Below are 56,965 nucleotides of genomic sequence, written 5' to 3' on the forward strand. Positions count from 1 at the left end.
CCGGCTCGCGATGGAACTGGGGCCAAAGGCGCAGCATATACAGTTGATGTTGAGCGCGAACAGCCCGTCAGCAATGGCCGTCCGCGCTCTACTCTACCCGCGGTGACGGGCGCGGCTGTAGGGCGTATCCACCATGGGCAGATCCGGACGCAGCTTGCCGTCGAATGCGCGGTAGGCATTCTGCACGGCGGGCGCCGTGGGGATCGTTGCAATCTCGCCGATGCCCTTGCCACCATATGCCACGGGCAGCAGCTCGTCCTTCTCCACGTAGATGGCGTGGATATCCGGAATCTCGGGCGCACGGAACAGCCCGAGCGTGCCGTACCTTGCCTGGGGTACGCAGTCCTTGAGCGGCCAATCCTCGGTAAGCGCATAGCCCATACCCATGAGCACGCCGCCTTCGATCTGACCCTGGATGGAGATGGGATTGACAACCTTGCCGGAATCGTGCGCGGCATAGACCTCGCTCACGCGGCCGTCATCATCCAAAATGACCACATGCGTGGCAAAGCCGTAGCAGATGTGGCTCTTGGGGTTGGGAACGTCGGCGCCCAGCTTGTCGGTCGGCTCCAGATACACGTAGCCAAACTCGCATCCCTCAAGCGCCTTGATGGCGGTCGCGGGATCCTGAGGATGCATACCCTGGCCGGCGACGAGCTCCTGCGTGCGCAGCTGATAGGCGCGACCGTCGTCGTACTCGATCTTGACGCCGTCGCCATGCGCGCTCACCGGGGCGGTAGGCGCAGGCTTGCCGGCCTCGATGCCAACCATGGCATCGCGCAGCAGGAAGGCGGCACCGCGCACGGCCTCGCCGGTCACGACCGTCTGGCGCGAGCCAGACGTGGTGCCGGAGTCGGGAGCGTTCTCGGTGGAGCACTCGCCATTGGCAATGCAGCTCAGCGGCAGACCGCAGGCCTCGGCAACGTCCTGCAAAAAGACGGTGTTGCAGCCCTGGCCGATGTCGGACGTGGCGGCGTAGACCACGGCGCAGCCATCCTCGACGCGAATCTTGCAGCGACCGGCATCGGGCAGGCCCACGCCCACGCCGGCGTTCTTCATGGCGCAGGCAATGCCGGCGTGGCCGGGATGCGCGTAGTAGGCATCCTTGACCTCGAGCAGCGTCTCCTTAAGCGCCGTGGAGCAGTCGGCAATCTGACCGTTGGGCAGAACCTCGCCCGGCTCGATGGCGTTTCGGTAGCGAATCTCCCACGGATCCAGGCCAACCTTCTCTGCCAGCAGGTCGATCAGGCTCTCGAGCGCAAACTCGGACTGGCAAACGCCAAAGCCTCGGTACGCGCCGGCGGGCGGGTTGTTGGTGTAGTAGCCAAAGCCGCGGATGTCGGTGTTCTGGTACTTGTAGGGGCCGACGGCATGTGTACAGGCGCGCTCGAGCACCGGGCCGCACAGCGACGCGTAGGCGCCGGTGTCAAAGTTGATCTCGCAGTCCAGACCGGTAAAGTTGCCTTCGGCGTCGCAACCCAGCGTAAAGGTGCCGTCCATGGCATGGCGCTTGGGATGGAACGCGAGCGACTCGGCACGCGTGAGTTTGCACTTTACAGGACGCTGGAATTTATAGGCAGCGAGCGCGGCCAGGTGCTGGATGGACACGTCCTCTTTGCCGCCAAAGCCGCCACCCACGAGCATGGTCTCGACGACCACGCGCTCGGGCTCGTTGTCCCAGCCAAACATGTGGGCACACTCTTTGCGTGTGTCGTAGGCGCCCTGGTCGGTCGACTGCACCTTGACGCCGTTCTTGTACGGGAAGGCAACGGCGCACTCGGGCTCCAAGAAGGCATGCTCGGTAAAGGGCGTGGTAAAGCGCTGCGTCACGGTGAACGCGCTCTCCGCCAGCGCCTTGGCGGCGTCGCCGCGCGTTACGTGACGGCTCTGGCACACGTTGTCCTTGAGCTCCACAGTGTTGCCAAAGGCAAAGAAACTGTCGTGCAGGCGCGGGGCGTCGGCGGCCTTGGCCTCGACAATGTTACGCACGGGCTCCAGCGGCTCGTAATCGATCTTTACGAGCTTCTTGGCCTTCTCGAGCGTCGCCTCGTCCTCGGCAACCACCAGCACAATGGCATCGCCCACGCAGCGGGTGATATCGCCCGCCGCGATCATGACGTCCCAATCCTGGATAAGGTGGCCGACCTGGTTGACCGGCACATCCTCGGCGCGCAGGATGCCCACCACACCGGGCAGGGCCTCGGCCTTGGAGGTGTCGATGGAAAGCACACGGGCGCGCGGATACTTGGAGCGCACGGCGCTGGCATAGGTCAGACCTGGCTGATCGAGCTCGTCGATGTCGTCGGGATACTTGCCCTCGCCGAGCACCTTCTTGCGCACGTCGATACGGAAGGCGCGCTTGCCTACGCCGTAGTTGTCGCCGCGCTCCAGATCCTCGTCGATCTGCTTTTCGCCGCGGAGTACTGCAGCGGCCAGCGAGATGCCCTCGATAATCTTTTTGTAGCCGGTGCAGCGGCAGACGTTGCCGCGGATGGCGTACTTGATCTGCTCCTCGGTGGGCTCGGGATCCTCGGCGATGAGCGCAGCGCCCGCCATGACCATACCGGGGATGCAAAAACCGCACTGCACGGCGCCCACGGCGCCAAAGGCGTACACAAAGGCCTCGCGCACGTCCTGGGGCAGGCCCTCGACGGTCACGATGTTGCGGCCGGCGGCAAGAGCGGTGGTCAGTACGCATGCCTTGACGGCCGCGCCGTCTACATGGATGGTGCAGGTACCGCAGGCACCCTCGGAGCAGCCGTCCTTAGCGGAATGGATGTGCAGGTCGTCGCGCAAGTAGCGGAGCAGCGGCTTGTTCTGAGTCGTCGTGCGCTCGACGCCGTTAACGGTAAAAGTGAATTCCTGTGCCATGGTGATTCCCTTCTACACGCCGGCGGCGATGCCGGTGCGGTCGTGGATGGCGCCATGCGGGCAGACGACAGCGCACATGCCACACGACAGGCAGTCCGCGCCGTCGATATGGGCGCAGTTGTCCTCGATGCGGATAGCGCCGGCAGGGCACTTTTTGACGCACATGCCGCAACCGATGCAGCTCGTGTCGCAGATCTTGCGCGCAATGGCGCCCTTGTCGGTGTTGTTGCAGCGCACCAGGATGTTCTGGTAGCCGGGAACAAAGGCAATCACGCGCTGCGGGCACGCCATGCCGCACAGGCCACAGCCCGTGCACCTGGAGCGGTCCACGCGGGCGATGCCATCGACCAGCGCAATGGCACCGTGGGGGCAGGCCGCGACACAGGCGCCACAGCCAATGCAGCCTTCGCTGCAGCGGGCGTCGCCGCCTGCGGAGGCGCAACCGCTTCCGCAGGCAACGTAGGCCACGTTATGTTGAATGGATTTGGCCATAAGAGACTCGCCTATTTCTTAAGGAGATACGGATAGCTGTCGCGCACGGCCTTGATGGTCAGGCGGACGGCCTCGGGCAGACCGGTGTTGACGGCATCGACCGAGACGGTGCGGACCGTGCCGGCGACGCGAACCTTAAAGTGGTCCTCGTCCACGGCCAGGAAGCCCTCGTTCTCGGAGTTCTCCATGTCCTGATCGCTCCAGAACAGGGTGAGCTTGTCCTTGTAGGGACGACCCTCCTGGTAGGGGCAGAACACGGCGCAGTTGCCGCACTCGTTGCACATGCCGTCGACATGGACGACCTGATGCTTGGCCAGGCCCGGCACCTTAATTGCCACGTTGGCGCGGTTGGGGCACACGTCGCAGCAGACCTCGCACACCGAGCCGCAGCCCAGGCAGCGGGTCTTGGTGCAATTGCGCTTGTCGCGGCACAGCGACCCCTTGCGCTCGTAGCAGGCGTCCTCGCGACCGACCTGAGCATTCTGGTCGGCGTACTTGTTAAAGTCCACGCCGGCAATGGCACGGGCGACCTCGGCGGCGTCGGCGATAGCCTCGACCACGGTGGCCGGACCGCGACGGCAGTCACCTGCAGCCCAGACGCCCTCGACGCCGGTGGAGGTGGCGGCAAGGCGGCCGCGACGGTCGTGCTCGACGCCCGCGGCGTCGTACAGGCTGGCGTCGATGCCCTCGCCCACGGCGCAGATCACCGTGGTGGCGGAAAGCTCGACGGTCTCGCCCGTGGCGACGGGGCTGCGACGGCCGCTTGCATCCGGCTCGCCAAGCTCCATAACATCGCAGGTCAGCACGGCACCGTTGAGCGCCTTGGGCGCCAGCAGCTCGCAGAACTCAACGCCGTCGGCAAGAGCAAGATCGAGCTCTTCCTCGTCGGCGGGCATCTGCTTCTTGGTACGGCGATACACCAGGCGCACGTTCTTCACGCCAGCCAGGCGCTTGGCCACGCGGGCCGCGTCCATGGCGGTATTGCCGGCGCCAATGACCACGACGTCCTTGCCCAGCTCGAGCTTCTCGCCCTTCTTGGCGGCCTCGAGGAACTCCAACACGTCGAGCTCGGCACCCTCGCCCAAACCAGCGGAACCGGGCATCCAGGCACCGGTGGCCACGACCACGTCGGTAAAGCCCTGGGCCTTGAGCTCGTCAATGGACTCCACGCGGGCGTTAAGCTGAACCTTGGCGCCAAAGGCCAGGCAGAGCTCGGCATCGTGGGAGATATCGTCGCTCGAGATGCGGAACTCGGGGATCACGTGACGGACCACGCCGCCGAGCGAATCGCGGGCCTCAAAGATGGTGACGGGCACGCCGGCGCGCGTCAGGAAGAACGCCGTCGCCAGACCGGCCGGGCCGCCGCCGATAACGGCAACGTTGCGCTCGGCGTCGTTGGCAATGGCCTGGGCGCGCAGCTTGGGCAGCACGGCGGTCATGGCCTCGCGGGCGGCCTTGAGCTTGCTGGCGCGAATCTGGGCGCCCTCGGGCTCGTAGAATGCACGCTCGCAGGCACGGCCGCAGGGATGCGGGCAGATGGTACCGGTAATGAACGGCAGGGCGTTGCGCTCGATGATGATGTTGAGCGCGTCCTCGTAGCGGCCCTCGTCAACAGCCGCCAGATAGGCAGGGATATCCTGCTGGATGGGGCAGCTCGTACGGCACGGCGTGGTAAAGCAGTCGGAAAGCGGGCTCTTGCCAGCGACCTTGCGGTCGGGCAGCGGACGCAGCGGCTTCTTGTAGAGCGGGTTGGTGAGTGAGTCGGTCTGGATCGCGGTCACGGCCTCGAGAGAGACGCCCGCGAACGGCTTGCCGTCCAGATCGCCAAACTCGCCGGCCATCTGGCTAAAGCGCTCGTAGCCACCGGGCTTGAGCACGTCGGTCGCCAGGGTAACGGGCCAAATACCGGCATCATACAGGGCGCGGATGTTGTAGACCGTGGCACCACCGGAGTAGCTGATGCGCAGCTTGCCGTCAAACTGCTCGGTAATGCGGCGGGCGGCCTCGATGGTCAGTGAGAACAGCGAACGGCCGGACATGTACATCTCGGTGGAAGGCAGCTCGCTCCTCGTCACGTCGACGGGGAACGTGTTGGTCAGCTTGACGCCAAACTCCAGGCCGCGCTCGGCGCACAGGGCAATCAGGCGCTCGAACATGGGCACAGCGTCGGCCCACTGCAGGTCCTCGCGGAAGTGCGTATCATCAAAGACGATGTAGTCAAAGCCCAGCTCGTTCAGACGCTGGCGGGCAAACTCATAGCCCAGCAGCGTGGGGTTGCACTTGATGTAGGTGTTGAGGCCCTTCTCGGTGATGAGGTAGGTCGCGATGCGCTCGATCTCGGCGGGCGGGCAGCCATGCAGCGTGGACTCGGTGATGGAGTTGGACACGCGCGCCGGAATGGACTCGACAAACGCGGCGTCGACATGCTCAAACTTGTCCAGGTTGGCGAGTGCCCAGGCACGGCACTCGTTCCAGACGTCGGAGCCGCTGGCATCCTTCATGCCCTCGATGTAGGCGTCGACCTTGGGGCTCTTAATGCCCTCCAGGTCATAGCCCACCGACATGTTGAAGACAAAGCCGTCCGGGCTGCCCAGACCGTACTCGCGAGCGATCAGGTGGCAGGCAAACCATGCCTTCACGTACTCGGCAAAGGCCTGCGGAACCTCGAGCTCGGTCGACCATTCGCAGTTGTAGCACTCGTCCTGAGCCACGATGCAGGGCTTGTTGACGCACTTGGAGAGCTCCTCGCCGTCCATAACCTGGACGGTCTTGAGCTCAAAGAAGCGAGAACCGGCCACATAAGAGGCCACGATGTTCTGGGCCAGCTGCGTATTGGGACCGGCAGCCGGGCCAAACGGAGTCTCGATGCGCTCGTCAAAAATGGGAAGCGCACCCTCCTGGTTGGTCGTGACCATCTTACGCACGCCAAAGATGGCGTCCTGGGTCTTGTGCTCCTCGATGATCCAGTTCATCAGCTGCGAAAACGGGATCGGCCTCATGATGTCGCTCATAGTGAGCTCCTTTCTGTAACGCCCGGCGAGACCGCGCGGCGGGCGCAAATACGGTGTAGCGCTAGCACAGCGCCGGCGACCCCGCGGAGGCCGCCTATGCGCGCGTCGGATGCGGCGAAACATCCGACGCGCGCGAATCTCCAATTGGAATTAGTGCACGCGATCGTTGAGCGTGCTCCAGAGCTTCTTGGACTCGGCCATGGTCCACGCGTTGATCTTGTCCTCATCAATCCCAACGAACTCACGATCCTTGTACAGGACGCGGCCGTTGATGATGGTGGTGCGGCAGTTTTTGCCCATCATGCCAAAGAGCATGTGGCCGTCGATATTCTCCTCGCTCAGCGGCGTAAAGGGCTTGTAGTCCATGACGATGACATCGGCGGCAGCGCCGGCCTCGAGCACGCCGAGCTTGCGATCGAAGTACTTGCTCGCCATCTTGGCGTTGTTCTCGAACAGCATGGTCATGGCCTCGCACCAGCCCACGTTGGGCATGGCGGCGTTGTGGCGCTGAATGATCAGGAAGACCTTAAGGCTCTCGAGCATATCGTGGGTGTAGGCGTCGGTGCCCATGCACACGGGGATACCGCGGCGGAAGAACTCGAGCACGGGGGCGCAGCCCACGGCGTTGCCCATATTGGATTCGGGGTTGTTGACGAGCCAGGTGCCGGACTCCTTGACGATATCCATCTCGGCAGGCGTCACGTGGATGCAGTGGCCGAGCATGGTGTCGGGACCCAGCAGATTGTGCTGCAGCAGGCGCTCGACGGGGCTGATGCCACCGCGGTTGAGGCGGGAGTCCCACACGTCATTCATGCCCTCGCACACATGGATGTGGAAGCCGGTCAGGCCGTTGTTGGCCTCGGCCATCTTATCCATGGTCTCGTCCGACAGCGTAAAGGTGGCATGTCCGCCAAACATGGCGGCGATCATGTGGTTGTCGTTATCGCGACGCTCCTTGGCGGCCCACTGGGCAAACTCGGCGTTCTCGGCAATGGCCTGGTCGCATTTTTCCTGGCCGCGGCGATCGGAGACCTCGTAGCACAGGCACGAACGCATGCCCAGCTCCTGAGCGGCATCCTTAATGGTAAAGAGGCTTCCCGGAATCTCGCAGAAGCTCGCATGGTGATCGAAGATCGTGGTGACGCCATCGCGGATGGAGTCAAGAATCGTGGCATAGGCGCTGGCCTTGGTGCCGTCGAGCGTCAGGTTGTCGTCGATCTTCCACCACTGCTGCTCAAGATTCTCCAGGAAGTTGGTAGGGTTACAGCCCTTAATGGCAAGGCCGCGGGCCAAACCCGAGTAGATGTGGGTGTGGCAGTTGATGAGTCCGGGCATGATGAGGTTGCCCCGGGCGTCGACGTACTCGGCATCCGGGTACTTGGCCTTGAGCTCGCACTCGGGGCCCACTTCGACGATCGTATCTCCGTCAATGGCGACCGCACCTTTTGGAATGAACGGGGTCTGAGCATTGCGGGTAAAGACAGAACCGTTAGCGACCAGAAGCATGGATGCTCCCTTCAACATCAGGGGCGGGGTTTGACACCTCTGACATGGCGGAGTGCGAAGCGCCGGCCTACACCGGAAACGGGCCCTCTCCCGTCAACGCTTCACCAAAGGGACAAACCCTTTGAAGTGCGGCTTGGCGCCGCATGACGTCGGCGGACGAGGCGATGCGCCCGCCGACGAATAGCACCGAATTGGCTACTTCTTGCTCTCGGGCAAGACCAGATCCACGGCAGCGTCCTTGGCAGCATCGATGTGCTGAGCCACGACCGGCGTCTGCGGAAGAATCAGGTTAAGGACGATGGCCATGATGGCGGTGGGGGTTACGGCATTGGAGCCGATGACGGTGGACACCCAGGCGGGCATACCCTCGCCGGCAAGGCAACCGCTGGCCATCCAGATACCCAGGCCAAAGACGACGGAGGTACCGACGATGGTGGTGGTGCGCTGCGTGAGGCCCTCGCGGGTGAACATGCGCACGCCGTTCATGGTGATGGTGCCAAAGACGCCGACGGTCGCGCCGCCGATGACGGGCTGCGGGATAGCGGAAAGGACGGCAGAGAGCTGCGGGAACAGACCGGCGATGGCAAAGACGGCCGCGATGATCACAAAGACCCACTTGTTGACGACCTTGTTGGAGCAGATGATGCCCACGTTCTGGCCAAGGGCGCTGGTGGGAAGACCGCCCAGCAGGCCGCCGACCATAGAGGTGAGGCCCTGGGACACGATAGCGCCGGAGAGCTCGCGCTCGGTGGGCATACGGTCGATGGAGCCCAGGCAGGCGGCGGAGACGTCACCGATTACCTGGATGGCAACCATGGGGAACACAACAGCGAGGGTAATGCAGACTTCGGGATCAAACTCGAGCGCGTAGGGCATGAGCTTGGGAAGGGCGAAGACCTGAGCGGTGGCGACGCTGGAGAAGTCGATCATGCCAAAGGGGATCGAAACGATCATGCCAACGATCATGCCAAAGAACACGGATCCCAGCTTGAGCGTGCCCTTGCCAAAGTTGGCGAGCGCAAAGACCACGGCGAAGGTGATAAGAGCGACGCACCAGGCCTGCGGGGTGCCCCACAGTGGCGTACCCATACCGCCGGCCATATACTTGACGGCCGTGGGATACAGCGAAACGCCGATGGAGAAGATGACCGTACCGGTCACGACGGGTGGGAACAGCCACTTAATCTTGCTGTAGGCCAGACCAAAGAGGACCGCGACGGCACCGCCGACAATCTCGCCGCCCAACAGCGCGCCAAAGCTAAAGCCCGAGGCACCCATGGCCTGCAGGGCCGGGAGGAACGCGAACGAAACGCCCATGACGATGGGCAGGCCGCCGCCGATGCGACGGAAGGGGGCAAAGGCCTGAAGGGCCGTGTCGATCGCCGAAAGAATGAGCGCGACCTGGATGATGTCGGTGCTCTGCTGGCTATTAAAGCCGTAGACGCCGGCCATGATGACAGCCGGGGTGATGATGCCGGCAAACGATGCCAGTACGTGCTGAAGGGCACACGGGATCATTTCCTTAACGGGAGGCATGCCTTCACGAGTGAACAGGGCTTCAGTGCCGTTCGTAACCGTCTCCTGGGTCATTTGACCACCAATCCTCGAAATAGTTGTTTTCGCATCTAACGCCCTATTGTGACGCAGTGCGGGGTTGAGGTTGTGCCTTCGTTGCATATCGTATTAAAGATGATTCTCATTCTCAATAATAATTTTTTGTTATCAGACTATTCTTCAGCTGAGATAATGCATTTCCGCAGGTCAGGAAAGTGTCTGGCCAAAATAGCATCTAACTTTTCTTTTGGTCGACCGTTTACCGCCAAAATCATACCGTTCGTCTGCATTACGTCATGTACCTGCGGATATACGAGATGATGAGCAGCGTGTTACCATGAGAAAAAATTGTTATGAAACTTCCGCTTTCACCCAAAGGAGTTGCCCGTGAACGAGACCGTACGTCGCTTTTTGCCGATGGTCGATTTCCTGGAGCAGATACTCGGCAAAAACAGCGAGATCGTGCTGCACGATTTCTCGGATCCCGACCACGCCATCGTCGATATTCGCAACGGCATCGTGAGCGGCCGTAAGGTCGGCGGTCCCGCCACCGATCTGGCGCTCAAGATCATGCACGACCCAAAGTATCGCGACCTGCCGTTTATTACGGGCTATGAGGGGCGCGGTGCCGGTGGCAAGACGTTGGAGTCAGCGACGTACTTTATCCGCGAGGATAAAGAGATCGTCGGCATGCTCTGCGTCAACACCGATCTCTCGACCGTGCGCTCCATCAACGCCATGGCACAGCAGCTCATGGCCTGCTTCGACGCGGCGCCGACGCGCACGGAGCCCGCCCCTATCGAGGTCGAAAGCCTTTCGGAGTCCACACAGGAGCTCATCGACCGCAGCATTGCCGAGTTGCTGAGCGCGCGCGGGCTGGATGTAGCGTCGCTTGGCCAGAGCGACCGCGTGGACGTCATTCGCCACCTCAACGGCAACGGCGTGTTTATGCTCAAGGGCGCCGTGGCCTGCGCCGCCACCGCGCTGGGCATCTCGGAGCCCAGCGTCTACCGCTACCTGCAAAAAGTTCGCAAGGAGGGCTAAACGTGATCCCTTGGGGACGAAGGGAAACGGATCATTTTTGTCGCATCGCTTGACAAAAGACCCTGCAGCTCGCACGCGCTGCAGGGTCTTTTTGCATGTCATGTTTAGTTGTGGTCAACGCCTTAGAGAGCGGCGACGACCTCGATCTCGACCAGACCGCCAGCCGGAAGAGCGGCAACCTGGAAAGCGCTGCGCGCGGGGAACGGGGCCTCGAACTTGGAGGCGTAGATCTCGTTCACGGCGGCGAAGTCGGCAATGTCAGCCAGGTAGACTGTGGTCTTGACGACATCGGCAAAGGTGGCGCCGGCAGCGGTCAGCAGGGCCTCGACGTTAGCAAGGGACTGCTTGGCCTGGGCCTCGACGCCCTCGGGCATCTTGCCAGTTGCGGGATCGATGCCCAGCTGGCCGGACAGGAACACCATGTTGCCGGTCTGGATACCAGGGGAATACGGGCCGATGGCTGCGGGTGCGTTATCGGAAGACACGACGGTCTTGCTCATGTTTTTCTCCTTACAAGTAAAAGGGAACGGGAGCGCGGCGTTCACACCGGGAGGCACAGTTCGGTCTGAACACCGCGCTTGATTGGGATAGTACTCAAGGTTTCCGCGCGATGCAAGATTATTATCACGTTGCGAGAATATTTTATCGCCCAACGGTTTCCCCGGACCGCTGAACGGTTCTCATGTGAAGCAGCCAGTCCAAGCTGCTGAAGACTTTATCCCGCTTAGAGCACGGGCATCGCCTGCCGCGACGGCACCACTATACTTTTGATTATCTGAGCATTTTGAAAGGCAGGATATGACCGCAACCGCCAGTCGAACCACCAACCGCAGACCCGAGCTTTTGGCGCCCGCCGGAGGGCCCGAGCCCTTTGCCGCCGCACTCGCCGCCGGGGCAGACGCCATCTACTGCGGCATGGGCAGCTTCAACGCCCGCCGCAAGGCCACCAACTTTACCGACGAGGCCTTTGAGCAGGCCTGCCGCGCCGCGCATCTGGCCGGCTCGCGCGTCTACGTCACGGTCAACATCGTCATCAAGGAATCCGAGATGAGCGATGCGCTGCAGCTCATCCATCGCTGCTCCACGCTGGGCGCCGACGCCTTCATCATCCAGGACTGGGGCCTGTTCTTTGAGGTCAAGCGCACCATGCCCGGCATCGAGACGCATATCTCGACCCAGGCGAACATCCACGACGACCGCGGAACCCTTTGGTGCCGCGAGCAGGGCGCCGACCGCGTGACCCTCTCGCGCGAGCTTTCCATCGACGAGATTGCCGCCATTCACGATGCCGCGCCCGATGTGGACCTTGAGGTCTTTAGCCATGGCGCCATCTGCTTTTGCTACTCGGGCCTGTGTCTGCTTTCGAGCTTTGCCATGGCGGGACGATCGGCCAACCGTGGCATGTGCGCCCAGCCCTGCCGCTTGCCCTACGAGCTGATCGACGAGAACGGCCGCTCGCTCTCCCCTGCCGGTCGCGAGCGCGCGCTGTGCCCGCGTGACACCAACACCTCGCAGCTTGTTCGCCGTCTGTATGACGCCGGCGCCGCGTCGCTCAAGCTCGAGGGCCGCATGAAGGCGCCCGATTACGTGTACTCCATCGTTGATGTGTATCGTCATCAGATTGACGATATGCTGGCCGATGTTTCGACCTCTAAGGACGAGGAAGCCGCCCGTCAGCGCCAGCTCAAGCGCTGCTTTAACCGCGACTTTACGCACGCCTATCAGGACGGCACCTCGGGCGACGAGATGATGAGCTATGAGCGTTCCAACAACCGCGGACAGATCGTGGGCACGGTGCTGGGCAGCCGCCCGGCCAACCGCGATGTGCGCGGCCTCAAGCCCGACGACCGCCGTCGCCGCGCCGCCATCGCCCGCATTGAGCTGTTTGAGCCCGTGGGCAAGGGCGACCTGCTGGAGCTTCGCCACGATAACGAGTTTGACCAGTTCCTGACCACCATTGCCGCCGATGATGCCGCTGCCGGCGATGTTATCGAGTGTCGCGTGCCCCGTAGCATGCCCGAGGGCTGCCGTGTCCGCGTGATTCGCAGCCAGCGTGCCATCGACGCCGCCGGCGCCGCGCTCAAGCGCGATGTGCTGCGCCGCCGCGCTGTTGATGTGTCCGTCGTGGCGCGTCTGGGCGAGCCGTTTACCGTTACGCTCACCTGCTGCGACGACCCTTCGCTTACGGCCACGGCCACGGGCTTTACCGTCGAAGCCGCCAAGACCCGTGCGGTCGAGGCGTCCGATCTGGTTGAGCACGTCGGCCGCATGGGTTCCTCTCCCTTTGAGGCTGCGAGCTTTGAGGTGGCGCTCGATGAGGGCTGTGGCATGGGTTTCTCCGCCGTACATAAGGTGCGCGCCGCCGCTTGCAAGGCGCTGGAAGAGGCCATTCTGGCGCCGTACGCGGAGCGCGCGAAAACGCTCGAGCTGCCGGCGATTGTCACCAGTGATTCCCGCCCCGCGCCCGAGCACTACCGCGACGAGCCGCAGATCTGCGCCACCGTCACCTCGCTCGAGGCCGCCGAGGCAGCGCGGGCGGAGGGTGCAACGCGCATCTACATGACCACCGACGCGCTCGATGCGGCCAAGCTCTCCCCCGCCGATACGTTTGAGCAGGACATCGTACCCGTGCTCGATGAGGTCTGCCGCGCCGTTGACCACGTCCGCGTTGACCCATGGGTTGTTGCCGGCGCCACGGTCGCTATTGGCAACATCTCTGAGCTTGCCCTGGCCGCCCAGGTTGGCGCCACGGCCGAGATTCGCTCTTGCCTGCCGGTGCACAACACGCCCTGCATGGAGGCACTCGCCGAACGCGGAGCCGGCGCGTTTTGGCTCTCGCCCGAGATCACGCTCGACGAGATTGTCTCGCTCGGCGCCGCCGCGCCCGCGGCTCTGGGCATCACCGTCTTTGGCCGCCCGCGCGTCATGACAAGCGAGCATTGCATTCTGCAGGTTGCCAACGGCTGCATCCACGATTGCGCCAACTGCCGCCTGCGTGCCCGCAAGCTCTCGCTCAAGAATATCGACGGCAAGGTCATGCCGGTGCGTACCGACATCCACGGCCGCTCTCGCCTGTACGACGCCTACCCCATCGACCTCACACCGCAGGTTCCACAGCTGCTCGACGCCGGCGTGCGCCGTCTCATGGTGGACGGAACGCTGCTCGAGACGGATGAGGTGGGCCGTGCCGTCGCCCGCGTCCGTCGCGCCGTCGAGGCCGCGCAGGCCGGTCGCAAGCCCGCCGCCCGCCTACGCGGGGCGACCTCGGGCTGCATGTTTGTCGGAATCAGCTAACTGAAAGGCTTACACGTGAACGAAGAACCCCAAGTCCTCTACTGCGACGCCTGGCTCATGGCCATCGACAAGCCTGCCGGCATGATCGTCCACGGCGATGGCACCGGCGAGCGTACACTCACCGACTACGCCAGCGACCTGCTGCTGGCGATGGGCGACGGCTTTGCCGCGACCGACATGCAGCCGCTCAACCGCTTGGACCGTGACACCACCGGCGTGGTGCTGTTCTCACTCGACAAGCAGACGCAGCCCGCCTTTGACCAGATGATCATCGACCACGCGTTCGAAAAGCACTACCTGGCGCTGGCCGAGGGCAAGATCGACTGGAACGAAAAGCTCATCGACAAGCCCATCGCCCGCGACCGTCACGACAGTCGAAAGATGCGCGTCGGCGCCAGCGGCAAGCCGTCTCAAACACGCGTGAAGGTGCTCAAACGTCTTAAGAGCCGCCGTGGCCTGCCCACGCGCTCGTATATCGATGTCGAGTTGCTCACCGGCCGCAAGCACCAGATCCGCGTACATCTGGCCAGCGAGCGCCATCCCCTGGTGGGCGATGACCTGTACGGAACGCCGCGTCCCTGCGGCCTGATGCTCCACGCCCACAGCGTGTCCTTTACGCATCCCGTAACCGGCGAGCACATCCACATCGAAGCCCCTTGCCCCTGGGAGCCCTAAACCACCACAATGGGAACAGGCACCTTTATGATGGTTTTGCCGCGATGGCTCTGCCGGATTCCCAAACATCTCGATCTGTAACAGCTAAAGCCCATTTTGCGGTCCATCTGTTACAGATCGAGACATTCGAATCCCCTCAAGGGAATAATCTCAATCTGTAACAGTAACTCGGCAAAATCAGTCCCAGATGTTACAGATTGAGACAAAGGGACGGCGCGGTTCGTAAGTATCTCGATCTGTAACACCTAGCCCACTTTTTACGGTCCAGTTGTTACAGACTTAGACAAACCGGCAGACAACGAAAGCGGCGACGCCCGTGATGGACGTTGCCGCTTTTCTATTGAGAAAACTACTCGGTTTTCGTTACTAACCACCACAATGGGGACAGGCACCTTTGTGGTGGTTTTGGCCTTAGCCCGTCCCCTGCTGTTAGACCGTGATGACGTTGTCCATTGCCCGGTACTTGGCGGGGACCTCGCCTGCGGTAATAATCGTTGCGTCGCGGAAGTCCGCAAACTTGACGGGCGCCACCATGCCAAATTTGCTGGCGTCCGAGATTACGAAGCGTTTGGCCGTATGACGCATCGAGATGCGCTTTACTTGGGCCTCCTCGATATCGGGCGCCGTGAAGCCCTGCTCGGCGGCGATGCCATTAGAGCCCCAAAAGCCACAGTTGAAGTTGTAGCGATCTAAGGTTGCCAAGGCATCGGGGCCAACGAGCGCCTCGGTCTCGGGTTTGAGCTCGCCGCCCAGCACCACGGTACGCATGCCGCGCAAAGCGAGATGCTGAGCATGGAGCACGGAATCAGTCACATAGGTGACCCCTTCGAGATGCGGAAGATGCTCGATGAGCCTGAGCGTCGTCGAACCCGAATCGATGTACACAAAGCTCTCGGGCTCTACCAGCGCCGCCGCACGGGCGCAGATACGTTCCTTGTCGTCGTTATGGAGATCGCTGCGCTCATTAAGCGTTAGGTCGCGCGTCACGTGCGCGCGCTCAAGGCTTGTCGCGCCGCCGTGCACCTTGGCGATGCGGTGCGCTCGGTCAAGTGTCTGCAGGTCGCGTCGAATGGTAGAAGCCGTCACACCCAGGGCATCGGCAAGCTCTGGCACCGTTACTGAGCCAGCCTGTTGCACCATCGAGACGATCGCATTGAGTCTATCTTCCGCGAGCATCGCTTACTCCTCCTCGGGGTAGACGACTCCCCAATCGGCACGGAGCTTGGTCATCAGCTCCATAACATCAGAAGCATAATCCAGAAGCTCACGCTTGGAATCATCGCCGGCGACGGCCTTCTCGAGGTCAGCCATCTCGTAGCATAGGGCGTAAGCCTCGGTGCCCGCGGCGACCTCCTCGCGATGACCGTCCGCAGTCCACACGATCGTCGCATGATCGGCACGCGGATATTCGTTGACCTCGATATAGCACTTATCGAAGCTAATAATCGAGCGCTTGGGCTGCTTGGAGTGGAGCGTAAGACTCACGACGCCCAGCTGCTGCTCGGCGTTTCGGCAGACAATGCCGCCCGCGACATCGACACCAGTCTCGCAGGTGTTGCCGAGCGAAACAACTTCGGTTGGCTGGCTGGCCATAAACAGGCGCATGACCGAAAGGGCATACACGCCAATATCGAGCATGGCACCGCCGGCAAGGTTGCGATTGTAGAAACGGTTGGTCAGGTCGCCGTACTCCTTGTAGCTACCAAAGTTGAGCTGAGCGAGGTTCATGCGGCCGAACTCGCCGGCATCCATGCGACGACGCAGCTCCTGATACAAGGGCATATGAAGCACCGTGGTAGCGTCCATAAGGACAACGTTGTGCTCGGCGGCAATGGCACGGGCCTCATCGAGTTCAGCGGAATTGAGGGTAATGGCCTTCTCGCAGAGCACGTGCTTGCCGGCTGCCAGGGCAGCGCGCAGATAGGTGATATGAGTGTTGTGCGGGGTAGTGATGTAGACGGCGTCGATGCCAGGATCGGCGTAGAGGTCCTCAACCGTGTCGTAGACCTTCTCGATGCCATACTGCTCGGCAAAAGCCTGAGCCTTGGACAGCGTACGGTTGGCGACGCCCGCAAGCTTGCGACCGGCAAGAGCAAGGGACTGAGCCATCTGGTTGGCGATAACGCCGCACCCGATCACGGCCCAATGGAGCTCGGGAGCCGTAAAAATATCGTCGGGGAACGGCTTGTCCTGGACCGAAGCGAACGCTGCTTTGGCGGCTGCCGCGGAGTCGAGTGGAACCCGCTTGGAATCTGCCATCATGTGCCTCCTGTGTCATAGAACGTCTTGCATTTCGGACAGCTCTATATTCGCACAGACGCGCGCGTCTGTGCGTGTTTCTGCGTACCTCACCGCTAAACGGTCATATTTGCCCCGTAAACGGCGCTTCTATACGCATATTCACGCAATCCGACGCACCCAAATACGCACAAATGCGCACTGGTCATTGCTCAGAGACAGGGGCTTATGCTTAGAACTCAAAAGACAGGATGATCCGCTTAGCCTCGTCACTCATGGCGCGCTGCAGCTCTAAGGACCGTCCCAAACTGCAGACAGAAAAAGAACGTCCCCAGGCGCCGGCATTTCAAGAACACTCATTTAAGTCTGTCCCCAATGAGTGCAATCACTCATGTAAGTCTGTCCCCAATGAGTGGGAGCAATCAGAGACTCTTTGCGAGGGAGGCCGGACGTGGCCTTCCTCGTTTTATTCATGGACTTTAGTTCGTGCCGTGCGGCACGCGCGGCATAGAAAGCCACCCGCTCAGCGGGTGGAGGCCAATTTCCGCTACGCGACAAAAACCTTCCCCCTAGCATGAGGATTGTTCAGGCCATCATACTAAGGGGAAGGTGATTGCTGTGGCCCAGAAAGCCAACAGCCTTGCGCACACGAAATGGCTGTGCAAGTACCGCATCGCACCGAGGTCAAGCTCATCGCCGCCATCGTCGAGAAGCACCCCAAGGTGCGCTTTGCCGTGAGCTGCACCTCGGCCCACGCCGACCTCTACGACCGCATGGAGCAGGCCCTGTGCGAGCGCGTGGCCAACGCGGTGGAGGTCGTCCGCTCCGACATCAGCCCCGCGCTTCTTGTCCACACCGGTCCAAACCTCGTGGGTGTGGCGGTCCAGGGACTCTAGCGGAGGCGGGGCGTCCTGCCCCAAAAACAAATGCAAAAGACGAGCACTTCTTGCCGCTCAATTGGCAAGAAGCGCTCGTCTTTTCTTAACGCGTTGTATGGCGGAGAGAGCGCAAGTTACGCGAGCGCCCTTCTTGCCAGCTCGGCCGCGCCGAGGATTCCTTGGTCGCCGCCGCAGCCCGGGGCGCAGATGTAGCTCTCCATGTCCTTAAGCTCGGCGGTCTGGATGTAGCCACCCAGATATTCGAGGGTCTTCTTGCGGACGATGCCGTAGAGCTGCTCCTGGTGCATCACGCCGCCGCCGAGGACGATGCGGCGAGGCGAGTACATGAGCACGAGGTTCGCGCACATCTGCCCCAGATAATCCCCTTCGAGCGCCCACACCTCATCGTTGTCCGCGAGCTCGGCCGCGGGCTTTCCCCAGCGCGCGGTGATGGCGGGGCCGGAGGCGAGGCCCTCGAGACAGCTCGCGTGACTCGGGCAGACGCAGCGTCCCTCCTCGGTGGGACGGGTCCTTACCAGCATGTGGCCGGCCTCGGGGTGCAGCATGCCGTGAAGGAGCCTGCCCGCGCACATGACGCCCGCGCCCACGCCGGTGCCGATGGTCACGTAGACGGCGTCCTCGAGCCCCTTGCAGCAGCCGAAGACCACTTCGCCGAGGCAGGCAACGTTCACGTCCGTGTCGTAGGCCACCGGAATCCCGAGAGCGTCGGCGAACGCGGCGCGAAGACCATAGCCTCGCCACGCAAGCTTGGGCGTCTGGAGGATGGAGCCGTAGCGCTCGTCGTCGGGGTCGACGCAGGTCGGGCCGAAGGCGCCGATGCCCAACGCGTCCACATCGCGGGCAGTGAACCACTCGATCATCTGCGGGACGGTCTCGGCGGGCGTAAGCGTCGGGGTCTCTATACGGTCGAGGACCTCGCCGTCGCCGGACACCACGGAACAGACCATCTTGGTCCCGCCGGCCTCGAGGGCGCCGAGCCTCATTTGCTTTTCGCTCATGTGATCCTCCTTGCAAAGGGACGCCCGCAGTCATGGTCAACCGCGGGCGCCCATAACGTTGGCTTGTTTCGAGGCGACCCTACCTGGGCACGCGGTCCTGCCTTGCGGCAAACGGGGCGAGCACGGCGTGCGGCTCGCTTTGGTACCAGTAGGCGACGGTGGAGATGTCGTCCTCGCGCTCGTAGAGCTTGATGTCGTCGTTGCCGAGGTCCTGAAACGTCACGCGCAGGTCCTCCTTGAACGAGATCGGGTCGGGAAGGTGCCACCTGTAGAGGCCGTGCCTGGGCAGCGCGTCGTCGTTGGTCGCGAGCATCGGGTTCGGGTTCGGCTTGCCCGCGCTGAAGCGGTCGCGCGTGGCGTCGCGCGTCGAGCGGTACGGGTAGCCGGCGAACAGCGTGTTGAAGCACTGCGCCTCGGGCAGCGCGTGGGGCGGCCTGTCGAGGAAGGCCCAGGCACCGCCGAAGTAGTCCTCGGCTCCCGTTGAGGTGACCGTGGGGAACTCCTCGTCGCCGTCGAGGAAGAACTTCATCTCGCCCTCGCCCCACCAATAGCGCTCCAGGGCGCACAGGGCCATGTAGGTGCCGACGTAGTAGCCCTTGCCGCGCACGCCGTCGAGCACGGTGTAGTCGACGCCCCTGCGGGTGCTGCGCTCGCGGTTAAAGCGGGCGTGGAAGTACATGGCGTCGTCCGGCACGTCGGTGAGCGCGTAGTTGAACGTGTAGAAGATGTACTTAATGAACCCGGGGTGCTCGCTCGTAAGCGTGACCTTGGCGTGCTTCCTGAAGGGCATCTCGAAGTAGCAGTTCATGCCGCCCGTCGGGTTCACGCAGATGGGCATCGAGTTGACGATGGCGCGCTCACCGAAGCCGTTGCAGAAGAAGTCGCCGACAGGGCACTCGACCGAGGGGGTCTCCTCGTCATCCCAGTAGAAGCGCAGCACGAGGTCGCGCATGACGAAGCTGCCGGCGACGGTCTTGTCGGGGACGGTCATCCAGATGTGGCGGATGATGCCGGGGCCCTCGATGTCCGCGAGCGTGATGGTCTCGCCGGACTCAAGGGGCACGCAGCACGAGCCCTTGCGGCCGACGCCGAGGTGGCTGGCCGACATGGCGGCGCGGCCCTTCTCGCCCGTGATGTTCTCGGGGGTGATGGCGCGGCTTTCCTCACCGCCGTGCATCCACACGTCCTTAAGGAACTCTCTCATCGTCGACCTCCTCTATTCGTCGTCGTCGCACTCGGCGGAACTGGCACCGTTCACGTAGATGATCTGCTGGCGCGCCTCGTTGACGAGGGCGTCGAAGTCGAGTTTCTCGTCGGGGCGCGCGAGCGCGACCGTCATGGCGAGCGGGAGGTTGACACCCGCGATCACGTGGATCCGGTCGGAGGCGAAGCGGGAAAAACGCTGGTTCACGCTGCCGCCGTACGCGTCGGTGAGGACGACGACCTCGTCAGTGCCCGAAAGAGCCGCCTCGACCGCCGCGTCGAGCCCCTCGCCGTTGTCGTTCACGTAGGCGCACACGGCGTTGACGGCGTCGCCCTTACCCGTAAGGAACTCGAGGGTGTCCTTGAAGCCCTGGGCGAGAAGGGAATGGCTCGCCACAACTATCTTTCTCATTGATTCACCAATCTCTTGGGTCGAAGCTAGGCGAGGATGCCGGCGGCGGAGGCGACCATCGCGAGGACGATCACCACGAGGATGAGGGCCGTCATGCTCGCGTTCTTCTTGGTAAGAAGGTAATACGCGCTTCCCGTGATGGCGGCGGGGATCATGGCAGGCAGGATCTTGTCGAGCAGCGGCTGAATCTCCATCGCGACGTCGCCGAAGCTGAAGCTAATCGGGCAGGTGACGCCGATGACCGAGGCGATGAGGCAGCCGACCACGGTGAGGCCGAGCACGGAGGCGGCGGCAGTGAGGTTGGGAAGCTTCTCGCTGAAGTCGGTGACGAGCTTCACGCCCTGCTTGTAGCCGAACTCGAGGGCGTGCATGCGGACCCAGAAGATGGCCAGGATGAGCGCGAACCAGATGCCGGCTCCCACGGGGTTGCCCTCGATGGCCATGTAGGCGGCGATGGAGCCCATGATGGTCGGGATCATGGTCATGAGCAGGGAGTCGCCGACGCCGGCGAGCGGTCCCATGGTGCCGATCTTCAGGTCTTGGACGGCGTCCGCCGCCGCTAGGCCGTCGCGCTCCTCCATGGCCACGCAGGCGCCAAGGATGATGGCGGCGAGCCAAGGCTGGGTGTTGTAGTAGCGGAAGTGGTTGTTGAGCGCTTGCTTATAGTCCTCGTCGTTCGTGTAGATCTTCCTCAGGACCGGCGAGAGGGCGTAGGCGACTGAGGCGCCCTGCTGGGTCTGGTAGTTGAAGGTGCACACGCTCATGAGCCAGCGCCAGTTCGCGTTGCGCAGGTCCTTCTTGGTGACCTTGTAGCCGGAGGGCTTGCCCTCGGCGACGGCGGTGATGTTCTCGTTTTCCATGGTTACTCATCCTCTCCGATGAAGGCGTCTGCGGAAGCGTGGGCGGCGAGCTCGGTGTCCCTCTCGGCACGCTGGTAGAACGCAATCGCGAGGGCAACGCCGACGATGGCGGCGCCGATGATGGGCACGTTCAGGAAGGCCGAGAGGAAGAAGCCGGCGAGCAGGTACTGGAAGTACTTGGCGGTTGGCATGTAGCGGAGCAGCATGGCGATACCGACGGCCGGGAGCATCTTGCCGGCGAGGGTGAGGCCGGAGAGGAACCACTGGGGCATGACCTCGAGGAGCCAGTTGACGGCGGGCTGGCCGAGCGTCACGGAGACAAAGACGGGCAGGGCGGCGCACAGGCCGAAGAGCGCGGGGCAGACCCACAGGATGGCGTTCATCTGATTGAACTTACCCTCGTTGCAGAACTTCTGGGACTTCTCGACGACAAAGCCGTTGAGGATCTTGGCGACGACGTCGAGCTGGATGCCGAGCATGCCGACCGGCAGGCCGATGGCGAGGCCCGTGTCGGAGCCCAGGGTCACGCCGTAGGCGGTGGCGATGATGGCCATCGTGCCGTAGTCGGGAATGGAAGAGCCGCCGAAGCCCGCGACGCCGAGCTGCATGAGCTGAATGGTGCCGCCGATGACAAGGCCGGTCTTCCAGTCGCCCATGACGACTCCGGTGATGAGGCCCCAGAAAACGGCGTAATTGACGAAGATCATCGGGATGCCGTAGTAGTCCACGTGCTTGATGAAGGCCAGTAGGGTCAAAAGGACGACCTGCAGGATAGTGAAGTTGACCATATTTCCCCCTTAGATGAGGTCTGCGACGGAGACGGGCTTGTCGGCGGGCACGAACTGGGCCGTCACCTTGACGCCACGGGCGATGAGCGCCTTGTAGCTCTGGACGTTCTCGGCGGAGGCGTAGGCGCGCTGGGTGAGCTGGATGCCGTCCTCCTTGACGAGCGAGCCGCCGACGACCAGCGACGGGAGCTCGACGCCCGACTCGACCAGGCGAAGCATCGTCTCGGGCTCCTTGGCGATGACGAAGACCTTCTCGCGGTCGTACTTGCCCGCGGCGAAGTTCTTGAGCGCGGTCTGCTCGGAGATGATCGAAACGGCCATGCCCGCGGGGCGCGCCATCCTCATGGTGGACTTCAGGACCTCGTCGCCGGCGACCTTGTCGTCGATGACCATGACTCGGGTCGCGCCCGACACCGGGGCCCACTGCGTCACGATGATGCCGTGAAGCAGGCGATTGTCGATTCGTGCCATAACAACACTCATGTTTGCTCCTATCAAATGAAGTTTTGCGTTCGGTACTGCCTCGGCGCTATCCGGATTCGCGCCGGGCAAGGGGTTATCGGATTATTGAGGACGCGCGGTCAGCTTGCGGCGGCGCGGGGAAGGTCACTCGTCGAGCAGGAGGTCCGAGGAGCCGAGGCGCTCTTCTCGCGCCGGGGCGGCGCTCACGCTTATGTAGTCGAAGACATATGCGATCTCGCTTACGGGAACCTCTACGCGATAGCGCGTCGAGATGCTCGAGAAGCTCTGCCTGAAGGACTCGATGAAATCGATGCGTTCCTCCTCGAAGCGGTCCTGGCCAACGTAGGTCTCAATGGGGTTTCTGGTAACAAGGCGCTCGACGAGACAGCAGAGGTGGACGTAGAGCCCAATGATAGCGTTGCTGCCGATCTTCTCGCCTGTCCTGCGCTGAAGCTCGTGCACGGCGCTCTCGATCTCGTGGAATAGCCGCTCCGGGTCGAGGATGGTGATGGAGCGGATGACGTTCTGCAGCGTCATGTTCGAGAGCAGCTTCTCGTGGAAAGAAGAGAGCTCGGAAGCGTCAAGCCACCTGCCGAACACGGCATCGACCTTAGAGGCGGACGCCGTCGACATGATGTCCTCGAGGGCGACGAAGGGGACGGAGGCGATCCCGGGGTCTCCCGTGCCGATGACGGCGCAGACGCGGTGCTCGGAGAAAACGGCGTCGTTCGACCCGTTCGTGACGAGCTGCTTGAAGGGCCGCGTGAGCAGGCGCGCGCCTATGGTGCGCGGGAGGCTCTGCGAGACGAGCTGGCGTATCCTCTCCGCGGCGTCGACCCCGGACTCGGAGCAGAAGACGATGGCGTCCTCACGGTTGACGCGCTCGATCACCTTGCAGTGCGTCACGCACGCGGCGGTCGCATCGCCAAGAACCTCGGCGATGGACTTGCCGCCGAGCAGCCCGGACCCGATCTCGAGCGCGAGCCCGGTGGAGACGTTGTTCACCACCCCGATGGTGGAGTCGGTAACGTTCTCGAGGGCCTTATAGGCCTCCTCCAAAGAGCCCATGTCAACAAGAAACACGACCCCGGTGCAGTAGGAATGGCGGTCGACGAGGCGCTGGAGCGGACCGACGATGTCCTTCAGCTGCTGGTCGTAGGGCATGTCGACCGCCTCGTACACATGCACGCCGAGCATACGGTTCGCCGCGTCGGCGATGCTCGTCGCCGTTGAGTAGCCGTGGGACAAGATGACGCAGAGCGTCCGAAGGGCCTTCGCATCGCGAGACTCCGATGCGACGCACAGCGTCAGAAGCGTCTTCGTGAAGTGATCGAGCGAGATTCCCAGCGCCCCTTCCACGTCTGCGGCGACCTGATCGGAGACACTCGAGGCAAACGGCAATTCGGAGGTCACGGCACCGAGGAGATGGGAGATTTGCTCCGCACAGGCAGACTTTCGCTTAGCCAGGCCGATACCCGGCCACAACTGCAGGCAAATCTCCTGGGCCAGTAGAAAAGCGACCTTCCTCGAAAGCTCGATGCCATAAGAAGAGCCTGCGTCGGCAAGGACCGCGCCCACGACGCGCTCGAAGGCGCGCGACCTCGAGGAGGCGACGCCGTGGTCGAAGATCAAGTGATCCTCAACGCCGCGCACAGCGGAGACAGCTTGCGAGACAAGCTCGGAGACAGAGAGCTCCCCGGCGCAGAATCGCTCATCGAGGGAGCACAGGGCATCGAGCGCCTGCTCGACCGGCCCTGTGCTCTCGGCGGCATCCAGAGACGCGTCGATCAGAACGCCATCGTCGGGCTGTTGATCGATCTGCGCGGAGGAGAGGAGCCCGCTGGGAAGAAGATACGGGCGAACGACGACGTAGTCGCCCTCGCGATTGAGGAACGCTTTGGCGCAGCAGTTCGTCACGCAGGCGCGCAAGCCGGCGATGTTATCGGAAAAGTCCGCGTTCACGAGGCAACGGTATGCGCCGCGGCTGATCTTCACATCAGAACCGATTCGGCACCCCTCGCTGCGCAGGAAGCTCAAGATGAGATCCTCGCGCTCCTCGGGGGTCCGCTCCTTGAGTGAGGGGACGCGGGCACAGATGGGCATTTTGCTGTAGGCCGAGGAAACCTTCAGGTCATCGGCGGAAAGCGTCGTCGAAAGAACGAGGCGAGCGCGCGGCGCATCCTGGGAGGCATCGAGCCCGAGGGCCGTCGCAAGGCAGTGCTCCATCGCAGAGGGAGAGAGTGCCTCGATGCCGTTGACAAAGACCACACCCCCGCGCGCTTTCGCGATCGACTCGTCAAGAAGCCCGTTGAACGAGGCAGCGTCCGGGACCCCGGCGCAGTCGATGCGCACATAGGAGGAGTCGCGGGACAGCAAGCCCTGGTTCTTGCCGTACTCGTACACAAGGCGAGAAAGGAAAGACTTACCGACACCCACGCCGCCGCTCAAGAGGATGGGCAGGCCAAACGGAGGGTACTGAACCGCAGCCTTGCACTGCTCGACAACGGAGCTGAGGCTCATGTCGAAGCCCACGGCACGCGCGAAGTCGCGGTGATCGGCGATTCCCGTCGCCTGGATGAGGTCGGCGAGCGAGGCGTACTCGCTTGCAGAGAGCTTTACCTGAAAACGCTTCTGGAACGCGCGGCGATGAAAATAACGGACAGGCCTGCCCGCCACCTTAACCACAAGACCGGCGCGAACAAGGTCGTTGAGGTACTGGCTCGCCAGGCTCCTGGAAATGATGAGCGTCTCGGCGATGTCGGAGGTGGACAGACGGGCAAGGTCGTCGAGCGAGACGGCAGAGGTGAGGGCCTCGAGATGCTCGAGAATCCTGTCCCTCATGTCGACGGGTTTCTTTGCCAAGCTGTCCTGTGTGGTCTTGTCCATGACTTCTTACCTCCTCGTACAAGGAGTATAAGGGGAGAACAGAGAACGGAAGGGGGCGCGTGGGGGAATCAACAGCTCCGAGGAAAAGTCCACCACTTGAGGGGCAGAAAACAACGGCCATTGAACATTCAGGGCCGACGCTCAACACTTCGGCTCGACACTTCGCTTTGGAAAGGGCCCGGCGCGCCGGGGTCCCAACATAAAGAAGGGCCCCGGCGCGCAGGGCCTAAAGCTTAACCATGCGCGCGGCGATGCGGGCGCAGTCGCAGGCGGCCTTCTTCTCGAAAGTGTTGTAGTCACGACCCGGCCCTCGGCGCAGGGCTTGTCGCTGATGGCGCGCACGACGACGAGGGGCACGCCGTTGAGATAAGCGGCCTGCGCGATGGTGCAGCCCTCCATCTCGCAGCACAGGTCGCCGAAGGTCGCGAGGATTCGCTCCTTCTGTTCCGCGGGCGAGACGAACTGGTCGCCGGAGACGACGCGGCCCTTGAGGACCTTAATGTCGGGGGCGACGGCGGCCGCGGCGGCGCACGCCGCCAGCAAGGGCCGGAACGGATCGCGCAAGATCAAGGCGTCGCCCGGGAGGTCGGGCGTTACCGTCAGCCGGCGCCGCGTCTGCCGCATCATGAGGGAGAACGGCCTGGCCGGCGCATACGGCAGGAAGAGGTTCAAGGTGCACCCCGGGGCGGTCAACGAGGCCGACGTGTCGAACGTCGTCGCGCGCGGCTTCGGCGGCAGGGCGCCGTGCACCCATATATGCAGCGACTTGGTCTGCGTGCGCGTCGGGGCGTCGTGGAACTACGTCTGCCCGCTCGTCGACCTCTGCAACGGGGAGATCGTCGGCCACTCCGAAGGACCGAGGAGGGACGCGCGAGCTCCGAGCCAAGCTCTTGGATTACGTGCACTGGTACAACAACTTCAGGATCCACTCGACGCTGGGCTACATGTCGCCGGTCGAGTTCAGGGAGGCGGGGCCGTCCCTCCCGGAATCGTCCAAATAAGTGTTGCCAATCCATAGCCAATCCAGCCATCATCTTCGCGAAGGCGGACGTCAGGAAAAGCTCGGCTTGAGCTCGGTCGGACGCGGTCTGTGGGGCATCATTCAGGCTCAGGGGGTCTCCTTGTCTTCTTCGGTCGCAACCTGAATGATAGGGACGGCCCCTTCTCTCTTTCCCCTTCGTTTTCGACGCGTCACCCTCTCGGCGGGCTTAAGGCCCGCGCTCGCGGGTGCAGGGGCTACGCCCAAACCCCAAAAACGTAACGCCGTGCTCGAAGCGTTTCCGGACGTCAGCGTAATCTCAAATCCCGTTCGTCAACTCATGGGCAAGCCACCTGAGACTACTCATTTCTCCTACTGGCAATGAAGACCTGCGACCTGCAGTTTTGCAAACTGCTTGAAAGCCACCTGCGTTGATTCACTTCCTATTGCAGCTGGCGGCTTGCACGCGAAAAGGCTTTTAAGTTTCAAAACGGGCGTTTTCGGCGCTATCGAGCCTCCAAAGGCATCCCGCCGCGCCCTTTGGGACAAAAACAAAAACTCAAAGCCCTGAGTTCGAAAATAGTTTTTGGAGTTGTCCCGACTTTTGTCCCCGAAGCCGACGAAACGCGACAGGGTGTCACCTGGCGGCACTCGATTCGAGACGGCACCGAAAACTGGATGCAACCGGAATGACAGGACGGCAGAACCGAAGCCATCGAGTAGGGATAGAAAAAGGCCCGGGTGCCATGGCATCCGGGCCTTTGCTAGCAACTTGATGTTGCGGGCAGCTTAGAACTTGTGGCCGCACTTCTTGCAGACGCGCAGCTTGTTCTTGCCGTCCTTCTCGTGACCGACGCGGGTAACCTTACCGCACTCGGGGCAAACGAGATTGACGTTGGAGGCGTCGATGGGAGCCTCCTGCGAAACGATGCCGCCCTGCTGGTTGGCAGCGTTGGGCTTGACGGCCTTCTTGACGACCGAAACGCCCTCGACAACGACCTTGTTCTCGGCGGGGAGAGCACGCAGGACAACGCCCTGCTTGCCGCGATCCTTACCAGAGAGAACCTGGACCTTATCGCCCTTCTTGATATACATATATCTCCCCTAACTACAGGGTCTCGGGAGCGAGCGAGACGATCTTCATGTACTTCTTGTCACGAAGCTCGCGAGCGACGGGCCCGAAGATACGGGTGCCGACGGGCGAACCATCGTTGTTGATGACAACGCAGGCGTTCTCATCAAAGCGAATGTAGGAGCCATCCTTGCGGCGGATCTCCTTAACGGTGCGAACGACGACGCAACGGACAACGTCCTTCTTCTTGACGTTGGCGCCAGGGGTAGCCTCCTGGACAGCACCGATGAACACATCGCCGATGCCTGCATAACGACGCTTGGAACCGCCAAGCACCTTGATGCAGCGAATCTTGCGAGCGCCGGAGTTGTCGGCGACGTTCAGCATGGTTTGCATCTGAATCATGGTAGATGTTCCTCCGAACTAAGAACCGAAGAGAGGTGCGCAGCCTTTATACGGCCCGTGGTATGCAAGCCAGACATACGCACATCTTCGGAAACGTACAAGTCGTAAGAGCGACTGCTTATTTAGCGCGCTCGACGACCTCGATGAGGCGCCAACGCTTCATCTTGGACATAGGACGGGTCTCCATAACGCGGACGGTATCGCCCACGCCAGCCGTGCACTCCTCGTCGTGAGCGTGCAGCTTCTTGGAGCTGGTCATCATCTTGCCGTACTTGGGGTGACGCTTGCGCTCGGTGATGGTGACAACAATGGTCTTGGCACCGGAGACGGAGGTAACGACACCCGTACGGACCTTACGCGAGTTACGCGAATCAGTCATGTTCTCTCCTTAGGTCCTACTCGGCGACAGCGGACTTCTCCGCTGCGATCTCGCGGGCGCGCTGCTCCGTGAGGACGCGAGCGATGTCCTTCTTCACGGTGTTGACGCGAGCGGTGTTGTCCAGCTGGCTGGTGGCCATCTGGAAACGAAGGTTAAAGAGCTCGGCGCGCATTTCCTTCAGCTTCTCAACGAGCTGAGCGTCCGAGAGCTCACGAATCTCTGCGGGCTTCATTAGTTCTCCTCCTTGGCGGCGGCGGCGTCCTCAGCAGCCCACTTGGCCTCGAGAGCGGCCTCCTCAGCCATCTCCTTCTCGATGCGCTGCTCAGCGTTCTTAGCAGCAACAATCTTGGTCTTGATGGGAAGCTTGTGCTGTGCAAGACGCAGAGCCTCGCGAGCGACCTCCTCGGGCACGCCCTTGACCTCGAACATGATGCGGCCGGGCTTGACGACGGCCACCCACTCCTCGGGGTTACCCTTACCAGAACCCATGCGAGTCTCGGCAGGCTTCTTGGTGATGGGCTTATCGGGGAAGATCGTGATGTAGACACGACCGCCACGCTTCATGTAGCGGGTCATGGCAATACGAGCGGCCTCGATCTGACGGTTGGTGATCCAATGGGCCTCGAGAGCCTGGATACCAAACTCACCGAAATGCAGCTCGGTATTACCCTTGGCCTGGCCCTTCATGGAGCCACGCTGCACCTTGCGGTGAAGAATACGCTTAGGGGCAAGCACTACTGACCCCTCCTCTCGGAGTTACGACGACGAGGACGGGAAGAGCCCTCGAGTGCAGGGTTGGGAACAGGCTGGCCCGGGAGCTTCTCGCCCAGGTAGATCCAGACCTTCACGCCGCAAGCGCCCATGGTGGTGCTGGCGACAGCCGTGCCGTAGTCGATCTTGGCACGGAGGGTGTGCAGAGGCACGCGACCCTCGCGGTACCACTCACGACGGCCCATCTCGGCACCGCCGAGACGACCGGAGCACTGGATACGGATGCCCTTAGCGCCGGCCTTGCGGGCAGACTGGACAGCCTTGCGCATAGCGCGACGGAAGGCAACGCGGCCCTCGAGCTGCTCGGCGATAGACTGAGCAACGAGGTTGGCGTCGAGCTCGGGGCGCTTGATCTCGACAACGTCGACGGAGAGCTGGCCCTTGGAGACGCCAGCGACCTTCTCGAGCTCGGTGCGGAGGGTATCGATCTCGGCACCCTTCTTACCGATGACAACGCCGGGGCGAGCGGTGAGGATGATGACCTTCACCTTGTCGCCAGCGCGCTCGATCTCGACGCGGGAGACAGCTGCGCGGGAAAGACGCTTCTCGAGGTACTTGCGGATCTCGAGATCGTTACCGAGGGTCTTAGCGTAATCCTTCTCTGCGAACCAGCGGGAGCGCCAGTTCTCGGTGATGCCAAGACGGAAGCCGGTGGGGTAGACTTTCTGACCCATACAGCTTTACGCCTCCTTTCGAGGAGCAACGACGACGGTGATGTGGGAAGTACGCTTCAGAATGCGAGAAGCGGAACCCTTGGCGCGGGGACGGATGCGCTTAAGCGTCGGACCCTCGTCAACATAGGCAGCGGCGACAACCAGGTTGTCGGCACGCAGACCGTTGTTGTTCTCGGCGTTCGCAACGGCGGAACGGAGAACCTTCTCGACATCCACGGCGACGGCGCGGTCGCAGAAGTGGAGGATGTCGAAGGCCTGAGCGACAGGCTTGCGGCGGATCAGATCGACCACCAGGCGGGCCTTGCTGGGGGAAACACGCACGTACTTAGCGACGGCGCGAACCTCGGTGGCCTCAGTTTCAATAGACTTAGTTGCCATTTACGGTTAACCCCCTATTTGGCCTTGTGGCCACGGAACGTACGAGTCGGCGCGAACTCGCCGAGCTTGTGACCAACCATGGACTCGGTAACATACACGGGCACATGCTTGCGGCCGTCGTGGACGGCGATGGTGTGACCAACCATCTCGGGGAAGATGGTGGACGCGCGGGACCAGGTCTTCACGACGTCCTTCTTGCCAGCCTCGTTCATCGCGGTGATACGCGAGAGAAGGCGAGTCTCCACGAACGGGCCCTTTTTGAGACTTCTGCTCATAAGTGCTTTCTCCTAAAACTCGGTATCCGAAATTACTTCTTACGGCGACGAATGATGTGCTGGTTCGAGACCTTCTTCTTCTTGCGCGTACGAAGGCCCTTCGTCGGCTTACCCCAGGGGGTAACAGAGGGACGACCAGAGGTGTGGTTCTTGCCCTCGCCACCGCCGTGCGGGTGGTCGACAGGGTTCATGACGGTACCGCGGACGGTCGGGCGCACGTTCATGTGACGCTTACGGCCGGCCTTGCCGATGACAATGTTGGCGTGATCGGCGTTGCCGACCTCACCGACGGTGGCGCGGCAGGTAACGAGGATGCGACGCATCTCGGAGGAAGGCATACGGACGATAGCGTACTTGCCCTCCTTGCCCATCAGCTGGCAGGAGTTGCCGGCGGAACGGGCGATAGCAGCGCCCTTGCCCGGCTGGAACTCGACGGCGTGGATGAGCGTACCGACGGGGATGTCGGCGAGGGGCAGAGCGTTGCCCGGCTTGATGTCGGCGTCAGAGCCGGACATGATGGTCTGACCGACCTCGAGGCCCTTGGGGGCCAGGATGTAGCGCTTCTCACCGTCAGCGTAGTGCAGCAGAGCGATGCGAGCGGAACGGTTCGGATCGTACTCGATCGTGGCAACCTTGGCGGGCACGCCGTCCTTGTTGCGCTTGAAGTCGATCACGCGGTAACGACGCTTCACGCCGCCGCCCTGGTGGCGGGTGGTGATGCGGCCGTTGTTGTTACGACCGGCCTTCTTGGGCAGGGGCTCGAGAAGAGACTTCTCGGGCTTGGTGCAGGTGATCTCGGAGAAGTCGGAGATCGTCTGCCAACGCCTACCAGCGGAGGTCGGCTTAAGGTGCTTTACAGCCATTACAATCCCTTTCAATAGGAATCCGTTAGCCATCGCAGACAGGGATTCGAGGTTCTGCCTCGGGTGCGATGACACCGGACGTATACACGGTTCCGGGCGTGTCCATTTTATACGCCCAAAACCTTGAGCTCCCGCCTCCCCTATTTGGGAGGCATGAGCTCACTCAACAGCAGCGAGTCTTAGGCCTGGTTGCCAAAGACCTCGATGGTGTCGCCCTCGGCCAGCGTGACGATGGCCTTCTTCCAAGAACGGGTCTTGCCGGCGACATAGCGCACGCGCTTGGTCTTGGGCTTGACCGTCAGGGTGTTCACGCGAACGACCTTGACGCCGAAGATCTCCTCGACAGCGTCCTTGATCTGATACTTGTTAGCATCCTTGGCGACCTCGAACGTGTACTTGTTCAGCTCCATGCCGGAGAAGGAACGCTCGGACACGATCGGACGGATGATGATCTCGTGGGCGGTCATTTATGCAAGCACCTCCCCGAAGTGAGCGGCGATGTCGGCGGGCATCAGCACAGCGTTGTTGTTGACGAGATCGTAGGTGTTGGCCTCGTCAGCGGTGATGATGAACGTCTTGGGAATGTTGCGGAACGACAGGTAGGCGTTGACGTCCTCATCGCGAACGATGATGGTCAGACGCTTGCCCTCAAGGCCGAGAGCCTTGAGCATGGCGACAGCAGCCTTGGTGGAAGGCTTCTCGAAGCCGTAGTCGTCGACGAGCACGAGCTCGCCATCGGCCAGCTTGGCGGACAGCGCGGAGCGCATAGCCAGCTTGACCTCCTTGTTGTTCATACGCTTAGCGTAGGAACGGGGCTTGGGGGCGAAGACAACGCCACCGTGACGCCACTGGGCAGCACGGATGGAACCCTGGCGGGCACGGCCGGTGCCCTTCTGACGCCAAGGCTTCTTGCCGCCACCGGAAACCTCAGAGCGACCCTTAGCAGACTGGGTGCCCTGACGCCAAGAGGCCATCTGGCACTTGACGATGTGGTGCATAACGTGGATGTTCGGCTCGATGCCGTACACCTCAGCGGCGAGCTCGGCCTCGGCGACCTTCTTGCCCTCGCTGTTCTTTACTTCAAACTTTGCCATTTAAGTGTTCTCCTTGGTATGACGCTGGGCTAAATGGGCTGGGCCCTTAGGCCATACGGATGGCGACGAGACCATTCTTGGCACCCGGGACAGCGCCCTTGACCAAGATGAGGTTCTGCTCGGCATCGATGCGGACAACGGAAAGGTTCTTGACGGTAACGCGCTCGTTACCCATGTGACCGGCCATCTTGACGCCCTTGAGGACGCGCGCAGGATAGGCGCACTGACCGATAGAACCGGGGTGACGCTGGAAGTGAGAACCATGCGTCATAGGACCGCGGCGCTGACCCCAGCGCTTGATGCGACCCTGGAAGCCCTTACCCTTGGAGGTACCGATGACGTCGACCTTCTCGACATCAGCGAAATCAGCGACGGTGACGACCTCGCCGACCTTGTGCTCCTCGCCGTTCTCGACGCGGACCTCACGAAGGAAGCGGACAGGCTCGACGCCAGCCTTGGCGAAGTGACCAGCCATGGGCTTGTTCACGTTCTTGGCCTTGATGTCGCCGAAACCGATCTGGACGGCGTCATAGCCGTCGGTTGCCTGAGTTTTAACCTGCGAGACAGCGCAGGGGCCAGCCTGGATGACCGTGACGGGAACGACGTTATCGTCCTCGTCCCAAACCTGGGTCATGCCAATCTTGCGGCCGAGAATCATGCTGATCAAGATATGATCCCAACTCTCGCGTGGTCTTGGGACAATGCGTACACCACCGAGCGTACGCCCCTAGAGGACCACTACTTACACGACGTGCTCCCCAGCCTTGTATTTCGCCCGGACTACCTGACAACCCTATTAAGCAGGCATTTTGTCCAGCCAGAATACTCCCCTGGTTTCACACAGCTGTTTAGTATACACGGCTGCGGGCGTATCCATCGAGATTCATATTTCACTCACATTGTTTACGCAGGTAAAGTGTGTGGATGGCTCCCGAGCACGGCGGAGGGCCGGAGAAATATATTAAGGTCCCTGCTCTACAGTCCTGCGCAAGACGGAGAGCACATTAAGTGCTCTCCTTTGCGTGCGGAACTCGCGATGACCTTAATATATTTCTCCGGCCCTCCGCCGTGCTCGGGAGACGACACGTTGATGTCTGCTTAACTCTGCTCGCTCAGGCTAATGACTTTGTTGGGGGTCCACTATTTGCTGGAGGGTGAACTTGCATTGCATTGGCTCGCCCTCTACTTGTGGCTCCGCCTCATCAAAATCGAAAATCATAATGGCGCAGTTGGGGAGTTTTGTTGGGAGCTCGAAGCCCTCTGGGGCTGCAGCTTTGATGAATTGGCGGCTGGCGCTGCCGTGGCTTACTGCTAGGAGGGTTTCGATGCCCTCGGCGTCCATGAGATTGGTGAGGGTGCCCACCATGCGCTCCTGCAGGGCATGGCTTCCTTCTCCGCCAAATGGGATCAGGTCCTCGCCGGGGTCCCAGACGTCGGTGGGTAGGGCGTCGTGGGGGCCTTCTTCGAAGGTGCCGTAGCTGCGCTCGATGATGCCTTCGCAGGGCTCGACTGCTGCATCCCGGCCGAGGAGTTCGGTTGCGACGAGACTTGCCGTGTCCATGGCTCGGCCTAAGGGCGAAGAGACCACTTTGTCGGGAACGACGTTGTGGGCTTTGAGCCACGCGGCTGCCATCCCGGCTTGCTGACGACCCAGGTCGGTCAGCGGTGAATCGCAGCGGCCCTGGACCAGCTTTTTGACGTTGAACTCCGTCTGACCGTGGCGGAGTAGATACAGCTTCTTCATGCTCTCCCCTTCTGCATAACCTGCTTTGCCGGCACAGCCTTACTCGTGGGTATGCCCTACGTAGTCTTCGTCGATCGTGATCTTGGCAATCGACTTGGGATATTCCGATTCGACCCGTTGTGTCAGCGCGTGCTTTAAGTCTTCGGCACTCATCTGCAGATCCGAGGGACGCACGCAGTCAAAGATCACGTTGGTGTGCGTGGGGCCCGGAACACAGCGTAGGTCGTGGATCGAGAGGCGGCTATCAATCTCTTGAGCCATAGCGTTGATGCGCAGACGCATGCTCGCCACCTTTGGATCGTCGGTCACGATGGGATCGTAATGGAGCGTGACGATCATGCCGTCTTCGACCCTAAACGACTGCTCGATGTTATCGAGCGTGTCGTGACTTTCCAGCGGGCTGGCCTCGGCTGCCATCTCGGCGTGAGCGCTTGCGAACTTCCTGCCCGGGCCGTAGTCGTGAACCATCAAATCGTGAACGCCCAAAACGCCGGGGTAGCTCATGATCTTGTCTCGAATGTACTTGACCAGCTTTGGATCGGGTGCCTGGCCCAAAAGCGGGCTCACCGTATCCTGGATGAGCTCAAAGCCGCTCCAGCCAATATAGGCGCCAACGGCAAGGCCGACCCATGCGTCAAGATTGATGTGCGTCACCTGCGAAACAATTGCGCACGCCAGCACAGCACCCGTAGCTAGGACATCGTTCTTTGAGTCCTGAGCGGTCGCATGCAGCGTCTCGGACTCAATGCGATCGCCGAGCTTTTGGTTGAGGGCCGCCATCCAGAGCTTAACAATCATCGAAAGCACCAAGACTGCCACCAGGGCAAGCGAGAACTCGACAGGTTCGGGGTGGATGATGCGCTCAACCGAGGACTTCACCAGCTCAACGCCAATCAGCAGCACGAGCGCCGCCACGACCAGACCCGAGAGATACTCGTAGCGGCCATGTCCGTAAGGATGCTCGGGGTCGGCCGGCTTGCCCGCCAGCTTAAAGCCAAGCACGCTCACGATGTTCGAGCTGGCATCGGACAGGTTGTTCATGGCGTCCGCCACAATCGAAACCGATCCCGACAGCACGCCAATTGCACCCTTCGCAGCGCAAAGCGCAACATTGGCGAGAATACACACTATGCCCGTCAACGTTCCCACGCGCGCACGGTCGCCCTGCGCACGACGAACAATCCACTCGACCATCCTCATCAGTCCCCACGGTACTACCTATATATCTATTGCTCAAACGGATTGTAGTGTAGCCACTTTGTCCTCCAGATACAAAAAAGCCGCAGCCCACACGGGCCGCAGCCTTGGAATATGACAAAGGAATCGTCCTTTTGTCGCACAGATTTATGCGCTTGCTTCAGCAGCGCTCGCCACTGTTTCGAGCGAATCAGCTTCGTCTTCTGCCGCCTGCACCTTTGTCGGCACCACGCCAAAGCAGTAGCTCAGCGCCGCAGACACCGCAAATGCTGCGCCGCCGGCAGCGCAGCACCACAGCAGATTCGAGATGCCGCCCGTGGCAAAGCCAATGACCATAAGAACATTCGTCATACCGATAGTATAAGCCGTAACGTGGCCTACGGCCGCAACAAGGCCTCCGACGGCGCCGCCAACGGCCATGCACGTCAGACACCTGCCATATTTAAAGCCGCATCCGTACAGCGCTGGCTCGCTTACGCCGCCAAGAATACCCGAGATTGAATAGCCCAGCATGAGCGCCTTCTCGTCCTTATCCGCAACGCGGAGCGACGCGCCAAAGGGCATACCCCAAACGGCGAACGTTGCCATCGTCGCGGCGATCAGGATGCACGAATCCGTTCCCACACTCATAAACTGCGCATAGGCGAGCGATAGGACAACGTTGCTGACACCCGCGATCTTAAGAAACTCCCAGCCCGCGGCAAGCCCCATGAGCGTGAGCAGCGACACGATGCCACCGGAATTGCCAAGCATAAACATAAGCTGTCCCAACAGCATGCCCAGATAGCTGCCTGCCGGCGCCGTAACACACAGCGACACCGGAACCATGACAAGCATGGTTGCAAACGGTACAAAAGAAAACGCCACAGCCTGAGGGATAGTGCGCTTAAAGAAACGCTCCACCTGCCATAGCACGGGCACCGAGATGAGAACCGGAATAACAGTCGTCGTGTAATCGTTGACCGGCGCGGGAAGTAGACCATACACGAAAGTCATCGATGCCCCCGTCGTCGATGCGGCATCAACGAGCTTAAGCAGATCGGGCACAATCAATACGCCGCCCAGCATCATGCCCAGCTGCTCCGAGCAACCGAGCTGGCGGGCAGCGGCCCAACCAAGATAGATGGGCAAAAAGTAATAGCCGGCGTTATAGAGCCAACTGTAGAACAGGCGATAGATTTCGGAATCGGCAGACCACAGGCCCAGCATGCCTTCGCCCATAATGACGGCGGCGGTGCGGAACAACGCCGCGCAGACAATAAACGGCAGCGCCGACATCATGCTTTTGGACAGATAGTCCACCACGGCCATGGCGTTTGATGAAACCGTCGTTGTAAACGAGGTGTTAGAAACTTGTGACATGGAACGCCTTTCCCAATGTGACATGCGGGCTGTCCCTTTGTCACATCGTGCGGTACTGACCGATTGCGCGGTACTTTTCGTAGCGGAGGTTTGTGAGGGTCGCGTCGTCGAGCTGCCCAAGCGTATCAAAGGCATCAAATGCCGAGGACATGACGACACCGGCGATCTCCTCATGCGACAGGCCCCTATCGTCAACAATGCCATCGATAATGCCGAGCGCCAACAGATCGGGGGCCGTGAGCTTAAGCGCCTCGGCGGCCTCATTCGCGCGCTCGGTATCCTTCCACAGGATCGACGCACAGGCCTCGGGGCTCACGACCGAATAGGCCGAGCTCGAGAGCATCAGGATGCGGTCGGCCACGGACAGCGCCAGCGCGCCACCAGAGCCGCCCTCGCCTGTCACCACCGAGACAATCGGCGTCTTAAGGCCGCTCATCTCCATGAGATTCTGGGCAATCGCCTCGCCCTGGCCGCGCTCCTCGGCACCGATGCCGCAAAACGCGCCCGAAGTATCAACCAGGCACAGAACCGGCCGACCAAATTTCTCGGCTTGGTGCATCAGGCGACGTGCCTTGCGGTAGCCCTCGGGATGTGCCATACCAAAGTTGCGACGCATGCGCTCTTTGGTCGTGGTACCGCGCTCGATGGCGATAACCGTCACGGGTCGCCCGTCTTTCCAGCCGATGCCGCCCACCACGGCAGCATCGTCGCCAAAGTAGCGGTCGCCGTGCAGCTCTACGAATCCGTCGAGACCCAACGAGATCATCTCGCCTGCCGTGGCGCGGTTCGCCGAGCGAGTCTGTTTGACGATTTCGAGCGCGCTTTTTGGTGCGGCCGAGCGCTTAAACAAGTGTCCCAGCTTTTTGTCGCGACGACCCGTATGCACGATCTCATGCGGTGCCCCCAGGCCGGGCGCGTGCCCTTCGTGCAGCGCCAGCAGCTCGCCTACCGTGAGCGCAATCTCACCACGCGGAACAACGGCATCGCAAAAGCCGTGCTCCAGCAAAAACTCGGAACGCTGGAATCCCTTGGGCAGACGCTTGTGCATGTTCTGCTCGATCACGCGCGGGCCGGCAAATGCTGTCAGGGCATCGGGCTCGGCCAGGATAATGTCGCCCTCCATGGCAAAGCTCGCGGTTACGCCTCCGGTCGTGGGGTCGGTGAGCACCGTGATGTACAGGCCGCCCGCCTCGCTGTGGCGCCTAACCGCCGCAGAAATCTTGGCCATCTGCATGAGCGAGGTCACGCCCTCCTGCATGCGGGCGCCGCCCGATACGGTAAAGCCAACGACCGGCAGCCCCAACTCGGCCGCGCGCTCAAAGACACGACAGATCTTCTCGCCCACCACGGAGCCCATTGAGCCCATCATAAAGTTGGCATCCATAAAGAAGAGCGCGGTATCGCAGCCGCAGATTTTGCCCCTGCCGCACACAACGGCATCGCGCTCGCCCGAACGCTCGCTCACGCTCTTAAGCTTGTCGGCATAACCGGGAAACGAGAGGAAGTCCTTCGACGCCAGATTGGCATCCCATTCCTCAAAGGTACCCGCGTCGACCGTCATGCGCATGCGCGCGCGACCGCTCACGCGAAAGTGTTTGCCGCAACGAGGGCAGACCTCGAGGTTGTCGTGCAGGCGCGCCTCATCGATCACACGGCGGCACTCCGGGCATTTGACAAACACGTGGCGCGCGGGGAACTCGGCGCACGACTCGGTTATCGGCCCCTCAAGGACATTGACCGTCTTCGCTTTTCTATTCATCAGCATAGAGATGCCCCATCAGATCGGTGTGATACATGCCCGACAAAAACTCGTCGTTTGCCAGCACGTCGAGCTGAAGCTCGCTATTTTCGCTCACGCCCTCAATCACGAGCTCGCCCAGGGCCGAGCGCATCTTGCGAATGGCACCGTCACGCGTGGGCGCGCACACGATGAGCTTGCCGAGCATGGAGTCGTAGTACGGCGGAACTTTCGCTCCGGTAAACATGGCGGAATCCCAGCGCACGCGCGGACCACCCGGCACACGCAACGCGGTGACCGTTCCACATGACGGTAGAAAGTCCGGCGTTTCGGCATTGATGCGGCACTCCATGGCGTGGTTGCGGACCGGTACGTCCTCCTGCTCAAAGGGCAGAGGGCGGCCGGCAGCCACGCGCAGCTGCCACTTAACCAGGTCGGTATCGGTCACAAACTCCGTAACCGGATGCTCCACCTGCAAGCGCGTGTTCATTTCCATAAAGTAGAAATTGCCGTCATCTGAGTACAAAAACTCGATGGTGCCAGCGCCCTCATAGCCAACGGCACGAGCCAGGTCGCGCGCGGCCTTGTGCATGCGCGCGCGAATATCATCGCGTCCGTCGAGGCACGGCGCGGGGCTCTCCTCGATCAGCTTTTGGTTGCGGCGCTGCACCGAGCACTCGCGCTCGCCGAGCGAAAACACATGGCCCTGCTTATCGGCCATAATCTGTACCTCAACGTGATGCGCCGGCGCAACGAACTTCTCCATGTAGCACTCGCCGTCGCCAAAAACGGCCTCACCCTCGGCACGCGCCTCGCTGAACGCCTTTGCCGCATCTTCCACGCGCTCGACCTTGCGAATACCGCGACCGCCGCCGCCCGCGCGCGCCTTAATAAGCACGGGGCAGCCGATGCGCTCGGCCTCGGCCGTTGCTTCCTCGGGGCTTTTGAGCAAATCGCAGCCCGGCACGATGGGCACGCCCGCAGCAGCGGCCGTTCGGCGTGCGGCGTCCTTGTCGCCCATGCTGTCGATCACCTCGGCCGAAGGACCGACAAACGCCAGACCGAACTTGTCGCAGTCGCGCACGAAGCTCGCCTTCTCGGAAAAGAAGCCATAGCCGGGATGAATTGCCTTAGCTCCCGACTTTACGGCACAGGTGAGCACGGCATCGTCGTTGAGGTAGCTCTCGGCAAGACGCGGGCCGCCGATGCAATACGCCTCGTCGGCAAGCTGCACGTGTAGCGCGTCCGCATCGGCCGTGGAATAAACGGCGACGGTCTTGATGCCCATATCGCGGCACGCGCGGATAACACGGACCGCGACTTCGCCGCGGTTGGCGATGAGCACTTTGTCGAACATGGAGCCTTCCTTAACTTTCGTGCATGAGTGCAAAAGACATATCGGCGCGGCAGCAAACCTCACCGTTGACGCTCGCAGTACCCGTCGCAAAGCGGAACGGCCCGCGCGCACGCGTGATGGAGCACACTAGATCCACCGTGTCGCCCGGGCGCACCGGACGCTTAAAGCGCACCTTGTCCAGACTCGTGTAGAACGGCGTCGCGCCGCGCGCCTCCTCATCGCCCATCAGCAGCACGCAGCAGTTCTGGGCGAGCATCTCGCACTGAATCACGCCGGGAACGACCGGGTTTCCCGGAAAATGTCCCTGCAAAAAGTACTCGTCGCCTGTAATCGTGATCTTGCCGTGGGCCTCGTCGCCCACCAGCTCGGCTTCGTCGAGCAAAAGCATCGGCTCGCGATGCGGTAACAGCTTCTTGAGCTCTTCTTTGTTCATGGATATCACCTATCCGATCCTCATGAGGCAGCTGCCAAACTCCACGAGGTCGCCGTCGGCCACGCAGATCTCGAGCACCTCACCGTCTGCCTCGGCCGTCACCTCGTTGAGAACCTTCATGGCCTCGATGATGCAGAGGGTCTCGCCGGCCTTGACCTTGGAGCCCACGCGCACAAATGGCTCGTCGCCCGGCGCAGGGGCAGCATAGAAGACGCCCACCATGGGAGCAGTCACCTCGGTGCCCTTGGGCTCCGGCGCGGCGGCAGGTGTCTGCGTGGCGGGTTCCGGTGCGGCAGGCGCGACTGTGGGAGCTGCAACTTGAGCGACCATGGCGCTCGGCATAGGCATGGGCACGGCAACCGGCTGCGCCACACTCGCGCGCTCGAGTTCGACCGCGGTGCCATCGGGCTCCTCAACACGTACGCGCGTAAGGCCGCGGTCCTCCATCACATCGGCTATCTCGGCAAGTCTTTTGGAATCCATGCTCTAGCTCCTCGTATATCTACGCAGCGCGATGGCGGCGTTGTGCCCGCCAAAGCCCAGGTTGGTCGAAAGCGCCCAGGTAAGGTCGGCGCGAACCGCTCGATTAGGCGTGTAATCAAGATCGCAGGCGGGATCGGGCGTGTGGTAGTTAATGGTCGGGGGCACCACGCCCTGCTCGAGCGCCATGGCACAGGCCATGACCTCGATGGCACCCGTGGCACCGATCATGTGGCCGGTCATCGACTTAGTCGACGAGACGTGCGCGGCGCGTGCCGCGTCCTCGCCGAGCGCCCGCTTAATGCCTGTCGTCTCGGACGAATCGTTGAGCTTGGTCGAGGTGCCGTGGGCGTTGATGTAGAGACCCTCGGAAGGCTTGACGTCGCCCTCGGCCACCGCCAGCGATATCGCACGGGCAATGCCGGCGGCATCGGGGTCGGGACTCGTAATGTGATAGGCATCATCGGTGTTGCCGTAGCCCACGACCTCGGCATAAATGTGCGCACCGCGCGCCTGCGCATGCTCCATGCTCTCGAGTACCAGCACGCAGGCGCCCTCACCCATCACAAAGCCATCGCGGTCTGCGTCGAACGGGCGGCAGGCCGTCGCGGGATCGGGGTTGGTGGTCAATGCGCGGCAGGACGTAAAGCCTGCAACAGCATCGGGGATAATGGCCGCCTCGGCACCGCCCGCGAGGATCGCGTCGGCATAGCCGTGCTTAATAGCACGGAACGCCTCGCCCACCGCATGGGCCGAGGTCGCGCACGCAGTCACGACTGGCAGGGTCGGTCCCTTTGCCTTGTGACGGATTGCGATATTGCCCGATGCCATGTTGGGGATCATCATCGCGATCATGTAAGGCGATGCGCGGCGGGGCCCACGGTCGGCAATCGTATGGACGTTGTCGACGAGCGTCTGCATGCCGCCCACGCCCGACCCCACGTAAACGCCCAGGCGCTCGCGATCGATGGCGCCTTCGGCATCAAAGCCCGCATCGTGCATTGCCTCGTCCGAAGCCACCAGCGCAAACTGAACGCAGGGGTCGAGATGCTTGGCGTCGCGCTTGCCAAAGTACTCGTTGCCGTCAAAGCCCTTGACTTCGGCCGCCACCTTGACGGTAAACGCATCGGTATCAAAGTGCGTGATCGGGCCGATGCCACAGGTCCCGGCGCACATGGCCGCCCAGGTGGCAAGCGCGGTGTTGCCGAGCGGCGATACGGCACCGATACCGGTGATTGCAACTCTCTGTTCCATCATGGTCTCCTCATCCAAGCCGTTCTTCGGCCCTGGTTTCTACATCGCCATTCCGCCGTCGACGCGCACGACCTCGCCCGTAATGTAAGCAGCCGCATCGCTCGCTAAAAAGCGCACCACGCCGGCCACTTCCTCGGGACGTGCCATGCGCTTAAGGGGAATCTGTTCCTCGGTTGCCGTACGCACCTTCTCCGAGAGCTTTGCCGTCATATCTGTCTCGACAAACCCGGGAGCGACCGCGTTCGCTCGTACGCCACGAGGCGCAAGCTCGCGCGCCACCGCCTTGGTAAGCCCTATCACGCCCGCCTTGGAAGCAGCGTAGTTGGCTTGCCCGGCATTGCCCATCAGGCCCACGACCGAGCTCATGTTGACGACGCAACCGCCGCGCTGGCGCATAAAGGTCTTGGTGAGCGCGCGCGTCATATTGAATGTTCCCTTGAGATTGACATCGAGCACGCGATCGAATGCGTCATCGCCCATGCGCATGAGCAGGCCATCGCGGGTGATGCCGGCGTTGTTGACGAGCGCCCAAATGGAACCAAAGTCGTTGAGGACCGCTTCCACGCACGCGTTGACGGCAGCGGGATCGGCCACGTCGCATTGATATGCGCGTGCCGTGGCGCCAACCGCCTCACAGGCTTCGCACGTCTTGCGCGCCGCATCGACGCTGCCGGCATAGACGACGGCGATATCAAAGCCGTCCTCCGCCAGACCGACAGCGCAGGCGCGGCCGATACCCCGCGAGCCGCCCGTGACCAGTGCCACGCGACGTGAGTCGTTGCGCTCGAGCGCGCCGTTGTTCAAGTTGCCCATGTCATTCCTTTCGGGTTACAGCCCTGTGGACTATGCGAGCTCGTCGGCAATAGCTGCGACCTGCTCGGCCGTTTCGCACGAATACACGCGAACGTCGCTCAGCGTACGCTTGACCAGGCCCGACAGCGTTTTGCCAGGGCCGACCTCAATAAACGTGTCGATGCCCTGATTCTGCAGAGTATGCAGCGTGTCGACCCAACGAACGGCATGACTCACCTGATTGGCCAAGACATCCGATGCCGCTCGCGGGTCCGCCGGATAGGGCGCCGCCGTCATGTTTGCCATGACCGGAATCAGCAGCGGTGACGGCGCGTGGCCGGCTTGGATATACGTCGCCAGCCCCTCAGTCGCCTCGGCCATATAGGGGCTATGAAATGCGCCCGACACCGCGACTTTCATAGCGCGGCCGCCAGCCTCTTTTACTAGGACGTCGAGCTCCTGCAGCGCCTCGGGCGCTCCGGCAACAACCGTCTGCTGCGGACTGTTGTAGTTGACCGGCCAGCAGTCCTCGCCGGCCTGTTTTGCCAGGTTCTCGACTTGCGCCGCATCGAGCTTGATGACGGCGCGCATGCCGCCCGGATGGCGCTCGGCAGCCGCGGCCATCAGCGCCGCGCGCTCGCACACGAGCTCAAAGCCCGCTCGCGTATCGAACGCCCCCGCAAAGGTGAGCGCGGCGACCTCGCCAAGCGAAAAACCCGCACAGGCGGCAGGTACCACGCCGCGCTCACGCAGGGCGGCAGCCGCTGCCAGATCGTGAACGAACACGCACGGCTGCGTGTTCTCGGTCTGCGAGAGTTCCTCCTTGGAGGCGCTTCGGCACTGCTCACTGGTCCCCGGGCGCACCTCGTCGACAATGGCGAACACCTCGGCGGCCGCCGGCGATGCCTCGATCAGGTCGACGCCCATCGCGGGGTGCTGGGCGCCCTGGCCGGCAAACAGAAACGCTACGCCACCCATGCGCACGCACCCTTCAGGACGTGCTCGGCGCCATCGACTAGGTCGTCAACGATTTCACGTGCACTTTGGCGCTCGTTGACCATGCCGGCAATCTGTCCACACAAAAACGAGCCCTCTTCGTAATTGCCGTCCTTGGCGGCCTTGCGAAGGGCGCCCGTGCCCATGGCCCCGAGCTCCTCGACGCTTACGCCCGCCGCCTCGCTCTTGGCGTAGGCGTTAGTGAAGGGGCTCTTGAGGGCACGCACCGGGTGTCCCGTCGAGCGGCCGGTCGCACGCGTCGAGGTGTCGTTGGCCTTCAGGACCATCTCCTTGTACTGCTCCGATACGGTGCACTCATCTGCGATCAGAAAGCGCGTACCCACCTGCACGCCGGCGGCGCCCAGCATAAAGGCGGCCGCCACGCCGCGGCCATCGGCGATACCGCCAGCCGCAACCACGGGAATATCGACCGCATCGACAACCTGTGGCACCAGTGCCATCGTCGAGGTCTCGCCAATATGGCCGCCTGATTCGGTACCCTCGGCAACCACGGCAGTGGCTCCACGACGCGCCACGAGACGCGCCAGCGCCACCGAGGCAACGACCGGGATGACCTTGATGCCCGCCTCGTTCCACGCCTTCATGTACTTGGTGGGATTGCCGGCACCCGTCACGACGACCGGCACCCGCTCGTCAATCACGACCCGCGCGACCTCGTCGGCAAACGGGCTCATGAGCATGACGTTGACGCCAAAGGGCTTATCCGTCCTGGCGCGCAGCTCATGAATCTGGTCGCGCAGCCAGTTGGCGTCGGCGTTCATGGCCGCGATAATCCCTAAGCCGCCCGCCTCGGACACTGCGGACGCCAGCGAGGCGTCGGCGATCCAGGCCATACCGCCCTGGAACACGGGCTTTTCGATGCCGAGCAGATCGCAGAGAGGAGTCTTGAGCATCTCTACTTCTCCAATGCCGCCTCGACCGTATCGGCGAACTCGCCGACCGTCTTGGGGTTCTCCTCGGTATCGAGCTGGATGCCAAACTCGTCCTCAACGGCGACGAGGATCTCGACGGTGCCCAGACTGTCGAGACCAATCTCCTCGAGCGTGGACTCGGGCTTCATCTCGACGTCGTCAAGACCGGCGGTCTCGCGGATAACATCGCAAACGCGCTCGAAGGTCTTCTGATCTGCCATGGTAGTTCTCCTTTGTTTGTGCCCTAGGGGCGTTTTTATTTCCTATGTGCGACTACTTCCAACGAAGTAGATAGCCACCTATATCCAGACCGGCGCCAAATCCAACGAGGGCGATGGTATCGCCCGCATTCAGTGCGTCGGTGCGTGCCAGCCGGTCAAGCGCAAAGGGAATGCAGGCGCTCGAAATGTTGCCGGTCTCGCGCAGCGTTCGAACCACGCGCTCGCCTGGCACGCCGAGGCGCTTGACCGCCTGACTCAGGATTCGTTCGTTAGCCTGATGGAATACAAAATGGTCGATGCCCTCGACCGAAATGCCCGCATCGCTCGCAAGCTTATGGACCGTGTCGCAGATGGCGTTGACGCCGAACTTGAACACGCGGCGGCCATTCATGGACAGCACGCTCTCGCTATCTGCGGAGGCCTTAAACGGCGAGGTGCCGACCAGACCGGGAACGCACAACGTCTCGACGTCGGGCGCCGTCGAAAGCTCAACGGCAAGGGGGCTGTCTCCCCCAGCCTCAATCACCGCGGCGCCTGCCCCATCGCCAAAGAGCACACAGGTGGCGCGGTCGGTCCAGTCGAGCGCGCGCGTCATCTGCTCGGCGGCAACGACAAGCACATGCTTGGCTCGTCCTCGGGCGATATAGCCCTCGGCAACATCGAGCGCAAATACGAAGCCGGCGCAGGCAGCCGAGACATCGAAGGCAGGGCACGTCGCGCCCAGTCGCTCAGCAACGGCACACGCCTCGGCGGGAACAAGGTGGTCACCCGTCGTCGTCGAGCAGACGATCAAATCCAGCTGGCTCGCGTCGATTCCGGACACCTGGAGTGCCCGCTCGCTCGCTGCCACGGCAAGGTCGTCGAGCGACTCGGTGGTGCACACATGACGGCTCTTGATGCCTGTGCGGGTAAAAATCCACTCATCCGAGGTATCGAGGAACTCGGACAGCTCGTCATTGGAAACACTGCGCTTGGGAAGCGCCGAGCCTGTTCCAAGAATCGTGAAACCCATCACTAACCTCCTTTGAGTTGTTGACGTGTTTACATCGACCAAGAGAGGATAGCGCATTCTTCGCCTTGTTGACGTGTTAACATTAAATTGTCCAAATGCGACAAAGGCTTCACATTGTGTCTATCTATCGACACCATTGCGCCATTCACTTATTCATTAGGGAGGTAGCAGCCGCTATGGATGCCCAATTAACGATAGTCGACGTAACCGGATCGACCAACGATGACCTGCTCGAAGCAGGAAAACAGGGAGCGCCGCACGGCACAGGACTTGCCGCCCGGACTCAGACAGCAGGACGCGGCCGACGCGGCCACAAGTGGGATTCAACCGCCGGCAATCTGTTACTCTCGATTGTCCTACGTCCTCGTGTTGATCCCGCCAAGTACTCTGGCCTTGCCGCCGTCAGCGGCCTAGCGGTGCTCGAGGCGCTCGAAAAGCAGGGTCTTGCAAACGAGATTGGCCTCAAATGGCCCAACGACCTGGTCGCGCGAGGACGCAAGCTCGGCGGCATTCTGGTCGAAGCCGCACGCGATAACGAAGGCAACCCCTTTGCGGTCTGTGGCATCGGCGTCAACGTGAACTATGTGCCCACGGAGGTGCCCGATGGCGGCCTGCCGGCAATCGGTCTCTCGGACCTTAACGAGAACGTTCCTGCTGTCGACATGCTCCTCGATGAGGTCTATCACGCAGTTATAGACGCTGTAGATGCCTGGGCAGAACGCCTCAACGCCATGGAAGAAAACACCGGATCGCTCGCGCCCGTCCACGGCGAATATGTCGCTCACCTCAATTGGGTTGGAAAGCACGTTATCGCCCGCTCCCCTGCCGGTGACGAGCAGGCGCGAGGCATCTTTAAAACCGTCGATACCTTTGGACGCGCGTGCATCGAAACAGAAGACGGCTTGCGATCCTTCCATTTTGAGGAGGCGTCGCTGCGCCCCTTGGGCGAATAGGGCGCCGCAGCCACCTACTCAGCAGCATTACCAGGCGGTCAAAACCCATCATGCAAAACAAAAGAGCCCCGCTACCGTAATGGCAGCGGGGCTCTGTAAGCTATGAGCGATATCGCTTAGAGCTTGATGTCGATGTCGACGCCAGCGGGGAGGTCGAGACGCATGAGCGAATCAACGGTGCCCGAGGTGGGGTCGAGGATGTCGATGAGGCGCTTGTGGGTGCGCATCTCGAACTGCTCACGGGAGTCCTTGTTCACGTGCGGCGAGCGGATAACCGTGTACAGGTTGCGCTCGGTGGGCAGGGGGACAGGACCGGAAACGCGAGCACCGGTCTTCTGAGCGGTCTCGACGATGAGCTTCGCGGACTGATCGACGACCTCGTGATCATAGCCCTTGAGGCGAATGCGGATCTTCTGGGTAGCCAACTTAAACCTCCAAAGAGTGCGAGAGATGTTCTCGCGGATTACGTAACAGGGAGCTCGAACTTAGGCGTTCTTGCTCATGACCTCGTCCACGATGGACTTGGGCGCGGGCTCATAAGAGTCGAACTGCATCGTGTAGGATGCACGGCCCTGGGTCTGGGAGCGAAGGTCGGTAGCGTAACCGAACATCTCGCCCAGCGGCACCTTGGCACGGATGAGCTTGCTGTTCTTGCGATCCTCCATGCCCTCGATCTTGCCGCGGCGACCGGAGAGGTTGCCCATAACGTCGCCCATGTACTGCTCGGGGGTCTCGACCTCGACAGCCATGATCGGCTCGAGCAGCTGCGGATCGGACTTCTTGAGAGCGTCCTTGATAGCCATGGAACCGGCGATCTTGAAGGCGGCCTCGGAGGAGTCGACCTCGTGGTAAGAACCGTCGAACAGGGTGACCTTAACGTCGAGGACCGGGAAGCCGGCGATAACACCGGTGTTCAGGGCCTCCTGGATGCCCTTGTCGATGGACGGGATGTACTCCTTGGGCACGACGCCGCCGACGATAGCGTTGACGAACTCGTAGCCGAAGCCCTCCTCCATCTTCTCGAGCTTGATGACGGCGTGGCCGTACTGACCGCGACCGCCGGACTGACGGACGAACTTGCCCTCAGCCTTCTCGACGTCGTGACCGGCGGTCTCGCGGTAGGCAACCTGGGGCTTACCGACGTTAGCGTCAACCTTGAACTCGCGGAGCAGACGGTCGACGATGATCTCGAGGTGCAGCTCGCCCATGCCGGCGATGATGGTCTGGCCGGTCTCGTGGTTGGTGGACACCTGGAAGGTCGGGTCCTCCTCGGCGAGCTTGGTCAGAGCCAGGGACATCTTGTCCTGCTCGGCCTTGGTCTTGGGCTCGATGGCAACGTCGATAACGGGCTTAGCGAACTCGATCTTCTCGAGGACGATCTCCTTGCCCTCGGCGCACAGGGTGTCACCGGTGGTGGAGTTCTTGAAGCCGACGCAAGCGACGATGTCGCCGGCGGCAGCGTCGTCACGGTCGATACGCTCGGCGGCGTTCATCTCGAGGATGCGGCCGAGACGCTCGCGCTGACCGTTGGAAGCGTTGACCACGTAGGAGCCGGACTCGGCGCGGCCGGAGTAAACGCGGACGTAGGTGAGCTTACCGACGAACGGGTCGGTCATGATCTTGAAGACCAGGCCGGAGAAAGGCTCGTCGAAGGAAGGATGACGCTGGATCTCCTCGCCGGTGTCCGGATCGGTACCGGTGACGGCCTCAACGTCGAGCGGGCTGGGCAGGTAGTCGACGACAGCGTCGAGCAGCTCCTGAACGCCCTTGTTCTTGTAGGCGGAGCCCACGAAGACGAGGTTGAGCTCGTTGGCCAGAACGCCCTTGCGCAGAGCAGCCTTGAGCTCCTCGACGGTGAAGTCCTCCTCCATGAGGATCTTCTCCATGAGCTCGTCGTCAAAGCTGGCAGCAGCGTCGAGGAGCTCCTCGCGCTTGGTGGCAGCGATGTCGGCAAACTCAGCCGGGATCTCGTCCATCGGCTCGGGGTAGGTCATGCCCTTCTCGTCGGCCTTGAAGTCCCATGCAGTCATGGTAACGAGGTCGATGACGCCCCAGAAGTTGTCTTCGGCGCCCATCGGGACCTGAGCGGCCACGGCGTTGGCGTCGAGACGATCCTTCATGGTCTCGATAGCGTTGAAGAAGTCAGCGCCCACGCGGTCATACTTGTTGATGAAGGCGATGCGGGGGACGTTGAAGGTAGAAGCCTGACGCCAAACGGTCTCAGACTGGGGCTGAACGCCGGCAACGGCGTCGAAGACGGCGACAGCGCCATCGAGGACGCGCAGGCAGCGCTCGACCTCGGCGGTGAAGTCAACGTGGCCCGGGGTGTCGATGATCTGGATGCGGTAGTCCTTACCGTCCTTGTTCCAGAAGCACGTGGTAGCAGCGGAGGTAATGGTTACGCCGCGCTCCTGCTCCTGAACCATCCAGTCCATGGTGGCAGCGCCCTCATGGACCTCACCGATCTTGTGGGTCTTACCGGTGTAGTAAAGAATACGCTCGGTCGTGGTGGTCTTACCGGCATCGATGTGGGCCATGATGCCGATGTTACGGGTATCGGAAAGCTTGTACTTAGGCTTAGCCATGTTAGTTCCTTACCTTAACTTACCAACGATAGTGAGAGAACGCGCGGTTGGCCTCGGCCATCTTGAAGACGTCCTCACGCTTCTTGACGGAAGCGCCCAGGCCGTTGGAGGCGTCGAGGATCTCGTTAGCGAGACGCTCGGCCATGGTCTTCTCCTTGCGAGCGCGGGAGAAGTTGACGATCCAGCGGATGCCCAGAGCGGTGGAACGACGGGAGTTGACCTCCATCGGGACCTGATAGGTAGCGCCACCGACACGCTTGGGCTTAACCTCGAGCGTGGGCTTGACGTTGTCCATAGCCTTCTTGAAGGTAGCGAGAGCGTCGCCACCCTCGGACTTCTCGGCAACGATCTCGAAAGCGGTGTAAACGATGCGCTCAGCGGTGGCCTTCTTGCCGTCAAGAAGGACCTTGTTGATGAGCTGAGTCACCAGGCGGTTGTTGTAAACGGCGTCAGGCTGAACCTCACGACGATTAGCTGCTGCACGACGCGGCATGTGAAATCTCCTTAAGTGTCTACCGTGCGGCGCTTAGGCGGCGCACGACGAAAGTATCAAAACGTTATCTGGCTTATTTAGCCTTGGGGCGCTTAGCACCGTACTTGGAACGGGCCTGCATACGGTTCTGGACCGGAGCAGCGTCGTAGGCGCCACGGATGACGTGATAACGGACACCAGGGAGGTCACGGACACGACCGCCGCGGACGAGCACGATGGAGTGCTCCTGCAGGTTGTGGCCCTCACCCGGGATGTAAGCAGTAACTTCGATGCCGTTGACAAGGCGAACACGGGCAACCTTACGAAGAGCCGAGTTCGGCTTCTTGGGGCTCGTGGTGAAGACGCGGGTGCACACGCCGCGCTTCTGGGAGTTGTGCTGCAGAGCAGCGTTCTTGGACTTCTTGGGCACGGAACGACGGCCCTGGCGAACCAGCTGGTTAATAGTAGGCAAAGCGTACTCCTTCTCGAATGATTCCAGCTTTCTGTAAAGTGCAACGGCTTGAATCGAGGGGTCAGCATCCCCCTACGAAACACGCAGTTCGATAGGATACGTGCCGTTAGCTGTGCCGTCAACAGACCACGCCGCCGGGCGTATCCCAAAATAGCTATATTTCCGCAAAGCCTCCATAAAAGGAATCCCCGCCTGTGCGCAAGTGCCCATTCCAGCCGTCCATGTAACGCAAAAATGGCCGCTGCCCCTAGTGGGAAGCGGCCTCAAGCCTTACGAGTAGACGATGGTAAAGGGTACTTCTGTTTCGGTCTCTCCTGTTGATGTGCACCTCGTTCCCTCAAGGGTTACCGATACAACCTGATCGACATTGATGAGCCTTGTCGGAACCCAGATGTTCTCTCCGCTATTGCGCGCCATCGAAACATAGAAATTGTACGCCCCTGCGTCGTCATCTTCGATAATCTGCTCCGATCCATCCTTGTAGCTGACGGTCAGTTTATGATCAACTGCTTCATAGCCCAGATCATCGATGTGCGTCTGGATGGAAAACGGGCTGATCTCAAGCGGCGAGTCGTCGGAGCGGAGCTCCTTTGTATCGACGTGCGCTCCGACGTTAAACTCTGGCGTCGATACCTCGATCACCTTCGCATCCTCACCTTTGCCCTCGGTCCAGGAGATATTCCAGGTGACCGCATGTCGTAAATCTCGATCGCGATTCCAAGATGCAAAGTACATCGTGCCGTTAATGACCGTGTCGCTTGATGTGTCTTTATCAATGGTGCAGCGTGTATCAGCCCATTCCTCGCCGAAGTTCATGCTGGGTGTACTGACGCCCCCCTCTTCTTCACCATAGAGAACAAGTTCGCCTGTCTCTGCTGCCGGCTTGTAGTAGTTAACACCATTTGGATTGGACAGCGTAAACGTCACAGCACCGCAGCCGTTTTGGTCGATAGCCATATCATGAATGTCGAGTGTATAGCCGTTGCCCTCGACGGACAGATTGACCTTCTGTACTGAACCCTCCAAGCTTTGGGGCGCGATACCATCACCAAACTCTCTGGTGTAGGTATATTTAGTCCCCGACGAGCCACCTTGAGTCCAGGTAACGGACTCTCCGTTGCCATGGTTTCCCCAGGCAGAGGCAAAATAACTGGAATTGACAACAGCGTAGGCGACCCCTCCGGTCGCCAGCACTCCGGCAAGACATCCGATTACGGCAACATACAGAGGCTTCGCGTGACCCTTTCGGCGAAGCGGCTCGCCAGCAGCGGCATAAAGAACACGGTCAGCAAGATCGCTATCGGCTTGGACGGACTCGAAGGCCTGCTTGATCTGGTTGGATTTCACGGTCGCCCTCCTCTAGGATGAACTTGAGCTTCGATCTGCCGCGAGCTAAACGCGTTCGAACGGTCGCGGCTGGCACATGCAGTAACTCGGCAATTTCTGAAGTCGAGAAGCCCAGATAGTAATAGAGCACGATGGAGATACGGAATCGTTCCGGAAGCCGCATGACGTCTAATAGGACGGCCTTGGTCTCGTCCTGCGCCGTCAAGAGCGAATCGGTCAGACTTTCAATATCCTCCACGCGCCTCCACGGCTTTCGAAAGAGAGATTTGCATTCATTGATCGTGACCCGGATGAGCCATCGACGAAGATGCTCCCAGCTTTCAAAATGCGTATCGCTTTTGAGTAACTTTAGAAAGACGTCTTGAGCGACATCGTCGGCGTCAGCGCGATCACGCAGATACGTCAAGGCGATTCGGAACACGACATCTCGGTGATCCTCGACCGCCTGTCTAAAAGCTTGTTCTTCCATAATCACCTCCCGGTGACACTGATGGTTCTTGATGGGGCCCTCACCATAGATACGCTTTGACCAAACGGAATGTTTCAAATTCAAGCAGGAAAAACTACCAAAATAAACCTGTCCCTTTTTGGCAAAAGGAATCCCCTTCTGTGCGCGGGGGCGGATTCCCGGAACGGGCGGCCCGCTGTTTAAGTTTGCTGCTCTACAGTCCTGCGCAAAGGAAAGCACATTAAGTGCTTTCCTTTGCGTGCGGAACTCGCGACAAACTTTAACAGCGGGCCGCCCGTTCCGGGAATCCGACGTGCTCGTCGGGGCAACGTTCCTCAACAAAAAAGACCCGCTCCCCTGTTGGGAAGCGGGTCTTTGGAAGAGCGGTTAACGTACTAGGAAATTACTCCTCGTCGTTGTCCTTGGCCTCTTCGGCGTCGTCGGTGTCCACGAGCTGGTTGAGCAGCTCGTCGAGGGACGCCATGTCCTCGTTGATCGCGCCGTTGGCGGGAGCCTTCTTGTCGTCGATCGGGGCGCCCAGGAGCTCCTCGTCGGCGTCGGCGTGATGCGTCGGAGCGGAGGTACCCAGCAGGATATCGTCCGGACCGTCGGGGCTAAAGACCATCTGCAGCAGCTGCGAGAGGTCTTCCTCGTCGGCAACGTCGTCGTTGTTCTCGAGGATGTAGAGCAGGTCGTGGGCCTCCAGGCCGTCACGGAGCTCCTCGATCGCCTTAGCACCGATACCATCGATGCGCAGCAGATCCTCCTCGGACTTGCCGACCAGGTCGCCGACCGTCTCGATGCCGACCTCGCTGAACTTGTTGGTCCAACGCTGCGACACGCCCAGGTCGTCGAACAGGTACAGGCGAGCCTTCTCGGCGGAGATGGTATGGCCGTTGCGGGTGAACGAACCGTCAGCACCACCGAACTCGTCGTAGCCGGCCCAGTCGAGCTGCTGCGGGAGCTGCTCGTCCAGGTCCTTGAGCTCCACAGGAGCCCACTCGGGCAGCGACTTGGCGTTGGGCGAAGCCGGGCCGTCGATGTCCACGTAGCCGTCGGCCGTGCGATACGTCAGCTTGGCGTTGGCGTACGGCTTGAGGCCGGTACCAGCCGGGATCTTCTTACCGACGATGACGTTGGACTTAAGGTCGAGCAGGTGGTCGACCTTGCCCTCGATGGCAGCCTCGGTAAGGACGCCAGCGGTACGGATGAACGAAGCGCTCGACAGCCAGGAGTCGATGTTGGACGCGACCTTGAGCGTACCCAGGATGACGGGCTCGGCCACGGGAGCCTGACCGCCCAGACGGGCAACGCGCTCGACCTCGTCGGCGAACTCGTAGCGGTCGACGTACTGACCAAGCAGGTACTTGGAGTCGCCGGGGTTGGTGATCTGAACGCGACGCAGCATCTGACGCGCGAGCACCTCGATGTGCTTGTCGTTCAGGTCGACGCCCTGGCTGGTGTAGACGTCCTTAACGCTCTCGACGAAGGTGTGCATCGTCGACTCGATGTCGGTCAGCTTGCGCAGGTTGCGGAAGTTGACGAAGCCCTTGGTGATCTGGTCGCCGGCGCGAACCTCGCAGCCGTCCTCGATCTCGGGCATGAAGCGCACCGATGCGGGGACGCGACGCTCGTCGAGGACACGGGTGTGATCCTCGGAATCGGTGAGCGTCAGCACGTACTCGGACTTCTCGGGCTTAATCGAGAGGTGGCCGGAGTACGGAGCCAGCTCGGCCTCGCGACCCAGAATCTTCTCGTTGACGTTACCGACGATATCGAACATACGGCTGACCGTAGGCAGACCCTGCGTAATATCGTCGACGCCTGCGACGCCGCCGGAGTGAATGGTACGCATCGTAAGCTGCGTACCGGGCTCGCCGATGGACTGGGCGGCAATAATGCCGACCGCGGTACCGATGGCGACCGGACGACGGGTGGAAAGATCCCAGCCGTAGCACTTCTGGCACACGCCGTACTTGGAGCGGCAGGTGAGCAGCGCGCGAAGCTTGACCTTCTTAAGGCCGGCATCGACCATCTTCTGGATGTCAGCGACCTTCTCGATGTAGCCGTCCTGCTCAAAGAGCACGGTGCCATCGGGAGCCACGACGTCCTCAATGAAGCAACGGCCGACGAGGTCGGTGTTGAGGTCGGTGGTGCCGGGGATGATGAGGTTGTAGGTGACGCCCTCGTGCGTACCGCAGTCCTCCTCGCGGACGATGACGTCCTGGGCCACGTCGACCAGACGACGGGTCAGGTAACCAGAGTCCGAGGTGTGGGATGCGGTATCGACCAGGCCCTTACGGGCGCCGTAGGTCGAAATGAAGTACTCGAGCGGCAGCAGGCCCTCGCGGAAGTTCGCCTTAATGGGAAGGTCGATCGTCTCGCCGGACATGTCTGCCATCAGGCCACGCATGCCGCCGAGCTGACGCAGCTGGGTCTTAGAACCACGGGCGCCGGAGTCGGCCATCATGTAGAGCGGGTTCTCCTCGTCGAACAAGTCGAGCATGAGCGCTGCAACCTTATCGGTACAAGCGGTCCACTCATTAACGACTTCGATGTGGCGCTCCGTCTCGTTGATGAAGCCCTCCTCGAAGTACTCGTTGATCTGGTCGACGTTGGCCTGGGCGCGATCGAGCAGCTCCTGCTTCTCGGCAGGGATGAGGGCGTCCCACACCGAGATGGTGAGGCCAGCGCGGGTAGCGTAGTGGAAGCCGGAGTACTTGATGGCGTCGAGGATCGGGCCGACCTTGGCCTCGGGATAGCGATCGCAGCAGTCCGCAACCAGCTTGGCCACGTCGCCCTTGACCATCTTGTAGTTCATGAACTCGTAGTCTTCGGGCAGGCACTGGCGGTTGAAGATGATGCGGCCGATGGAGGTCTCGAAGCGCGCGGTCTTGTTGCCGGTGACGTCGTAGTCGACGAACTCGTTCTTGCCGTTCTTGACGCGGAAGATACGGGTGCCGTCCTCGTTGATGACATTGGCGTCGGCAGCGGACACGCGGACCTGAATCTTGGCCTGCATGTCGACCTCGGAGCGGCAGTCATAGGCGTGCAGCGCGTCGTCGAAGCTGGCGAACACGTGGTTCTCGCCCGGCAGACCGTCGCGGACCTGGGTGAGGTAGTACACACCGATGATCATGTCCTGCGAGGGGATGTTGACCGGCTTGCCGGATGCCGGAGAGCGCAGGTTGTTCGCAGAGAGCATGAGCACGCGGGCCTCGGCCTGAGCCTGGCTGGACAGCGGCACGTGGACAGACATCTGGTCGCCGTCGAAGTCGGCGTTGAAGGGCGAGCAGACCAGCGGGTGCAGGTGGATAGCCTTGCCCTCGACCAGAACCGGCTCAAAGGCCTGGATGGACAGACGGTGCAGGGTCGGTGCGCGGTTGAGCAGCACGACGCGGCCGTCGATGACCTCTTCGAGGATATCCCACACAAAGGTGGCACCGCGGTCGATAGCGCGCTTGGCGCCCTTGATGTTCTCGACCTTGCCAAGCTCGACCAGGCGCTTCATGACGAAGGGCTTGAAGAGCTCCAGCGCCATGGTCTTGGGCAGACCGCACTGGTGCAGCAGCAGCTTGGGGTCGGTAACGATAACCGAACGGCCGGAGTAGTCGACACGCTTACCCAGCAGGTTCTGACGGAAACGGCCCTGCTTGCCCTTGAGGGCCTCGGCGAGCGACTTGAGCGGGCGACCGCCACGGCCAGAGACCGGGCGACCACGACGGCCGTTGTCGAACAGGGCGTCCACGGACTCCTGGAGCATGCGCTTCTCGTTGTTCACGATGATCGCAGGGGCGTCCAGGTCGAGCAGGCGCTTGAGTCGGTTGTTACGGTTGATCACGCGACGGTACAGGTCGTTGAGGTCGGACGCGGCGAAGCGGCCGCCGTCGAGCTGGACCATCGGGCGCAGATCGGGCGGAATGACCGGGATGACGTCCAGGATCATGTTCGCGGGGCTGTTGCCACCCTTCAGGAAGGCGTCAACGACCTCAAGGCGCTTGACGGCCTTCTCGCGCTTCTGCTTCTGGGAATCCTCGTCGGCGATGATGGCCTTGAGCTTCTCGGCCTCGGAGGGGAGGTCGATGGCAGCGAGCAGGTCGCGGACGGCCTCGGCACCCATGCCACCCTTGAAGTACATGGAGTAGTAACGGGTCATCTCGCGGAACAGCGGCTCATCGGAGATGAGGTCGCGCTCGGTGAGCTTCATGAAGGCGTTGAAGGCGTCCGTGCGGAGCTGCTTCTCGTCCTTGCACTCCTCCTCAATGTCGACGATGCCAGAGGCGATCTCCTCGGGGGTCAGCGGCTCCTCGTCGGAGAACTCGTCAAAGTTCTCGGGGTCGCCCTGCTCCTTGAGGGACTCGATCTGGCGGGCGCACTCGGCATCGATCTCTTCCAGATCGGCGGCGAGCTCCTCGCGCAGGTCGTCGGCGTCGGCCTCGCGAGCCTCGTAGTCAACCTCGGTGATGATGTAGCTGGCAAAGTACAGAACCTTCTCGAGGTCCTTGGACTTGATGTCGAGCATACGGCTCATCGGGAAGCTCGTGGGGCTCTTGAAGTACCAGATGTGGGACACGGGAGCGGCGAGCTCGATGTGGCCCATGCGGTCGCGACGCACCTTGGCCGAGGTGACCTCGACGCCGCAGCGCTCGCAGACGATGCCCTTAAAGCGGATGCCCTTGTACTTGCCGCAGGAGCACTCCCAGTCCTTGGCGGGACCGAAGATCTTCTCGCAGAACAGGCCGTCCTTCTCGGGCTTGAGGGTACGGTAATTGATGGTCTCCGGCTTCTTGACCTCACCGTGCGACCAGGAACGGATCTGGTCGGCGGAGGCAAGGGAGATCTTTACCGAGTCAAAATCAGTAGCTTCGAAATCTGCCACAGTCAACTACTCCTTATCAGTGGTCGTGGCGGCGACAGCCTCGGGTGCCTCGGCGGTCTCGGCATCCTGGGCCTCGACGTCGGCGTCAACGCCGGCGAGCGCAGCCAGGTCGTCGAGAGCAGAGGTCTCCTCGGCGGTCACGGGGGCGGAGGCGTCCTCGTCGGCATCGTGCATGGGCTCGATGTCCAGTGCGAGCGAACGAATCTCC

General features: G+C 61.6%; 54 protein-coding genes and 2 pseudogenes (1 of these 56 only partly in view). 7 read left to right on the forward strand and 49 right to left on the reverse strand.

Features of this window, described 5'->3' with window-relative positions; all coding sequences use genetic code 11:
- Positions 1-93 precede the first annotated feature (93 nt).
- The 5 genes from xdh to DWV32_RS02385 all read right to left on the reverse strand — a co-directional run bounded on the left by xdh (position 94) and on the right by DWV32_RS02385 (position 9,470).
- Positions 94-2,871 carry a selenium-dependent xanthine dehydrogenase gene (gene xdh / locus DWV32_RS02365; RefSeq protein ID WP_117757091.1) on the reverse strand — a complete coding sequence of 926 codons (2,778 nt, stop codon included), beginning with the start codon at positions 2,869-2,871 and terminating at the stop codon, positions 94-96.
- Between the two features lie 12 nt (positions 2,872-2,883).
- Positions 2,884-3,363 (reverse strand): 4Fe-4S binding protein, encoded by a 480-nt coding sequence (locus DWV32_RS02370; RefSeq protein ID WP_117629213.1) that lies wholly within the window; start codon positions 3,361-3,363, stop codon positions 2,884-2,886.
- 11 nt (positions 3,364-3,374) lie between these two features.
- The gene (gene ygfK / locus DWV32_RS02375; protein WP_117757092.1) at positions 3,375-6,374 is read right to left on the reverse strand and encodes a putative selenate reductase subunit YgfK; all 3,000 of its coding nucleotides are present in this window, start codon (positions 6,372-6,374) and stop codon (positions 3,375-3,377) included.
- Between the two features lie 150 nt (positions 6,375-6,524).
- Positions 6,525-7,880, reverse strand: coding sequence for a putative aminohydrolase SsnA (gene ssnA, locus DWV32_RS02380; RefSeq protein WP_117757093.1), 1,356 nt, complete (start codon positions 7,878-7,880; stop codon positions 6,525-6,527).
- Positions 7,881-8,075: 195 nt separating this feature from the next.
- Positions 8,076-9,470 (reverse strand): uracil-xanthine permease family protein, encoded by a 1,395-nt coding sequence (locus tag DWV32_RS02385; RefSeq protein ID WP_055285183.1) that lies wholly within the window; start codon positions 9,468-9,470, stop codon positions 8,076-8,078.
- A 351-nt stretch (positions 9,471-9,821) separates the two neighbouring features.
- Here DWV32_RS02385 and DWV32_RS02390 point away from each other — a divergent pair, with 351 nt between their 5' ends.
- Entirely contained in the window at positions 9,822-10,478 is a 657-nt protein-coding gene (locus tag DWV32_RS02390) for a transcriptional regulator (RefSeq protein ID WP_233502309.1), read from the forward strand.
- Between the two features lie 122 nt (positions 10,479-10,600).
- Here DWV32_RS02390 and DWV32_RS02395 read toward each other — a convergent pair whose 3' ends face one another.
- On the reverse strand, positions 10,601-10,978 hold the full coding sequence (locus tag DWV32_RS02395; protein ID WP_035137477.1) for a RidA family protein: 378 nt from the start codon (positions 10,976-10,978) through the stop codon (positions 10,601-10,603).
- Between the two features lie 298 nt (positions 10,979-11,276).
- On the opposite strand from DWV32_RS02395, the gene DWV32_RS02400 reads away from it, so the two are divergent.
- Both DWV32_RS02400 and DWV32_RS02405 read left to right on the forward strand, forming a co-directional pair.
- The gene (locus tag DWV32_RS02400; protein ID WP_117757094.1) at positions 11,277-13,772 is read left to right on the forward strand and encodes a U32 family peptidase; all 2,496 of its coding nucleotides are present in this window, start codon (positions 11,277-11,279) and stop codon (positions 13,770-13,772) included.
- Positions 13,773-13,787: 15 nt separating this feature from the next.
- The gene (locus tag DWV32_RS02405; protein WP_231501551.1) at positions 13,788-14,447 is read left to right on the forward strand and encodes an RluA family pseudouridine synthase; all 660 of its coding nucleotides are present in this window, start codon (positions 13,788-13,790) and stop codon (positions 14,445-14,447) included.
- Between the two features lie 429 nt (positions 14,448-14,876).
- Here the strand turns inward: DWV32_RS02405 and DWV32_RS02410 are convergent, their stop codons facing one another.
- Together DWV32_RS02410 and DWV32_RS02415 are read right to left on the reverse strand one after the other, a co-directional pair.
- Positions 14,877-15,623, reverse strand: coding sequence for a DeoR/GlpR family DNA-binding transcription regulator (locus tag DWV32_RS02410; protein ID WP_117639605.1), 747 nt, complete (start codon positions 15,621-15,623; stop codon positions 14,877-14,879).
- Between the two features lie 3 nt (positions 15,624-15,626).
- Entirely contained in the window at positions 15,627-16,706 is a 1,080-nt protein-coding gene (locus DWV32_RS02415) for a Gfo/Idh/MocA family protein (protein ID WP_117757113.1), read from the reverse strand.
- Between the two features lie 638 nt (positions 16,707-17,344).
- Here DWV32_RS02415 and DWV32_RS02420 point away from each other — a divergent pair.
- Positions 17,345-17,581 carry a DegV family protein gene (locus DWV32_RS02420; RefSeq protein WP_158563761.1) on the forward strand — a complete coding sequence of 79 codons (237 nt, stop codon included), beginning with the start codon at positions 17,345-17,347 and terminating at the stop codon, positions 17,579-17,581.
- Positions 17,582-17,697: 116 nt separating this feature from the next.
- Here the strand turns inward: DWV32_RS02420 and DWV32_RS02425 are convergent, their stop codons facing one another.
- From DWV32_RS02425 to DWV32_RS02460, 8 genes are all read right to left on the reverse strand, one after another.
- Positions 17,698-18,582, reverse strand: coding sequence for an ROK family protein (locus DWV32_RS02425; protein ID WP_199413445.1), 885 nt, complete (start codon positions 18,580-18,582; stop codon positions 17,698-17,700).
- A 79-nt stretch (positions 18,583-18,661) separates the two neighbouring features.
- Positions 18,662-19,786, reverse strand: coding sequence for a glycoside hydrolase family 172 protein (locus DWV32_RS02430; RefSeq protein WP_187361805.1), 1,125 nt, complete (start codon positions 19,784-19,786; stop codon positions 18,662-18,664).
- A 12-nt stretch (positions 19,787-19,798) separates the two neighbouring features.
- Positions 19,799-20,197: a PTS sugar transporter subunit IIA gene (locus tag DWV32_RS02435; RefSeq protein ID WP_089572475.1), complete on the reverse strand. Its 399-nt coding sequence runs from the start codon at positions 20,195-20,197 to the stop codon at positions 19,799-19,801.
- A gap of 26 nt (positions 20,198-20,223) precedes the next feature.
- Positions 20,224-21,057 carry a PTS system mannose/fructose/sorbose family transporter subunit IID gene (locus tag DWV32_RS02440; RefSeq protein WP_089572476.1) on the reverse strand — a complete coding sequence of 278 codons (834 nt, stop codon included), beginning with the start codon at positions 21,055-21,057 and terminating at the stop codon, positions 20,224-20,226.
- Between the two features lie 2 nt (positions 21,058-21,059).
- Positions 21,060-21,845 (reverse strand): PTS sugar transporter subunit IIC, encoded by a 786-nt coding sequence (locus DWV32_RS02445; RefSeq protein WP_089572477.1) that lies wholly within the window; start codon positions 21,843-21,845, stop codon positions 21,060-21,062.
- A gap of 9 nt (positions 21,846-21,854) precedes the next feature.
- Positions 21,855-22,328 carry a PTS sugar transporter subunit IIB gene (locus DWV32_RS02450; RefSeq protein WP_089572478.1) on the reverse strand — a complete coding sequence of 158 codons (474 nt, stop codon included), beginning with the start codon at positions 22,326-22,328 and terminating at the stop codon, positions 21,855-21,857.
- Positions 22,329-22,451: 123 nt separating this feature from the next.
- The gene (locus DWV32_RS02455; protein WP_117757096.1) at positions 22,452-25,193 is read right to left on the reverse strand and encodes a PRD domain-containing protein; all 2,742 of its coding nucleotides are present in this window, start codon (positions 25,191-25,193) and stop codon (positions 22,452-22,454) included.
- Between the two features lie 141 nt (positions 25,194-25,334).
- Positions 25,335-25,736: a hypothetical protein gene (locus tag DWV32_RS02460; protein ID WP_199569833.1), complete on the reverse strand. Its 402-nt coding sequence runs from the start codon at positions 25,734-25,736 to the stop codon at positions 25,335-25,337.
- Between DWV32_RS02460 and DWV32_RS10375 the strand changes: the two are divergent.
- Both DWV32_RS10375 and DWV32_RS10380 read left to right on the forward strand, forming a co-directional pair.
- Positions 25,693-25,800 (forward strand): annotated as a pseudogene (locus DWV32_RS10375) (hypothetical protein); the annotation flags it as partial. The gene DWV32_RS02460 and the pseudogene DWV32_RS10375 overlap by 44 nt on opposite strands.
- 292 nt (positions 25,801-26,092) lie before the next feature.
- The gene (locus tag DWV32_RS10380) at positions 26,093-26,194 is read left to right on the forward strand and encodes an IS3 family transposase (protein ID WP_231501554.1); all 102 of its coding nucleotides are present in this window, start codon (positions 26,093-26,095) and stop codon (positions 26,192-26,194) included.
- Between the two features lie 767 nt (positions 26,195-26,961).
- On the opposite strand, the gene rplX is transcribed toward DWV32_RS10380, so the two are convergent.
- The 25 genes and pseudogenes from rplX to DWV32_RS02590 all read right to left on the reverse strand — a co-directional run bounded on the left by rplX (position 26,962) and on the right by DWV32_RS02590 (position 45,601).
- A complete protein-coding gene (gene rplX / locus DWV32_RS02470) occupies positions 26,962-27,267 on the reverse strand; it encodes a 50S ribosomal protein L24 (RefSeq protein ID WP_006235043.1) in 306 nt (101 codons plus the stop codon).
- Positions 27,268-27,280: 13 nt separating this feature from the next.
- Positions 27,281-27,649: a 50S ribosomal protein L14 gene (gene rplN, locus DWV32_RS02475; protein ID WP_006235041.1), complete on the reverse strand. Its 369-nt coding sequence runs from the start codon at positions 27,647-27,649 to the stop codon at positions 27,281-27,283.
- Positions 27,650-27,767: 118 nt separating this feature from the next.
- Complete coding sequence (gene rpsQ / locus DWV32_RS02480) at positions 27,768-28,028, reverse strand: 30S ribosomal protein S17 (protein WP_006235040.1); 261 nt, start codon at positions 28,026-28,028, stop codon at positions 27,768-27,770.
- 16 nt (positions 28,029-28,044) lie between these two features.
- On the reverse strand, positions 28,045-28,260 hold the full coding sequence (gene rpmC, locus DWV32_RS02485) for a 50S ribosomal protein L29 (protein ID WP_006235039.1): 216 nt from the start codon (positions 28,258-28,260) through the stop codon (positions 28,045-28,047).
- A gap of 107 nt (positions 28,261-28,367) precedes the next feature.
- Positions 28,368-28,763 (reverse strand): annotated as a pseudogene (gene rplP / locus DWV32_RS02490) (50S ribosomal protein L16); the annotation flags it as partial.
- Positions 28,763-29,473 (reverse strand): 30S ribosomal protein S3, encoded by a 711-nt coding sequence (gene rpsC, locus DWV32_RS02495; protein ID WP_006235037.1) that lies wholly within the window; start codon positions 29,471-29,473, stop codon positions 28,763-28,765. The gene rpsC and the pseudogene rplP, both read right to left, overlap by 1 nt.
- A 6-nt stretch (positions 29,474-29,479) precedes the next feature.
- A complete protein-coding gene (gene rplV / locus DWV32_RS02500; protein ID WP_006235036.1) occupies positions 29,480-29,851 on the reverse strand; it encodes a 50S ribosomal protein L22 in 372 nt (123 codons plus the stop codon).
- A 14-nt stretch (positions 29,852-29,865) separates the two neighbouring features.
- Complete coding sequence (rpsS, locus tag DWV32_RS02505; RefSeq protein ID WP_006235035.1) at positions 29,866-30,126, reverse strand: 30S ribosomal protein S19; 261 nt, start codon at positions 30,124-30,126, stop codon at positions 29,866-29,868.
- Between the two features lie 32 nt (positions 30,127-30,158).
- Positions 30,159-30,989, reverse strand: coding sequence for a 50S ribosomal protein L2 (gene rplB / locus DWV32_RS02510; protein WP_055250219.1), 831 nt, complete (start codon positions 30,987-30,989; stop codon positions 30,159-30,161).
- A gap of 179 nt (positions 30,990-31,168) precedes the next feature.
- The gene (gene rplW, locus DWV32_RS02515) at positions 31,169-31,456 is read right to left on the reverse strand and encodes a 50S ribosomal protein L23 (RefSeq protein WP_022094197.1); all 288 of its coding nucleotides are present in this window, start codon (positions 31,454-31,456) and stop codon (positions 31,169-31,171) included.
- Positions 31,457-32,083, reverse strand: coding sequence for a 50S ribosomal protein L4 (rplD, locus tag DWV32_RS02520; RefSeq protein ID WP_006235032.1), 627 nt, complete (start codon positions 32,081-32,083; stop codon positions 31,457-31,459).
- Between the two features lie 46 nt (positions 32,084-32,129).
- Positions 32,130-32,750, reverse strand: a complete 621-nt coding sequence (gene rplC, locus DWV32_RS02525) for a 50S ribosomal protein L3 (protein WP_035137484.1) — start codon at positions 32,748-32,750, stop codon at positions 32,130-32,132.
- 450 nt (positions 32,751-33,200) lie between these two features.
- Positions 33,201-33,827, reverse strand: a complete 627-nt coding sequence (locus DWV32_RS02530; RefSeq protein ID WP_117757098.1) for a histidine phosphatase family protein — start codon at positions 33,825-33,827, stop codon at positions 33,201-33,203.
- A gap of 39 nt (positions 33,828-33,866) precedes the next feature.
- The gene (locus tag DWV32_RS02535; RefSeq protein ID WP_233540380.1) at positions 33,867-35,021 is read right to left on the reverse strand and encodes a cation diffusion facilitator family transporter; all 1,155 of its coding nucleotides are present in this window, start codon (positions 35,019-35,021) and stop codon (positions 33,867-33,869) included.
- Between the two features lie 150 nt (positions 35,022-35,171).
- The gene (locus DWV32_RS02540) at positions 35,172-36,386 is read right to left on the reverse strand and encodes a PTS fructose transporter subunit IIB (RefSeq protein ID WP_147346204.1); all 1,215 of its coding nucleotides are present in this window, start codon (positions 36,384-36,386) and stop codon (positions 35,172-35,174) included.
- A 40-nt stretch (positions 36,387-36,426) separates the two neighbouring features.
- Positions 36,427-38,151 (reverse strand): acetyl-CoA carboxylase, carboxyltransferase subunit beta, encoded by a 1,725-nt coding sequence (gene accD / locus DWV32_RS02545; RefSeq protein ID WP_089572485.1) that lies wholly within the window; start codon positions 38,149-38,151, stop codon positions 36,427-36,429.
- On the reverse strand, positions 38,138-39,481 hold the full coding sequence (locus DWV32_RS02550) for an acetyl/propionyl/methylcrotonyl-CoA carboxylase subunit alpha (RefSeq protein WP_117757101.1): 1,344 nt from the start codon (positions 39,479-39,481) through the stop codon (positions 38,138-38,140). Before DWV32_RS02550 ends, accD begins: the two co-directional genes overlap by 14 nt.
- A 10-nt stretch (positions 39,482-39,491) precedes the next feature.
- A complete protein-coding gene (gene fabZ, locus DWV32_RS02555) occupies positions 39,492-39,914 on the reverse strand; it encodes a 3-hydroxyacyl-ACP dehydratase FabZ (protein ID WP_099432064.1) in 423 nt (140 codons plus the stop codon).
- A 9-nt stretch (positions 39,915-39,923) separates the two neighbouring features.
- A complete protein-coding gene (accB, locus tag DWV32_RS02560; RefSeq protein ID WP_117757102.1) occupies positions 39,924-40,397 on the reverse strand; it encodes an acetyl-CoA carboxylase biotin carboxyl carrier protein in 474 nt (157 codons plus the stop codon).
- 3 nt (positions 40,398-40,400) lie between these two features.
- Positions 40,401-41,648: a beta-ketoacyl-ACP synthase II gene (gene fabF, locus DWV32_RS02565; protein ID WP_117563765.1), complete on the reverse strand. Its 1,248-nt coding sequence runs from the start codon at positions 41,646-41,648 to the stop codon at positions 40,401-40,403.
- Positions 41,649-41,687: 39 nt separating this feature from the next.
- Positions 41,688-42,461 carry a 3-oxoacyl-[acyl-carrier-protein] reductase gene (gene fabG / locus DWV32_RS02570; protein WP_089572490.1) on the reverse strand — a complete coding sequence of 258 codons (774 nt, stop codon included), beginning with the start codon at positions 42,459-42,461 and terminating at the stop codon, positions 41,688-41,690.
- 30 nt (positions 42,462-42,491) lie between these two features.
- A complete protein-coding gene (locus tag DWV32_RS02575) occupies positions 42,492-43,418 on the reverse strand; it encodes an ACP S-malonyltransferase (protein ID WP_117757103.1) in 927 nt (308 codons plus the stop codon).
- Positions 43,406-44,350, reverse strand: coding sequence for an enoyl-[acyl-carrier-protein] reductase FabK (fabK, locus tag DWV32_RS02580; protein WP_117563768.1), 945 nt, complete (start codon positions 44,348-44,350; stop codon positions 43,406-43,408). The genes DWV32_RS02575 and fabK overlap by 13 nt, the downstream gene beginning before the upstream one ends.
- 2 nt (positions 44,351-44,352) lie before the next feature.
- A complete protein-coding gene (locus tag DWV32_RS02585) occupies positions 44,353-44,589 on the reverse strand; it encodes an acyl carrier protein (protein ID WP_006235019.1) in 237 nt (78 codons plus the stop codon).
- Positions 44,590-44,641: 52 nt separating this feature from the next.
- Positions 44,642-45,601 (reverse strand): 3-oxoacyl-ACP synthase III family protein, encoded by a 960-nt coding sequence (locus tag DWV32_RS02590; RefSeq protein ID WP_117647610.1) that lies wholly within the window; start codon positions 45,599-45,601, stop codon positions 44,642-44,644.
- A gap of 176 nt (positions 45,602-45,777) precedes the next feature.
- On the opposite strand from DWV32_RS02590, the gene DWV32_RS02595 reads away from it, so the two are divergent.
- Positions 45,778-46,554 (forward strand): biotin--[acetyl-CoA-carboxylase] ligase, encoded by a 777-nt coding sequence (locus DWV32_RS02595; RefSeq protein ID WP_158549075.1) that lies wholly within the window; start codon positions 45,778-45,780, stop codon positions 46,552-46,554.
- 116 nt (positions 46,555-46,670) lie between these two features.
- Here DWV32_RS02595 and rpsJ read toward each other — a convergent pair whose 3' ends face one another.
- The 8 genes from rpsJ to DWV32_RS02635 form a co-directional block, all read right to left on the reverse strand.
- Positions 46,671-46,979: a 30S ribosomal protein S10 gene (gene rpsJ / locus DWV32_RS02600; RefSeq protein ID WP_022094184.1), complete on the reverse strand. Its 309-nt coding sequence runs from the start codon at positions 46,977-46,979 to the stop codon at positions 46,671-46,673.
- A gap of 60 nt (positions 46,980-47,039) precedes the next feature.
- Positions 47,040-49,139 carry an elongation factor G gene (gene fusA, locus DWV32_RS02605; RefSeq protein WP_022094183.1) on the reverse strand — a complete coding sequence of 700 codons (2,100 nt, stop codon included), beginning with the start codon at positions 49,137-49,139 and terminating at the stop codon, positions 47,040-47,042.
- A 19-nt stretch (positions 49,140-49,158) separates the two neighbouring features.
- Complete coding sequence (gene rpsG, locus DWV32_RS02610) at positions 49,159-49,632, reverse strand: 30S ribosomal protein S7 (protein ID WP_006235013.1); 474 nt, start codon at positions 49,630-49,632, stop codon at positions 49,159-49,161.
- Between the two features lie 73 nt (positions 49,633-49,705).
- Positions 49,706-50,083, reverse strand: a complete 378-nt coding sequence (gene rpsL / locus DWV32_RS02615) for a 30S ribosomal protein S12 (RefSeq protein WP_006235012.1) — start codon at positions 50,081-50,083, stop codon at positions 49,706-49,708.
- A 270-nt stretch (positions 50,084-50,353) separates the two neighbouring features.
- Positions 50,354-51,430, reverse strand: a complete 1,077-nt coding sequence (locus DWV32_RS02620; RefSeq protein WP_117757104.1) for a DUF4179 domain-containing protein — start codon at positions 51,428-51,430, stop codon at positions 50,354-50,356.
- Entirely contained in the window at positions 51,381-51,899 is a 519-nt protein-coding gene (locus DWV32_RS02625; protein ID WP_187361806.1) for an RNA polymerase sigma factor, read from the reverse strand. Before DWV32_RS02625 ends, DWV32_RS02620 begins: the two co-directional genes overlap by 50 nt.
- Positions 51,900-52,281: 382 nt before the next feature.
- Positions 52,282-56,757 (reverse strand): DNA-directed RNA polymerase subunit beta', encoded by a 4,476-nt coding sequence (locus DWV32_RS02630; RefSeq protein ID WP_187361807.1) that lies wholly within the window; start codon positions 56,755-56,757, stop codon positions 52,282-52,284.
- A gap of 6 nt (positions 56,758-56,763) precedes the next feature.
- Positions 56,764-56,965 carry the end of a DNA-directed RNA polymerase subunit beta gene (locus tag DWV32_RS02635; protein WP_229030360.1) on the reverse strand. The gene runs 3,227 nt beyond the window's last position, so only the last 202 of its 3,429 coding nucleotides appear in the window; its start codon lies beyond the right edge, outside the window; its stop codon occupies positions 56,764-56,766.

The sequence above is a fragment of the Collinsella sp. AF04-24 genome (assembly GCF_003465685.1).
Classification (GTDB): Bacteria; Actinomycetota; Coriobacteriia; order Coriobacteriales; family Coriobacteriaceae; genus Collinsella; species Collinsella aerofaciens_AP.

What these genes read in the sequence shown, in the direction of transcription:
- DWV32_RS02435 (WP_089572475.1), bottom strand. Translation starts at nt 20,197, where the DNA reads ATGAGAAAGATAGTTGTGGCGAGCCATTCCCTTCTCGCCCAGGGCTTC.
- rplN (WP_006235041.1), bottom strand. Translation starts at nt 27,649, where the DNA reads ATGATTCAGATGCAAACCATGCTGAACGTCGCCGACAACTCCGGCGCT.
- rpmC (WP_006235039.1), bottom strand. Translation starts at nt 28,260, where the DNA reads ATGAAGCCCGCAGAGATTCGTGAGCTCTCGGACGCTCAGCTCGTTGAG.
- DWV32_RS02450 (WP_089572478.1), bottom strand. Translation starts at nt 22,328, where the DNA reads ATGAGTGTTGTTATGGCACGAATCGACAATCGCCTGCTTCACGGCATC.
- accB (WP_117757102.1), bottom strand. Translation starts at nt 40,397, where the DNA reads ATGGATTCCAAAAGACTTGCCGAGATAGCCGATGTGATGGAGGACCGC.
- DWV32_RS02385 (WP_055285183.1), bottom strand. Translation starts at nt 9,470, where the DNA reads ATGACCCAGGAGACGGTTACGAACGGCACTGAAGCCCTGTTCACTCGT.
- accD (WP_089572485.1), bottom strand. Translation starts at nt 38,151, where the DNA reads ATGCTGATGAATAGAAAAGCGAAGACGGTCAATGTCCTTGAGGGGCCG.
- DWV32_RS02530 (WP_117757098.1), bottom strand. Translation starts at nt 33,827, where the DNA reads ATGAAGAAGCTGTATCTACTCCGCCACGGTCAGACGGAGTTCAACGTC.
- DWV32_RS02425 (WP_199413445.1), bottom strand. Translation starts at nt 18,582, where the DNA reads ATGAGCGAAAAGCAAATGAGGCTCGGCGCCCTCGAGGCCGGCGGGACC.
- fusA (WP_022094183.1), bottom strand. Translation starts at nt 49,139, where the DNA reads ATGGCTAAGCCTAAGTACAAGCTTTCCGATACCCGTAACATCGGCATC.
- fabF (WP_117563765.1), bottom strand. Translation starts at nt 41,648, where the DNA reads ATGGAACAGAGAGTTGCAATCACCGGTATCGGTGCCGTATCGCCGCTC.
- ygfK (WP_117757092.1), bottom strand. Translation starts at nt 6,374, where the DNA reads ATGAGCGACATCATGAGGCCGATCCCGTTTTCGCAGCTGATGAACTGG.
- DWV32_RS02395 (WP_035137477.1), bottom strand. Translation starts at nt 10,978, where the DNA reads ATGAGCAAGACCGTCGTGTCTTCCGATAACGCACCCGCAGCCATCGGC.
- fabK (WP_117563768.1), bottom strand. Translation starts at nt 44,350, where the DNA reads ATGCTCAAGACTCCTCTCTGCGATCTGCTCGGCATCGAAAAGCCCGTG.
- xdh (WP_117757091.1), bottom strand. Translation starts at nt 2,871, where the DNA reads ATGGCACAGGAATTCACTTTTACCGTTAACGGCGTCGAGCGCACGACG.
- DWV32_RS02430 (WP_187361805.1), bottom strand. Translation starts at nt 19,786, where the DNA reads ATGAGAGAGTTCCTTAAGGACGTGTGGATGCACGGCGGTGAGGAAAGC.
- DWV32_RS02595 (WP_158549075.1), top strand. Translation starts at nt 45,778, where the DNA reads ATGGATGCCCAATTAACGATAGTCGACGTAACCGGATCGACCAACGAT.
- rplW (WP_022094197.1), bottom strand. Translation starts at nt 31,456, where the DNA reads ATGACCGCCCACGAGATCATCATCCGTCCGATCGTGTCCGAGCGTTCC.
- DWV32_RS02445 (WP_089572477.1), bottom strand. Translation starts at nt 21,845, where the DNA reads ATGGTCAACTTCACTATCCTGCAGGTCGTCCTTTTGACCCTACTGGCC.
- rplX (WP_006235043.1), bottom strand. Translation starts at nt 27,267, where the DNA reads ATGTATATCAAGAAGGGCGATAAGGTCCAGGTTCTCTCTGGTAAGGAT.
- rplV (WP_006235036.1), bottom strand. Translation starts at nt 29,851, where the DNA reads ATGGCAACTAAGTCTATTGAAACTGAGGCCACCGAGGTTCGCGCCGTC.
- DWV32_RS02550 (WP_117757101.1), bottom strand. Translation starts at nt 39,481, where the DNA reads ATGTTCGACAAAGTGCTCATCGCCAACCGCGGCGAAGTCGCGGTCCGT.
- DWV32_RS02590 (WP_117647610.1), bottom strand. Translation starts at nt 45,601, where the DNA reads ATGGGTTTCACGATTCTTGGAACAGGCTCGGCGCTTCCCAAGCGCAGT.
- DWV32_RS02535 (WP_233540380.1), bottom strand. Translation starts at nt 35,021, where the DNA reads ATGGTCGAGTGGATTGTTCGTCGTGCGCAGGGCGACCGTGCGCGCGTG.
- DWV32_RS02440 (WP_089572476.1), bottom strand. Translation starts at nt 21,057, where the DNA reads ATGGAAAACGAGAACATCACCGCCGTCGCCGAGGGCAAGCCCTCCGGC.
- DWV32_RS02585 (WP_006235019.1), bottom strand. Translation starts at nt 44,589, where the DNA reads ATGGCAGATCAGAAGACCTTCGAGCGCGTTTGCGATGTTATCCGCGAG.
- rpsQ (WP_006235040.1), bottom strand. Translation starts at nt 28,028, where the DNA reads ATGACTGATTCGCGTAACTCGCGTAAGGTCCGTACGGGTGTCGTTACC.
- fabZ (WP_099432064.1), bottom strand. Translation starts at nt 39,914, where the DNA reads ATGAACAAAGAAGAGCTCAAGAAGCTGTTACCGCATCGCGAGCCGATG.
- DWV32_RS02455 (WP_117757096.1), bottom strand. Translation starts at nt 25,193, where the DNA reads ATGGACAAGACCACACAGGACAGCTTGGCAAAGAAACCCGTCGACATG.
- ssnA (WP_117757093.1), bottom strand. Translation starts at nt 7,880, where the DNA reads ATGCTTCTGGTCGCTAACGGTTCTGTCTTTACCCGCAATGCTCAGACC.
- DWV32_RS02400 (WP_117757094.1), top strand. Translation starts at nt 11,277, where the DNA reads ATGACCGCAACCGCCAGTCGAACCACCAACCGCAGACCCGAGCTTTTG.
- DWV32_RS02540 (WP_147346204.1), bottom strand. Translation starts at nt 36,386, where the DNA reads ATGTCACAAGTTTCTAACACCTCGTTTACAACGACGGTTTCATCAAAC.
- fabG (WP_089572490.1), bottom strand. Translation starts at nt 42,461, where the DNA reads ATGGGCAACTTGAACAACGGCGCGCTCGAGCGCAACGACTCACGTCGC.
- rpsG (WP_006235013.1), bottom strand. Translation starts at nt 49,632, where the DNA reads ATGCCGCGTCGTGCAGCAGCTAATCGTCGTGAGGTTCAGCCTGACGCC.
- DWV32_RS02575 (WP_117757103.1), bottom strand. Translation starts at nt 43,418, where the DNA reads ATGGGTGGCGTAGCGTTTCTGTTTGCCGGCCAGGGCGCCCAGCACCCC.
- rpsS (WP_006235035.1), bottom strand. Translation starts at nt 30,126, where the DNA reads ATGAGCAGAAGTCTCAAAAAGGGCCCGTTCGTGGAGACTCGCCTTCTC.
- rplB (WP_055250219.1), bottom strand. Translation starts at nt 30,989, where the DNA reads ATGGCTGTAAAGCACCTTAAGCCGACCTCCGCTGGTAGGCGTTGGCAG.
- rplD (WP_006235032.1), bottom strand. Translation starts at nt 32,083, where the DNA reads ATGGCAAAGTTTGAAGTAAAGAACAGCGAGGGCAAGAAGGTCGCCGAG.
- DWV32_RS02410 (WP_117639605.1), bottom strand. Translation starts at nt 15,623, where the DNA reads ATGCTCGCGGAAGATAGACTCAATGCGATCGTCTCGATGGTGCAACAG.
- DWV32_RS02370 (WP_117629213.1), bottom strand. Translation starts at nt 3,363, where the DNA reads ATGGCCAAATCCATTCAACATAACGTGGCCTACGTTGCCTGCGGAAGC.
- DWV32_RS02625 (WP_187361806.1), bottom strand. Translation starts at nt 51,899, where the DNA reads ATGGAAGAACAAGCTTTTAGACAGGCGGTCGAGGATCACCGAGATGTC.
- rpsC (WP_006235037.1), bottom strand. Translation starts at nt 29,473, where the DNA reads ATGGGTCAGAAAGTCTACCCCACCGGCTTCCGTCTTGGCATCACCGAG.
- DWV32_RS02415 (WP_117757113.1), bottom strand. Translation starts at nt 16,706, where the DNA reads ATGGCAGATTCCAAGCGGGTTCCACTCGACTCCGCGGCAGCCGCCAAA.